This is a genomic window from Streptomyces anulatus (genome assembly GCF_000721175.1).
In the GTDB taxonomy this organism is placed as follows: Bacteria; Actinomycetota; Actinomycetes; order Streptomycetales; family Streptomycetaceae; genus Streptomyces; species Streptomyces anulatus_C.
The window spans coordinates 54,143-109,450 of the sequence record NZ_JOEZ01000009.1 but is presented as its reverse complement, the minus strand read 5'-3'; the positions used below and the strand labels follow the sequence as shown (position 1 = coordinate 109,450).

At 72.8% G+C, this 55,308-nt stretch carries 49 protein-coding genes and 10 pseudogenes (2 of these 59 only partly in view); 27 read left to right on the top strand and 32 right to left on the bottom strand.

The features are described from left to right. On the top strand, nucleotides 1–592 hold the 3' portion of the coding sequence (locus tag IG90_RS0112590) for an ROK family transcriptional regulator (RefSeq protein WP_030582169.1). It extends 566 nt beyond the left edge of the window; only the last 592 of its 1,158 coding nucleotides appear in the window; its start codon lies beyond the left edge, outside the window; the stop codon is at nucleotides 590–592. A gap of 134 nt (nucleotides 593–726) precedes the next feature. Here IG90_RS0112590 and IG90_RS0112585 read toward each other — a convergent pair whose 3' ends face one another. Both IG90_RS0112585 and IG90_RS41835 read right to left on the bottom strand, forming a co-directional pair. Continuing rightward, nucleotides 727–1,497 carry a GntR family transcriptional regulator gene (locus tag IG90_RS0112585; RefSeq protein ID WP_030582167.1) on the bottom strand — a complete coding sequence of 257 codons (771 nt, stop codon included), beginning with the start codon at nucleotides 1,495–1,497 and terminating at the stop codon, nucleotides 727–729. Nucleotides 1,498–1,782: 285 nt separating this feature from the next. Next, nucleotides 1,783–2,106: pseudogene (locus tag IG90_RS41835) on the bottom strand (sigma-70 family RNA polymerase sigma factor family protein); the annotation flags it as partial. A 225-nt stretch (nucleotides 2,107–2,331) separates the two neighbouring features. Here IG90_RS41835 and IG90_RS0112580 point away from each other — a divergent pair. Continuing rightward, the gene (locus tag IG90_RS0112580; protein ID WP_030582166.1) at nucleotides 2,332–3,162 is read left to right on the top strand and encodes an alpha/beta fold hydrolase; all 831 of its coding nucleotides are present in this window, start codon (nucleotides 2,332–2,334) and stop codon (nucleotides 3,160–3,162) included. Between the two features lie 141 nt (nucleotides 3,163–3,303). Here the strand turns inward: IG90_RS0112580 and IG90_RS45765 are convergent. Next, a pseudogene (locus IG90_RS45765) lies at nucleotides 3,304–3,387 on the bottom strand (EamA family transporter); the annotation flags it as partial. On the opposite strand from IG90_RS45765, the gene IG90_RS47075 reads away from it, so the two are divergent. The 5 genes and pseudogenes from IG90_RS47075 (at nucleotide 3,359) to IG90_RS0112560 (ending at nucleotide 7,532) form a co-directional block, all read left to right on the top strand. Continuing rightward, the gene (locus IG90_RS47075; RefSeq protein WP_411572624.1) at nucleotides 3,359–3,661 is read left to right on the top strand and encodes a hypothetical protein; all 303 of its coding nucleotides are present in this window, start codon (nucleotides 3,359–3,361) and stop codon (nucleotides 3,659–3,661) included. The pseudogene IG90_RS45765 and the gene IG90_RS47075 overlap by 29 nt on opposite strands. Before the next feature lie 128 nt (nucleotides 3,662–3,789). Then, nucleotides 3,790–5,382: an alkaline phosphatase D family protein gene (locus IG90_RS0112570; protein ID WP_030582163.1), complete on the top strand. Its 1,593-nt coding sequence runs from the start codon at nucleotides 3,790–3,792 to the stop codon at nucleotides 5,380–5,382. A gap of 70 nt (nucleotides 5,383–5,452) precedes the next feature. Then, nucleotides 5,453–5,758, top strand: a pseudogene (locus IG90_RS45760) (SWIM zinc finger family protein); the annotation flags it as partial. Beyond that, nucleotides 5,742–6,038: a hypothetical protein gene (locus IG90_RS0112565; protein WP_342447233.1), complete on the top strand. Its 297-nt coding sequence runs from the start codon at nucleotides 5,742–5,744 to the stop codon at nucleotides 6,036–6,038. The pseudogene IG90_RS45760 and the gene IG90_RS0112565, both read left to right, overlap by 17 nt. 102 nt (nucleotides 6,039–6,140) lie before the next feature. Beyond that, nucleotides 6,141–7,532, top strand: coding sequence for a GNAT family N-acetyltransferase (locus IG90_RS0112560; protein WP_030582161.1), 1,392 nt, complete (start codon nucleotides 6,141–6,143; stop codon nucleotides 7,530–7,532). Here IG90_RS0112560 and IG90_RS0112555 read toward each other — a convergent pair. After that, nucleotides 7,465–8,679: a trans-sulfuration enzyme family protein gene (locus tag IG90_RS0112555; RefSeq protein WP_030582160.1), complete on the bottom strand. Its 1,215-nt coding sequence runs from the start codon at nucleotides 8,677–8,679 to the stop codon at nucleotides 7,465–7,467. The genes IG90_RS0112560 and IG90_RS0112555 overlap by 68 nt on opposite strands. Nucleotides 8,680–8,738: 59 nt before the next feature. Here IG90_RS0112555 and IG90_RS0112550 point away from each other — a divergent pair, with 59 nt between their 5' ends. From IG90_RS0112550 to IG90_RS0112540, 3 genes are all read left to right on the top strand, one after another. Next, nucleotides 8,739–9,218, top strand: coding sequence for an Lrp/AsnC family transcriptional regulator (locus tag IG90_RS0112550; protein WP_030582159.1), 480 nt, complete (start codon nucleotides 8,739–8,741; stop codon nucleotides 9,216–9,218). Nucleotides 9,219–9,353: 135 nt separating this feature from the next. Next, nucleotides 9,354–11,042: a DUF885 domain-containing protein gene (locus IG90_RS0112545; RefSeq protein WP_030582158.1), complete on the top strand. Its 1,689-nt coding sequence runs from the start codon at nucleotides 9,354–9,356 to the stop codon at nucleotides 11,040–11,042. Between the two features lie 33 nt (nucleotides 11,043–11,075). After that, a complete protein-coding gene (locus IG90_RS0112540) occupies nucleotides 11,076–12,008 on the top strand; it encodes an ATP-grasp domain-containing protein (protein ID WP_078585270.1) in 933 nt (310 codons plus the stop codon). 19 nt (nucleotides 12,009–12,027) lie between these two features. Here IG90_RS0112540 and IG90_RS0112535 read toward each other — a convergent pair. Next, nucleotides 12,028–12,222, bottom strand: a pseudogene (locus IG90_RS0112535) (rhodanese-like domain-containing protein); the annotation flags it as partial. Here IG90_RS0112535 and IG90_RS39355 point away from each other — a divergent pair. After that, a pseudogene (locus IG90_RS39355) lies at nucleotides 12,215–12,425 on the top strand (Lrp/AsnC ligand binding domain-containing protein); the annotation flags it as partial. The pseudogenes IG90_RS0112535 and IG90_RS39355 sit on opposite strands and share 8 nt — an antisense overlap. A 21-nt stretch (nucleotides 12,426–12,446) precedes the next feature. On the opposite strand, the gene IG90_RS0112525 reads toward IG90_RS39355, so the two are convergent. The 3 genes from IG90_RS0112525 to IG90_RS0112515 form a co-directional block, all read right to left on the bottom strand. Beyond that, nucleotides 12,447–15,521, bottom strand: coding sequence for an AAA family ATPase (locus IG90_RS0112525; RefSeq protein WP_030582154.1), 3,075 nt, complete (start codon nucleotides 15,519–15,521; stop codon nucleotides 12,447–12,449). Then, nucleotides 15,518–16,687: an exonuclease SbcCD subunit D gene (locus IG90_RS0112520; protein WP_030582152.1), complete on the bottom strand. Its 1,170-nt coding sequence runs from the start codon at nucleotides 16,685–16,687 to the stop codon at nucleotides 15,518–15,520. The genes IG90_RS0112525 and IG90_RS0112520 overlap by 4 nt, the downstream gene beginning before the upstream one ends. Nucleotides 16,688–16,864: 177 nt before the next feature. Further along, nucleotides 16,865–17,491: a YigZ family protein gene (locus IG90_RS0112515; protein WP_030582149.1), complete on the bottom strand. Its 627-nt coding sequence runs from the start codon at nucleotides 17,489–17,491 to the stop codon at nucleotides 16,865–16,867. A gap of 74 nt (nucleotides 17,492–17,565) precedes the next feature. On the opposite strand from IG90_RS0112515, the gene IG90_RS0112510 reads away from it, so the two are divergent. Continuing rightward, nucleotides 17,566–17,973, top strand: a complete 408-nt coding sequence (locus IG90_RS0112510) for a CoA-binding protein (protein ID WP_030582145.1) — start codon at nucleotides 17,566–17,568, stop codon at nucleotides 17,971–17,973. 39 nt (nucleotides 17,974–18,012) lie between these two features. Continuing rightward, nucleotides 18,013–18,819: an AAC(3) family N-acetyltransferase gene (locus IG90_RS0112505; protein ID WP_030582143.1), complete on the top strand. Its 807-nt coding sequence runs from the start codon at nucleotides 18,013–18,015 to the stop codon at nucleotides 18,817–18,819. Between the two features lie 21 nt (nucleotides 18,820–18,840). On the opposite strand, the pseudogene IG90_RS0112500 reads toward IG90_RS0112505, so the two are convergent. The 3 genes and pseudogenes from IG90_RS0112500 to IG90_RS0112490 all read right to left on the bottom strand — a co-directional run. Next, nucleotides 18,841–19,073: pseudogene (locus IG90_RS0112500) on the bottom strand (YbaK/EbsC family protein); the annotation flags it as partial. 91 nt (nucleotides 19,074–19,164) lie between these two features. Further along, a complete protein-coding gene (locus tag IG90_RS0112495; protein WP_030582141.1) occupies nucleotides 19,165–19,737 on the bottom strand; it encodes a helix-turn-helix domain-containing protein in 573 nt (190 codons plus the stop codon). 161 nt (nucleotides 19,738–19,898) lie between these two features. Further along, the gene (locus IG90_RS0112490; RefSeq protein ID WP_030582137.1) at nucleotides 19,899–20,648 is read right to left on the bottom strand and encodes an acyltransferase; all 750 of its coding nucleotides are present in this window, start codon (nucleotides 20,646–20,648) and stop codon (nucleotides 19,899–19,901) included. Nucleotides 20,649–20,835: 187 nt separating this feature from the next. On the opposite strand from IG90_RS0112490, the gene IG90_RS0112485 reads away from it, so the two are divergent. Beyond that, nucleotides 20,836–21,366: a gamma carbonic anhydrase family protein gene (locus IG90_RS0112485; protein WP_030582135.1), complete on the top strand. Its 531-nt coding sequence runs from the start codon at nucleotides 20,836–20,838 to the stop codon at nucleotides 21,364–21,366. An 89-nt stretch (nucleotides 21,367–21,455) separates the two neighbouring features. On the opposite strand, the gene IG90_RS0112480 is transcribed toward IG90_RS0112485, so the two are convergent. Further along, a complete protein-coding gene (locus IG90_RS0112480) occupies nucleotides 21,456–21,893 on the bottom strand; it encodes a DUF4442 domain-containing protein (protein WP_030582131.1) in 438 nt (145 codons plus the stop codon). Nucleotides 21,894–22,014: 121 nt separating this feature from the next. On the opposite strand from IG90_RS0112480, the gene IG90_RS0112475 reads away from it, so the two are divergent. Beyond that, nucleotides 22,015–23,112, top strand: a complete 1,098-nt coding sequence (locus IG90_RS0112475; RefSeq protein ID WP_030582128.1) for a DUF8017 domain-containing protein — start codon at nucleotides 22,015–22,017, stop codon at nucleotides 23,110–23,112. Between the two features lie 56 nt (nucleotides 23,113–23,168). Here IG90_RS0112475 and IG90_RS0112470 read toward each other — a convergent pair whose 3' ends face one another. The 4 genes from IG90_RS0112470 to IG90_RS0112455 form a co-directional block, all read right to left on the bottom strand. Next, nucleotides 23,169–24,014: a spermidine synthase gene (locus IG90_RS0112470; protein WP_030582125.1), complete on the bottom strand. Its 846-nt coding sequence runs from the start codon at nucleotides 24,012–24,014 to the stop codon at nucleotides 23,169–23,171. A gap of 72 nt (nucleotides 24,015–24,086) precedes the next feature. After that, nucleotides 24,087–25,262: an elongation factor Tu gene (tuf, locus tag IG90_RS0112465; RefSeq protein WP_030582122.1), complete on the bottom strand. Its 1,176-nt coding sequence runs from the start codon at nucleotides 25,260–25,262 to the stop codon at nucleotides 24,087–24,089. A 95-nt stretch (nucleotides 25,263–25,357) separates the two neighbouring features. After that, entirely contained in the window at nucleotides 25,358–25,519 is a 162-nt protein-coding gene (locus IG90_RS44780; protein WP_164493999.1) for a hypothetical protein, read from the bottom strand. Between the two features lie 53 nt (nucleotides 25,520–25,572). Next, nucleotides 25,573–26,286 (bottom strand): DNA alkylation repair protein, encoded by a 714-nt coding sequence (locus IG90_RS0112455; RefSeq protein ID WP_030582119.1) that lies wholly within the window; start codon nucleotides 26,284–26,286, stop codon nucleotides 25,573–25,575. Nucleotides 26,287–26,335: 49 nt separating this feature from the next. Here IG90_RS0112455 and IG90_RS0112450 point away from each other — a divergent pair, with 49 nt between their 5' ends. After that, complete coding sequence (locus IG90_RS0112450) at nucleotides 26,336–27,058, top strand: TVP38/TMEM64 family protein (protein ID WP_030582116.1); 723 nt, start codon at nucleotides 26,336–26,338, stop codon at nucleotides 27,056–27,058. A 162-nt stretch (nucleotides 27,059–27,220) separates the two neighbouring features. Beyond that, on the top strand, nucleotides 27,221–28,093 hold the full coding sequence (locus tag IG90_RS0112445) for an undecaprenyl-diphosphate phosphatase (RefSeq protein WP_030582113.1): 873 nt from the start codon (nucleotides 27,221–27,223) through the stop codon (nucleotides 28,091–28,093). Nucleotides 28,094–28,336: 243 nt separating this feature from the next. On the opposite strand, the gene IG90_RS44290 is transcribed toward IG90_RS0112445, so the two are convergent. Further along, nucleotides 28,337–28,513, bottom strand: a complete 177-nt coding sequence (locus tag IG90_RS44290) for a hypothetical protein (RefSeq protein ID WP_157846312.1) — start codon at nucleotides 28,511–28,513, stop codon at nucleotides 28,337–28,339. Nucleotides 28,514–28,923: 410 nt separating this feature from the next. Between IG90_RS44290 and IG90_RS0112435 the strand changes: the two genes are divergently transcribed. Beyond that, complete coding sequence (locus IG90_RS0112435; RefSeq protein ID WP_411572623.1) at nucleotides 28,924–29,472, top strand: Uma2 family endonuclease; 549 nt, start codon at nucleotides 28,924–28,926, stop codon at nucleotides 29,470–29,472. Between the two features lie 46 nt (nucleotides 29,473–29,518). On the opposite strand, the gene IG90_RS0112430 is transcribed toward IG90_RS0112435, so the two are convergent. From IG90_RS0112430 to IG90_RS41820, 5 genes and pseudogenes are all read right to left on the bottom strand, one after another. After that, nucleotides 29,519–29,788: a hypothetical protein gene (locus IG90_RS0112430; protein ID WP_030582107.1), complete on the bottom strand. Its 270-nt coding sequence runs from the start codon at nucleotides 29,786–29,788 to the stop codon at nucleotides 29,519–29,521. An 80-nt stretch (nucleotides 29,789–29,868) separates the two neighbouring features. Continuing rightward, a pseudogene (locus IG90_RS47070) lies at nucleotides 29,869–30,327 on the bottom strand (transposase); the annotation flags it as partial. Nucleotides 30,328–30,363: 36 nt separating this feature from the next. Next, a pseudogene (locus IG90_RS47065) lies at nucleotides 30,364–30,687 on the bottom strand (TOTE conflict system archaeo-eukaryotic primase domain-containing protein); the annotation flags it as partial. Then, the gene (locus IG90_RS0112420; RefSeq protein WP_030582102.1) at nucleotides 30,666–33,065 is read right to left on the bottom strand and encodes a 2OG-Fe(II) oxygenase; all 2,400 of its coding nucleotides are present in this window, start codon (nucleotides 33,063–33,065) and stop codon (nucleotides 30,666–30,668) included. The gene IG90_RS0112420 and the pseudogene IG90_RS47065, both read right to left, overlap by 22 nt. 230 nt (nucleotides 33,066–33,295) lie before the next feature. After that, nucleotides 33,296–33,520 (bottom strand): annotated as a pseudogene (locus IG90_RS41820) (hypothetical protein); the annotation flags it as partial. A 2-nt stretch (nucleotides 33,521–33,522) separates the two neighbouring features. On the opposite strand from IG90_RS41820, the pseudogene IG90_RS41815 reads away from it, so the two are divergent. Next, a pseudogene (locus tag IG90_RS41815) lies at nucleotides 33,523–33,633 on the top strand (undecaprenyl-diphosphatase); the annotation flags it as partial. Between the two features lie 195 nt (nucleotides 33,634–33,828). On the opposite strand, the gene IG90_RS0112410 reads toward IG90_RS41815, so the two are convergent. From IG90_RS0112410 to IG90_RS0112380, 7 genes are all read right to left on the bottom strand, one after another. Further along, nucleotides 33,829–34,335 carry a MarR family winged helix-turn-helix transcriptional regulator gene (locus IG90_RS0112410; RefSeq protein WP_030582099.1) on the bottom strand — a complete coding sequence of 169 codons (507 nt, stop codon included), beginning with the start codon at nucleotides 34,333–34,335 and terminating at the stop codon, nucleotides 33,829–33,831. 50 nt (nucleotides 34,336–34,385) lie between these two features. Beyond that, nucleotides 34,386–34,796 carry an STAS domain-containing protein gene (locus IG90_RS0112405; protein ID WP_030582096.1) on the bottom strand — a complete coding sequence of 137 codons (411 nt, stop codon included), beginning with the start codon at nucleotides 34,794–34,796 and terminating at the stop codon, nucleotides 34,386–34,388. Further along, the gene (locus IG90_RS0112400) at nucleotides 34,793–35,887 is read right to left on the bottom strand and encodes a cobalamin B12-binding domain-containing protein (RefSeq protein ID WP_030582092.1); all 1,095 of its coding nucleotides are present in this window, start codon (nucleotides 35,885–35,887) and stop codon (nucleotides 34,793–34,795) included. Before IG90_RS0112400 ends, IG90_RS0112405 begins: the two co-directional genes overlap by 4 nt. Beyond that, nucleotides 35,884–37,467 carry a PP2C family protein-serine/threonine phosphatase gene (locus IG90_RS0112395; RefSeq protein ID WP_030582089.1) on the bottom strand — a complete coding sequence of 528 codons (1,584 nt, stop codon included), beginning with the start codon at nucleotides 37,465–37,467 and terminating at the stop codon, nucleotides 35,884–35,886. Before IG90_RS0112395 ends, IG90_RS0112400 begins: the two co-directional genes overlap by 4 nt. Before the next feature lie 244 nt (nucleotides 37,468–37,711). Further along, complete coding sequence (locus IG90_RS0112390; protein WP_030582086.1) at nucleotides 37,712–38,902, bottom strand: PP2C family protein-serine/threonine phosphatase; 1,191 nt, start codon at nucleotides 38,900–38,902, stop codon at nucleotides 37,712–37,714. 164 nt (nucleotides 38,903–39,066) lie between these two features. Beyond that, on the bottom strand, nucleotides 39,067–39,630 hold the full coding sequence (locus IG90_RS0112385) for an AAA family ATPase (protein WP_030582083.1): 564 nt from the start codon (nucleotides 39,628–39,630) through the stop codon (nucleotides 39,067–39,069). A 15-nt stretch (nucleotides 39,631–39,645) separates the two neighbouring features. Next, entirely contained in the window at nucleotides 39,646–43,833 is a 4,188-nt protein-coding gene (locus tag IG90_RS0112380) for a bifunctional nitrate reductase/sulfite reductase flavoprotein subunit alpha (RefSeq protein ID WP_030582080.1), read from the bottom strand. A 438-nt stretch (nucleotides 43,834–44,271) separates the two neighbouring features. On the opposite strand from IG90_RS0112380, the gene IG90_RS0112375 reads away from it, so the two are divergent. From IG90_RS0112375 to IG90_RS0112360, 4 genes are read left to right on the top strand one after another with little or no spacing between them, the layout of a single operon-like run. Continuing rightward, the gene (locus IG90_RS0112375; protein ID WP_030582077.1) at nucleotides 44,272–45,012 is read left to right on the top strand and encodes a class I SAM-dependent methyltransferase; all 741 of its coding nucleotides are present in this window, start codon (nucleotides 44,272–44,274) and stop codon (nucleotides 45,010–45,012) included. Next, nucleotides 45,009–46,157 (top strand): pyridoxal-phosphate dependent enzyme, encoded by a 1,149-nt coding sequence (locus IG90_RS0112370; RefSeq protein WP_030582073.1) that lies wholly within the window; start codon nucleotides 45,009–45,011, stop codon nucleotides 46,155–46,157. Before IG90_RS0112375 ends, IG90_RS0112370 begins: the two co-directional genes overlap by 4 nt. Then, a complete protein-coding gene (locus IG90_RS0112365; protein ID WP_030582069.1) occupies nucleotides 46,154–47,380 on the top strand; it encodes an ATP-grasp domain-containing protein in 1,227 nt (408 codons plus the stop codon). Before IG90_RS0112370 ends, IG90_RS0112365 begins: the two co-directional genes overlap by 4 nt. A 10-nt stretch (nucleotides 47,381–47,390) precedes the next feature. Next, nucleotides 47,391–48,656, top strand: a complete 1,266-nt coding sequence (locus IG90_RS0112360; RefSeq protein ID WP_030582066.1) for an MFS transporter — start codon at nucleotides 47,391–47,393, stop codon at nucleotides 48,654–48,656. A gap of 24 nt (nucleotides 48,657–48,680) precedes the next feature. On the opposite strand, the gene IG90_RS0112355 is transcribed toward IG90_RS0112360, so the two are convergent. Both IG90_RS0112355 and IG90_RS0112350 read right to left on the bottom strand, forming a co-directional pair. Beyond that, a complete protein-coding gene (locus tag IG90_RS0112355) occupies nucleotides 48,681–49,292 on the bottom strand; it encodes a sigma-70 family RNA polymerase sigma factor (RefSeq protein WP_030582063.1) in 612 nt (203 codons plus the stop codon). Nucleotides 49,293–49,620: 328 nt separating this feature from the next. Further along, entirely contained in the window at nucleotides 49,621–50,295 is a 675-nt protein-coding gene (locus tag IG90_RS0112350; RefSeq protein WP_030582060.1) for a hypothetical protein, read from the bottom strand. A gap of 236 nt (nucleotides 50,296–50,531) precedes the next feature. Here IG90_RS0112350 and IG90_RS0112345 point away from each other — a divergent pair, with 236 nt between their 5' ends. The 4 genes from IG90_RS0112345 to lnt all read left to right on the top strand — a co-directional run bounded on the left by IG90_RS0112345 (nucleotide 50,532) and on the right by lnt (nucleotide 54,917). Beyond that, nucleotides 50,532–51,602: a ferric reductase-like transmembrane domain-containing protein gene (locus tag IG90_RS0112345; RefSeq protein WP_030582057.1), complete on the top strand. Its 1,071-nt coding sequence runs from the start codon at nucleotides 50,532–50,534 to the stop codon at nucleotides 51,600–51,602. 68 nt (nucleotides 51,603–51,670) lie between these two features. Continuing rightward, nucleotides 51,671–52,540, top strand: a complete 870-nt coding sequence (locus IG90_RS0112340) for a universal stress protein (RefSeq protein WP_030582055.1) — start codon at nucleotides 51,671–51,673, stop codon at nucleotides 52,538–52,540. 67 nt (nucleotides 52,541–52,607) lie between these two features. Beyond that, a complete protein-coding gene (locus IG90_RS0112335; RefSeq protein WP_030582053.1) occupies nucleotides 52,608–53,120 on the top strand; it encodes a nuclear transport factor 2 family protein in 513 nt (170 codons plus the stop codon). A 177-nt stretch (nucleotides 53,121–53,297) separates the two neighbouring features. Further along, nucleotides 53,298–54,917: an apolipoprotein N-acyltransferase gene (lnt, locus tag IG90_RS0112325; RefSeq protein ID WP_051860097.1), complete on the top strand. Its 1,620-nt coding sequence runs from the start codon at nucleotides 53,298–53,300 to the stop codon at nucleotides 54,915–54,917. Here the strand turns inward: lnt and IG90_RS0112320 are convergent. After that, nucleotides 54,889–55,308, bottom strand: partial view of a Gfo/Idh/MocA family protein gene (locus tag IG90_RS0112320; protein WP_030582048.1) — the final stretch only. The gene runs 486 nt beyond the window's last position; the window shows 420 of its 906 coding nt (coding positions 487–906); its start codon lies off the right edge, out of view; it ends in the stop codon at nucleotides 54,889–54,891. The two genes, lnt and IG90_RS0112320, sit on opposite strands and share 29 nt — an antisense overlap.

Sequence of the window (55,308 nt, the reverse complement as noted above, 5' to 3'; positions counted from 1 at the left end):
CCCCGTGCTCGTCGAGAACGACGCCAACGCCGCGGCGGTGGCCGAGCACTGGAAGGGCGCGGCCACCGAGTCCGATGACGTGGTCTTCGTCCTGGCGGGGCTGAGCCCCGGGGCGGGTTCCTTGATCGGCGGGCGTCTGCACCGGGGGTTCGGCGGGGCCGCCGGGGAGATCGGCGCTCTGCACCTGCTGGGCAGGGACGTGACGCCGGAGCATCTGCTGTCGACGACGGACACGCCGCTGGACCCGCTGGACGAGCATGCGGTGGCCGCGGTGTTCGCCAAGGCCCGGGAGGGCGATGCGGGGGCCCAGGCGGCGGTCGAGCGGTTCCTCCAGCGGCTGGTGCACGATGTGGCGGCGCTGGTGCTGGCGCTCGACCCGGAACTGGTCGTGGTCGGGGGCTGGGCCGCCGGGCTGGACGGAGTGCTGGAACCCCTCCGCAAGGAGCTGGCCCGCTACTGCCTGCGTCCGCCCCGGGTGACCCTGTCGCTGCTCGGAGAGGCCGCAGTCGCCACGGGGGCGCTGCGGCTCGCCCTGGACCACGTCGAGGAGCAGCTGTTCGCCGTCGACGGGGCCGTGACCGCCCGCCGCTGACGGTCCGCCGCCGATCGCCCGCCGCTGACGCGGAGAGGGCCCGGGCCGCGGAGGCCCGTGAAAACGCGCGCCCGCCGTTCCCGAGGACCGGAGTCCTCGGGAACGGCGGGCAGGTTGCCGAGCGGGCCGGGGCGTCAGGAGACCTGGCACTCCGGCTGATCGTCGTGGCTGATCTCCAGCGCGCCGGAGTCCCCGAAGGTGAGCCGGCAGGTGTCTGCGCGGTAGGTGGCGACTGACACGGCCGCCGTACCGTCCACGGTGAAGTAGCGGGTGGTGACGACGAGGACGGGGGCGCCGGGGAGCCGGTCCAGTTCCTTGGCGTCGTCCGCCCGCGCGGAGCCGAGCTCCACCGAGCGGTCCTGGCCCTGCAGGCCGAGCCGGTGCAGCTCGCGCAGCACGCTCCGGGCGCGGACGGCACCGGACGCGGCCTCGATGCCGGAGAGGTCGGGCACCGAGGAAGCGGGGATGTAGAGGAGTTCCGCCGCTACCGCCTGCCCCTGGGTGTCACGGATCCGGCGCACCACGTGTAGCGGTTCGGCGGGGTCCGTTCCCAGCATGACGGCCACCGCGGCCGGGGCCTTGCCCATGATGCTGTCGACCGGCTGCCAGGCCTCGCCGCTGACGCCGCCCGTCCATTCGTGCTGGGCGGTGGAGACGGCGATGCCCACGCGCGGCGGGGCGACGGTCGTCCCGACACCACGGCGGCGCTGCAGTCTGCCTTCGAGTTCGAGCTGCTCCAGAGCCTGCCGGAGCGTGGCTCGCGCGACACCGAACCGTGCCGCGAGGTCCCGCTCGTTGGGCAGGATCTCCCCCACCGCGAAGTCCGAGTCGAGTGCCTCACTGAGCACGGTCTTGAGGTGCCAGTACTTCGGCTCCTGAACCGATTCCAGCTGCGTGGTCCCCACCCTGTCCTCCGCAATCGCCCAGCGTCTTTTTCCGCGACGTTATTTATTAAAGGTTCCTGTCTTAAGTGGAGACCCTAGGGGGGCATACCCCCTTGGTCAAGACCAATCCTTATTCCGTAACGGAACGAAACGGGACTCTGGCGCAGAGCGTTCACATGACGTTCGCGGTGCCGTGAGGCGCATGCAGCACAGAGCCCCGCCATCACGGCAGATGGCGGGGCTCCGACCAGGCCCGCGGCGAACCTGCGGGACCACGGGGACGGGCGCGGCCGGTGGTGCTTTTGGTTATGCGACGGCCAGCCCGGCGAGCTTGTCCGGATTACAAACGATATAGGCGCATCGAATAACACCTTGGCTGACTTCTATCCGAAAGACGGTGCCGGGCTTCCCCCCGACGAAGCAGACGGCGGTCGGTCCGCCGTTGAGCTCCACGGTGCGGATCTCCCCGTCCGGGCCGAGGTCGCGCGCCACCGCGAAGAGGAAGCGGCCGACCTTGTCGGCGGTCCCGATGATCCGTCGCGGCGCCTTCGCCTTGCCTCCGCTGTCGCTGACGAGCCGGACGTCCGGGGCCGGCAGCGCGAGCAGTTGCTCGATGCCGCCCCCGGAGGACCACGTCCTCCGCGTCGGCGATGCGGCCCGGGCATGCGATAGGCGGCACCGGCGAGAACGGGCCGGTGTTCTTCGAAGAGCCCGGTCGCGGCGTCGGCTGCCATCCGCCCATCCCAGCCCGCGGGTGACCTGCTGTCCAGCGGGAATCGCCCGGCCCCTTGAACTCCAAGCTACCCGACGGTAATTGTTGTTGACGAGATGTCTACCCACTCAGGGAGCAGCAGCATGACCACCACGGTCTCCTTCACCGTCGCAACGGCCGACGGCCCCCGCCCGGTCTCGGTCGCGTACGAACGGACCGGCTCGGGCGAACCGTTGCTGCTCCTCCACGGCATCGGGCACCATCTGAGGGCCTGGGACCCGGTGACACGGATCCTGGCCGCCGAGCGTGAGGTGATCGCCGTGGACCTGCCCGGCTTCGGCACCTCGCCCGCGCTGCCGGACGGCCTTCCGTACGATCTCGCGACCGTCGGGCCGGTACTCGGGGCATTCTGTGCCGAACTCGGACTGGACCGCCCCCACGTGGCCGGGAACTCGCTGGGCGGCCTGCTGGCACTGGAGCTGGGCCGCACCGGGCTGGCGCGGTCGGTGACCGCGCTGTCCCCGGCGGGCTTCTGGACCGAGGCGGAACGGCGCTACGCCTTCGGCACCCTGCGGGCGATGCGCCGGAGCGCGCTCGCTCTGCCGGTGCCGCTGATAGAGCGCATGTCGCACAGCGCGGTCGGCCGGACGGCTCTCACCAGCACCATCTACGCCCGGCCCGGGAGGCGTTCACCGGAGGCCGTCGTCGCCGAGACGCTCGCCCTGCGCGGGGCGACCGGCTTTCACCAGACGCTGGAGGTCGGCCGGGGCGCCTTCTTCGGCGAGGACGTGAAGGGCATACCCGTGACCGTCGCCTGGGGCACCCGCGACCGGATCCTGGTGCGCAGGCAGGGAGTCCGCGCCAAGCGGGTGATCCCCGACGCCCGGCTCGTACGTCTGCCCGGCTGCGGGCACGTCCCCATGAACGACGACCCGGCGCTCGTGGCCCGCGTCATCCTGGACACCAGCCGCTGAGCCGTCCGGTCGACGCGCCGGCGCCCGGCCGGAGAGGCGGGCGCCGACGGTCCCGCGGCGCACGATGACGCCGGAGCCGTACGCCACACCGGCGCCGACCAGAAGGCTTCCCGCTCCCTGTGCGAGACCGTACGTCCCGGCTCCGACCAGCGGTGCGGTCAGGGCGGCGGAGACCGGGATCAGGCCGCAGAAGAGCGTGGCCCGTTCGGCTCCGATGCGCCGCATCCCGCTGTACCAGCAGACGAATCCGATCACGGTGACGACGACGGAGCCTGCCACAGGAGGGCCGTCGCCTCTCCGCCCGTCGGGACCCGACCTGGACCGGGCGGACGGGGCGGGCATCGCGCTGCGGCCGCTGCGCGACTGCGGAGCGGCCGGCTCCGAGGAGGGCACCGTGCCCCTCGTCCTGGGCTACGCCCATCTCGCCCCCGGCGACATCGCCCGTGGGGTCGCCGCGCTGGCGGACGCGTGGCGTTCCGGCCGGGCGGGTCCCGGCTGACGGGCGCCGTTCACCCGGGGTTGGGGCTCCGGCCGCCGCAGGGCAGTAGGCATGGGCGGAGACCGGCGCCGGTCCACGGCCTCCTCGTGGACGGCGCTCCGCCCGCCCACCTCCCCGGAGGCACTTCGATGCCCTACCGTCCGCACCGTCCGCGCGTTGCCTCGCCCGGCCGCCGTGCCGTCCTGCGCGGCTCACTGATCGCCCCTGCGGCGGTCGCCCTCTCGCCCGCCACCGCTTCGGCCGCGCCCGCGCTGCACCTGGCGGGGCGGCCCGAAGCGTCCTGGGGCGTGCAGGTGGGCAGCGTCACCGCCTCGTCGGCGCTCCTGTGGGTGCGCTCGGACCGTCCGGCCCGGATGCTGGTGGAGACCTCGGCCGGTGAGTCGTTCCGGCGGGTCCGCAGGTGGCACGGGCCGTTGATCGGCCCCTCGACGGACCTCACCGGCACCACACCGCTGTACGGCCTGCCCGCGGGCGAGCAGGTGCACTATCGGGTGACGCTCGCCGATCCGGCCGATCCGCGCCGTACCGGCAAACCGGTGTACGGGACGTTCCGTACCGCTCCGGCCCGGCGCCGTTCCGGGGTGCGGTTCCTGTGGTCGGGCGACATCGCGGGGCAGGGCTGGGGCATCAATCCGGACATCGGCGGCTACCGCGTGTACGAGGAGATGCGCCGCCTGGACCCGGACTTCTTCCTGTGCAGCGGCGACAGCATCTACGCGGACGGCCCGCTGGAGCCGAGCGTGACGCTTCCGGACGGCCGGACCTGGCGCAACGTCATGACCGAGGAGAAGGCGAAGGTCGCCGAGACGCTGGACGAGTACCGGGGCAACTTCCGCTACAACCTGCTCGACCGGAACGTCCGCAGCTTCAACGCGCAGGTGCCCTCCGTCGTGCAGTGGGACGACCACGAGGTGCGCAACAACTGGTATCCCGGCCAGATCCTCGACGACGCGCGCTACACCGAGAAGAACGTGGACATCCTCGCGGCCCGCTCCGTGCGCGCCTTCCACGAATACGTGCCGCTCGCGCCGTCGTACGGTCCCGGGCACCGTTCGCGTATGTACCGGGTCGTGCACCACGGGCCGCTGCTGGACGTGTTCGTGCTCGACATGCGTTCGTACCGCAACGCCAACTCCCCGGGCAGGCAGGCCGACGACACGACCGGCATCCTGGGCGCCGAGCAGTTGCGGTGGCTGAAACGCTCGCTCGCCGCCTCCCGGGCGGAGTGGAAGGTGATCGCCGCCGACATGCCGCTCGGCCTCGTGGTCCCGGACGGTGCGACGGACTTCGAAGCGGTGGCGCAGGGCGATCCCGGGGCGCCGCTCGGGCGGGAGCTCCAGATCGCCGAACTGCTCCGGTTCATCAAGCACCGCGGGGTCACCGGCACCGTGTGGCTGACGGCCGATGTGCACTACACCTCGGCCCAGCACTACGTGCCGGAGCGGGCTGCGTTCAAGGACTTCGCACCGTTCTGGGAGTTCGTCTCGGGCCCGCTGGCGGCGGGCGGTTTCCCGGCCAACGCGCTGGACGGCACTTTCGGCCCCGACCGGGTCTTCGTGCGCGCTCCCGGCCGGGCCAATGTCTCGCCGATGGAATCGCCGCAGTACTTCGGCGAGGTGGAGATCGACGGCGACAGTGCGGAGCTGACGGTACGTCTGCGGGCCGAGGGAGGATCGGTGCTGTTCACCAAGGTGCTGAGGCCCGGTCGCACCGGGCAGTGAACGGCGGCTCCTGCACGGCCGGCGGCTGCCGCGAGGGTCGTTGTCAGTGCTGGGTCCTACGCCTTTTCTCATGACCCGATCCGTTCAGGCCTCGGCCTACGCGCGCCCGTCATCGCTGGAGTCCTCGCAGGCGGGGCCCTCCCTCGGTCGGGAGACCGCAGGAGGGCTCACCCCGCGCGGGCGGGGGCGCATCCGCGGTTCTTCGCGGGCTTCCTCTCCGATCCACGTAGCGGCGCGCGGGCTGCTGGCGGTCGCGGAGGTGGCCGCGGCCCGCTACTACCAGCGCACGTTGCCCGCCTCCCTGGACCCGGTGGTGACGGGGAACGGCGACCACCGGCGCGTACCGGACGGTGCTGACCGTGCTGGTGTCGATGCTGCCTGGCCTCCTGGCGTACGAGAAGACGCCCCGGGGGCTCGGTGACCTGCTGTCCGTGGCGGCCGGGTGCGCCGAGCGCTGCGGTACGCGCGAGGTCCCGCCGATAGCGGGGCCGGCGGCGACGGCGGGGCGCAAGAGCGCTTCCCAGACGGCCCGCCAGGCCGCCCTGCTGCTCGCCGCGTTTCCCGCCGGGGCGGAGGAGTCCACGCCGGAAGCGGTCGGCCCGGAGGCCCCCGGCCCGGACCGGAAGGATCAAGGAGTGGCCGATCCCGGAATCTGACCGAAAGACGACGATAGGCGATCAGATCAACACGTAACCCATCAGTCACAAGGCGTTCGTGATCAGGCAACACCGTTCGTTCACAGTGAGGATATGACTGATGTGACCTCCGCGAAGAGCGCCCGCCGTCCGCACCACTGGCGGCGGGACCTGATCGAACTGGCCGCCCTGTTCACCGCCGTGGCGGTGGCCGACGCCGTCGCCAACCTGATCGGACACCAGCCGGACGGGCCCTATCTGCTCGTGGCGTCGGCGGTGGCGCTGGTGGCCACCGCGGCGTTCCACACCTGGTGGGCACGACGGCACAGTCACGCTCCCCCGCCCGGTGAGGCGGGCGAAGCGGGCGCGGGCGGGAACAGCGGTGCGGGCGGGATCGCCGGGGCCGGGGAGACCGTGCTGTGGCGGATGCGGACGACGGTGCGCGACGCGCCCGGCAGCCTCGCCGCGCTGTGCCTGGCCCTCTCCGGGCTGCGGGTGGACATCCTCACCCTGCAGACCCACCCGCTCGCGCAGGGGACCGTCGACGAGTTCCTGCTGCGGGCCCCGGCCTCGCTCCAGGCGCAGGAGCTGTCCCGGGAGGTCGCGACCGCCGGCGGCGCGTCCACCTGGATCGAGCGGGCGGACGCCCACGATCTGGTCGACACCCCGACGCGGGTGCTGTCGCTGGCCACCCGGACGGCGCTCGACGCGGCCGAGCTGCCGCTCGCCCTGCGACAGTTGCTCGGCCGGTGCACCATCCACTCGCTGCCCGCCGTCTCCGTAACCGGCCGGGCGACCGGGGAGAGCGCCCCGGTCGAGGGCGTGCTGGAAGAGACGGTGATGCGGCTTCGGGATCCGTCCGGCGGGGTGATCTCCGTCGAGCGGCCCTATCTGCCGTTCACGCCGACCGAGTTCGCGCGGGCCCGTGCCCTGGTCGAGCTCGACGCCCGGCTCGGCCCGCGGGTGCCGCGCAGCGAGGACGTCCTCACCCTGCCCGAGGGCAACGAGATCACCGTGCGCCGCGCGGACCGCGGCGACCTCGCCGCCGCCCGCGCCATGCACGACCGCTGCTCGCAGCGCACCCTGGGCCTGCGCTACCACGGTCCCGTCCAGGACGCGGACCGCTACCTCGACCATCTGCTGAGCCCCCGGTTCGGCCGCACCCTCGCGGTGCAGACGGCCTCCGGCAGGCTGGTGGCACTGGGCCACCTCCTCTGGGACGGCGACGAGACCGAGGTCGCCCTCCTCGTCGAGGACGACTGGCAGCGCCGGGGCATCGGCTCCGAACTGCTCGGCCGCCTGGTGGCCCTCGCCGTCGAAGCGGGCTGCGACAGCGTGTACGCGGTGACGCAGTCCCACAACACCGGCATGGTGGCGGCGATGCGCGCGCTGGAGTTGCCCCTCGACTACCAGATCGAGGAGGGCACGCTCGTCATCACCGCCCGGGTCACAGCTGCGCCGACGGCTGAAGGGACCGCTCGGCCTTCCGCGCCGACGGAACAGGCCCGTCGCTGAGCGCCTGGCACAGATCCGCCCACAGGTCCTCGACGTCCTCCAGACCGACCGACATCCGCAGCAGCCGGTCGCCGACACCGGACGCCCGCCGGTCTCCCTCCTCCACGATGCGGTGGCTGATGGAGGCCGGGTGCTGGATCAGCGAGTCCACGCTGCCGAGGCTGACTGCGGGCGTGATGAGCCGCACCCCGGCGATCACCCGGTGCGGGTCCCCGTACACCTCGAAGGAGACCATCGCGCCGCCGATCCGCGGGTAGTGCACCCGGGCGATCCGGGGGTCGGCGGTGAGCCTGCGGACGAGTTCGGCGGCGCTCGTCGAGGCCGCTCGTACGCGTACCGGAAGGGTGGACAGGCCGCGCAGCAGCAGGTAGCCGGCGAGCGGGTGCAGCACTCCGCCGGTGGCGAACCGCACCTGGCGCAGTGTGGCGGCGAACTCCTCGTCGCAGGCGACGACGCCTCCCATGACGTCCCCGTGGCCGCCGAGGTACTTGGTGGCGCTGTGCAGGACGATCCGTGCGCCGTGTTCGACGGGGCGCTGCAGGACGGGGGTGGCGAAGGTGTTGTCGACCAGCAGCGGCACGGATCCGCAGGCGTGGGCGACGGCCCGGATGTCGATCTCGGCCAGCGTCGGATTGGCCGGCGTCTCGACCATCACGAGCCCGGTGTCCGGGCGGATCGCGTCGGCGATGCCCGCCGGGTCGGTCCAGGTCACCTCGGTGCCCAGCAGTCCTGCGCCGAGCAGATGGTCACTGCACCCGTAGAGCGGGCGGACCGCGACGACATGGCGCAGCCCCTGGCTCGCGCGGGCGAGCAGCACCGCCGTGAGCGCCGCCATCCCGCTGGCGAAGGCGACCGCGCTCTCGGCGCCCTCCAGCCGGGCGAGCGCCGTCTCGAAGCGGCCCGTGGTCGGGTTGTCCAGCCGCGCGTAGACGGGCGGCCCGTCGGGGCGGGCCCCGGTGGTGGCGAAGGCGTCGATCCGCATCGCCTCGCCGCGCGAGTCGTATGAGGGGTAGGTGGTGGACAGGTCGATCGGCGGGGCGTGCACGCCGAGGGAGGCGAGGTCGTCGCGTCCGGCGTGCACGGCTTCGGTGGCGAGGGCCCTGGACGGGGTGGGAGCAGGGGGCGTCATCGAGACTTCGTTGTCCATGCCGTCACTCTGAACAGTTACCGGCTCGTAGTGGCACAAGCCCGTGCTACGTTCGCCATATGGCTGATTCTGTCGCTCTCGATCCGGTGGATATGCAGATTCTGCGCCTGCTGCAGAACGATGCGCGGACCACGTACCGCGATCTCGCGGCCGAGGTCGGTGTGGCCGCTTCGACGTGTCTTGACCGGGTGGCCCGGCTGCGCCGTTCCGGGGTGATCCTCGGGGACCAGCTGCGCCTCGATCCGGCGAAGCTCGGCCGGGGACTCCAGGCGCTGCTCCTGGTGCAGGTCCGGCCGCACCGCCGGGAGCTCATCGGGCCGTTCGTCGACCGCGTCAGATCCCTGCCCGAGTCGCGGGCGCTGTTCCACCTCACCGGTCCCGACGACTACCTCGTGCAGGTCGCGGTGGCCGACGCCGCGGATCTGCAGCGGCTGGTCCTGGACGAGTTCACCTCGCGCCGGGAGGTGGCCCGGGTCGACACCCGGCTGATCTTCCAGCAGTGGGACTGCGGGCCGCTGCTGCCTCCCGCCGGAAGCTGACGGTCCGAAGACCGACTGAAGACGGGCCGGAGAGGGGCCGAAGACGGGCCGGGAGGCGCGGGAAGTGATCGTCTTTCGGACGTCCGGCGGCCCATGGTGATGACGAGGGGGCCGCCGCCGTACGAGGATGTCCGCATGTCAGACACTACGAGCAGCGCGCTGCCCCGTCAGGTCGCCGACGCATACGTCGACGCCATCATCGAACTCGACCCCATCACGGGTACCTACCTGGGCGTGCCCGAAAGCTCGCGCCGGCTGCCCGACTTCTCACCAGCCGGTCAGGCCGCGACCGCCGACCTCATCCGCGCGACGCTGCGGGACCTGGACGAAGCCGAGCAGCGGCCCGGTGCGGACAGCGACGCCGAGCGGCGCTGCGGCCGGCTCCTGCGGGAGCGTCTGACGGCGGAACTCGCCGTGCACGAGGCCGAGGAGGGCCTGCGGACCGTCTCCAACCTGCACTCGCCCGCCCACAGCATCACCGAGGTCTTCACCCTCACGCCGACCGCGACGGACGAGGACTGGGCGGCCGTCGTGGAACGGCTGCGCGCCGTGCCCGCCGCGTACGAGGGATACCGCGCCTCGCTCGCGCTCGGTCTGGAGCGCAAGCTGTACGGCGGCCCCCGCGCGACCGCCACGTTCATCGGGCAGCTCACCGAGTGGGGCGGGGAGGGCGAGGGCACGGCGTTCTTCGCGGAGTTCGTCGCCCCCGGTCCCGCGTCCCTGCGGGCGGAGCTGGACGAGGCCGCCCGGCTGGCGACGGCGTCGGTGCTCTCCCTGCGGGACTGGGTGCGCGACGTGTACGCCCCGGGGATCGAGGGGGCCCCCGACCCGGTCGGCCGGGAGCGCTACGCCCGCTGGTCGCGGCTGTACAACGGCACGGACCTGGATCTCGACGAGGCGTACGCGTACGGCTGGTCGGAATACCACCGGCTGCTCGCCGAGATGAAGACCGAGGCCGAGAAGATCCTGCCCGGCGCGGGCCCCTGGGAGGCGCTCGCCCACCTCGATGTGCACGGGAAGCACATCGAGGGCGTCGACGAGGTCCGCGAGTGGCTGCAGGGCCTGATGGACGAGGCGATCGAGGCGCTTGACGGCACGCACTTCGACCTCGCCGAGCGGGTGCGGAAGGTGGAGTCCCGCATCGCGCCGCCCGGCGGGGCCGCCGCGCCGTACTACACCGGTCCCTCCGAGGACTTCTCCCGCCCGGGGCGCACCTGGCTGCCGACCATGGGCGAGACCCGCTTCCCGGTGTACGACCTGGTCTCGACCTGGTACCACGAGGGCGTTCCCGGCCACCACCTGCAGATCGCGCAGTGGACGCACGTCGCCGACAGCCTCTCCCGATACCAGGCGTCGGTAGGCATGGTCAGTGCGAACGCCGAGGGCTGGGCACTGTACGCCGAGCGGCTGATGGACGAGCTGGGCTTCCTGCCCGACGCGGAACGGCGGCTCGGCTACCTCGACGCGCAGATGATGCGCGCCTGCCGGGTGATCGTCGACATCGGCATGCACCTGGAGCTGGAGATTCCGGCGGACTCCCCGTTCCATCCGGGCGAGCGCTGGACCCCCGGTCTGGCCCAGGAGTTCTTCGGCAGCCACAGCGGCCGTCCCGCCGACTTCGTGGAGAGCGAGCTGACCCGCTATCTGTCGATGCCTGGTCAGGCCATCGGCTACAAGCTCGGGGAGCGCGCGTGGCTGCTCGGCCGGGAGAACGCGCGCGCCGCGCACGGCGACGCGTTCGATCTGAAGACCTGGCACATGGCGGCGCTCTCCCAGGGGTCGCTGGGCCTGGACGATCTGGTGGACGAGCTGTCCCGGCTCTGAGCGAGGAAGACGAGGGGGACGAGGGGGACCGTCATGAGCGGCACCACGAGCGGAACGAGCGAGCGGAACGACGACACGAGCGGCGCGAGCGGGCGGAACGGGTTCCTGTTCTGTGCCGACCCGTTGCGGATCTCCCGGCCCGACCCGCAGTTCTCCGACGAGGTCGCGGCAGCGCGTGCGGCCGGCGGCCGGATCGCGCTGCTCGATCATGACGCACTGCTCGCGGGGGACGCGGCCGGGGCGGTGGCCCGGGTCGCGCGGGACTCCGGACCGTACTGGTACCGCGGCTGGATGATCCCCTCCGGCCGGTACGCGGAGCTGGAGGCGGCCCTCGGCGCCCGGGGCTGCGCCCTGCTCACCGGTGCCGCCGGCTATCGGCGGGCGCATGAACTTCCCGGCTGGTACGACGAGTTCGACGGACTCACCCCGCGCAGCGTCTGGTGCGCCACCGCTCCTGGGGCCTCACCGCCCACCGCCGGCGAGCTGGCCGGGCTCGCGGCGCCCCTGGGGCCGGGGCCCGGCATCGTGAAGGACTTCGTGAAGTCCCGCAAGCACGAGTGGCACGAGGCCTGTTACGTTCCGGAGCTCGCTGCCCGAGAGCAACTGGCCGCCGTGGTGGGCCGGTTCGTGGAGCTCCAGGGCTCGTTCCTCAGCGGCGGCCTGGTGCTGCGGGTCTTCGAGACGTTCGTCGCGGGCGGCGAGGCGCGGGTGTGGTGGGTGGACGGGGATGCGGTGCTCGTCACCGCCCACCCCGACACCCCCGGCCAGGTGTCCGCCCCCGAACTCCCCTCCCTGCGGGCGGCGGTGGGCCGTCTCGGACTGCGCTGGGTCACCACCGACCTGGCGTTGCGCCAGGACGGCGTGTGGCGGGTGGTGGAGGTCGGCGACGGCCAGGTCAGCGGGCTGCCCGCAGGGGCGGAGGCCGGCGGCCTGTTCGCCGCGCTGGCCGCCGCCGGGGCGCGCTGACCGCCGCCCGGGCGCGGCCTCAGCAGCCGCAGCCGGCGGCGTCGACCGGTGCGGTGAGCGGGTCGGCTCCGCGCCGGTCGGGGCCCTCCGAGGTCTCGAAGGCGAATCCCTCGCGTGCCCAGTACTCGAATCCGCCGAACATCTCCTGTGCCTGGTAGCCCAGTTGGGCGAGGGCCAGGGCCGCGCGGGTCGCGCCGTCGCAGCCCGGACCCCAGCCACCCTTCCACGATCTCCTGGACCACGCCGGAGATCATCGAGGCCCATCACGTCACCGGGGACGACTGCTTCGCCCTCAAGGCCACGGCCCGTTCGATGAGGCATCTGGAGGAGACCACCGGCCGGATCGGCGCACTGGGCTCCGTCACCACGAGCATCGTGTACTCCTCGCCGCTCCCCCGCCGCGCGATCAGCCCCTGACCCGGCCGGACGGGGCTCCGCTCATACGAGGCGGTGGCGGACGGACGACCCCTGGCGCTCCTTCACCACTTCGAGCCGGACGGGGATCCGGCGGCGCAGGTCGGCGACATGGCTGACGATGCCCACACTGCGGTCCCGCTCCCGCAGGGAGTCCAGTACGTCGAGCACCTCGTCCAGGGTCTGGTCGTCCAGGCTGCCGAATCCCTCGTCGATGAAGAGAGTGTCCAGGCGTACGCCGCCGGCCTCCTCGGTCACGACGTCGGCGAGGCCCAGCGCGAGGGCCAGTGAGGCGAAGAACGTCTCCCCGCCGGACAGGGTCGCGGTGTCCCGTTCGCTGCCGGTCCAGGCGTCGACCACGTGCAGCCCGAGCCCGGCTCTGCGGCCGCCGGTGCGGGCGTCGGAGTGGACCAGCGTGTAGCGGCCGGAGGACATCCGTTGCAGCCGTGCGGTGGCGGCGGCGGCGACCTGTTCGAGGCGGGCGGCCAGGACGTACGCCTCCAGGCGCATCTTGCGTTCGTTGTCGGCGGAGGTGCCCGCCGCCAGACCCGCGAGCCGGGCGATCCGCTCGTACTCCTGGCGCACCGGGCCAAGCCGCCGCACCTCGTCGGCGGCCTGCCGGGAGAGCCTGGTCAGCTCCCCGCAACGCTCCTCTGCTGCGGCACGTGCGGAGGACGCCTCGCGCAGCAGCCGCTCCGCCGCTTCGAACTCGTGCTGTGCGGCGACCGGTTGGGCGGGGGGCTGTTCTGCGGCCTCCCGGGCGTCGCGTTCGGCGCGGCGGTCGGCGACCGCCGCGGCTTCGGCCTGCCAGGCGTCGATGCGGTGCTGGAGGTCGCGTTGGGCGGCGGCGTCGAGGAGAGTCGCCGCGGCTGCCTCCGGGGTGTCGAAGCCGGCCCGGAACGCCGCGTCGGAGAGCCGGCCGTCGGCCTCCTTGCGCCGATGGGCCGCGTCCTGTTCGGCGCGTACGGCCTCGGCGGCCTCCGCGAGCAGCGCCACCCGGCGGGTGAGGCGCTCCGCGTACGCGGCGACGGACCCGGACTCGCCCCGGACGACGGCGAGTTCGTCCCGCAGCACGGTCTGCTCGCGGTCGAGCGCCTCCCGTCGGGAGGTGCGGGCGGCGGCCCGGCGCTCGGCCTCCTGCCGGAGTTCGAGGCGCCCGTGGTGTTCGCGCTCGGCGGCGTCGAGGGCCTCGCGGGCTGCGTGCGTCCCGGCGGCGAGGCGGTGCGCCTCGGCATGCTCGGCGGTCAACCGCTCGACGGTGTCGCGGAGTTCACCGACGGACGGGCCGGGGTCCGGCTTCCCTCCGGCCGTGTTCTCCTCGAAGGGGTCGGCGGTCTCCACCGCGGCGGTTGCCGTGGGGTCCGCGGCGCGGGCCTCCGCGTGTGCGGCGGCGTGGCGTTCGCGGACGAGCCCAAGGGCCTGCTCCGCGCGGGTGCGGATCTCTTCGGCGCGGCGGTGGGCGGTGAGGGCGGCCTCCTCGGTGGCCCGATCGACATGGCCGTCGCCCTCGGTGGCGGGGGCCGGGTGCTCGGCGGAGCCGCAGACGGTGCAGGGCGCGCCGTCGACGAGTCCGGCGGCCAGCTCCGCCGCGATGTCGCGCAGCCGCCGCTCCCGCAGCCCGAGCCAGGTCTCGTGGGCGTCGAGGGCGCGTTCGCGGGCCTCGGCGAGCGTTTCCCGGGCGGTTTCGGCCTCGGCGGCCAGCGCCTCGCGGCGGCGGGCGGCCTCCAGGCGGCGGCGGGCCGGGGCGAGGAGTCCGGCAAGCTGTTCGGCGCGGGTCGCGGCCTCCTGGGCCGTCGCGATGCGCTCCCGGAGCCCGGTGTGGACGGTGTCCCAGCCCGCCAGCCAGGCGTCCGTGTCCCGGACGGTCGCCTCGTCTGCGCGGGACTCGCGCTCCAGCCGGTCCCGTTCCTCGTCGATCTCCGCGCTGCGCTTCTCGGCCCGGCGGGCCGACTCCAGGCCGCCCAGCTCCTGCCGGAACCGGCGCTCCAGCTCGGCGAGTTGGCCGGTTCCCGCTTCGGCGAGGTCGGGCGGCAGTTGCGCCCTGGCCCGGTCGAGGGCGTCGACCGCCCGGCGGTGGGCCCGCTCCGCCTCCTCGCGCAGGTCCAGTGCGGGGGCGACCCGGTCCGCCTTGCGGGCGCGTTCCAACTGCTCCTGGCAGCGGTCGTGTTCGGGGCGCCGCTGCTCCAGCGCAGCGGAGCGCCGCCGGGTCTCCTCGTACCTCTGCTGGAGGCGGGCCCGTTCACGTTCGGTGTCCAGGGCGTGGCGGGCCGCGTGCTGTCGGCCCTCGGCCTCGGCGACGACGCAGTGGGCGATGTCGAGCCGTTCACGGGCCGTGGACCGGGCGATCGCGGCCCACTCCAGAACGGCTCCGGCGAGGCCCGGTTCGCCGGGCCGGGCGGCGAGGGGTGTGGCCTCGGCCCCGACGGGTCCGGCCGCCTGGGCGGTGCGCTGGGCGAGGGCGAGGATCCGTTCGTCGGCGGCGGTGACCTTGGCCTCGGCGCCCCGGCGCAGTTCGGCGAGGCGCTCTTCGACGGCGGCGAAGCGGCGGGTGTCGAAGAGCCGGCCGAGGAGCTTGCCGCGGGCCTCGGCGTCCGCGCGCAGGAAGCGGGCGAAGTCGCCCTGCGGCAACAGCACCACCTGGCAGAACTGGTCCCGGCTCATACCGATGAGCTGGGTCAGCTCCTCGCCGATCTCCTGGTGCGACTTGCTGAGGGCCTGCCAGCCGCGCTCGGGGTCGTAGCCGCGCAGCCGGCTCTGGGCCTTCTCCAGGGTGAAGCCGTCGCCCCGCTTCTTGGGGCGGGGCTGGGCGGGACTGCGGGTGACTTCGAGGCGCCGGCCGCCGACGGTCAGTTCCAGCTGCACCTCGGTGGGCAGGCCGGCCGGGGCGTGGTCGCTGCGCAGGGAGGCCCCGGGGCTCTGCCGGGCGCCGGGCACGGCTCCGTACAGGGCGAAGCAGACGGCGTCCAGGACGGAGGTCTTGCCCGCGCCGGTGGGTCCGTGGAGCAGGAAGAGCCCGGCGGAGGAGAGGGCGTCGAAGTCGACTTCCTGGGTGGTGCCGAACGGGCCGAAGGCGGTGATGCTGAGGCGGTGCAGTCTCACCGGGCCACCTCGCGCACGGTGTCGTCCACCCGGACGTCGTCGAACGCGGCGCGCAGCACGGTGCGTTCGAGGTCGCTGGGGCCGCTGCCGCCACGGACGTGGGCGATGAAGTCCTCGGCGATCTGGTGATCGTCGCGGCCCTGGAGGCGCTGGGCGTAGGAGGCCCCCGGGTCGTCCGGTGGCCGCTCGGGGTCGAAGACGAGGCTGAGGGTGTGCGGGAAGCGCCGGGCGAGGCGGGCCATGGGTTCGGCGGGGCGCACCGGGTCGGTGAGGGTGGCCTCGACCCAGGCGTGCTCGTGGCGCTCCAGGACGGGGTCCTCCAGGAGGGTGTCGAGCCGGCCCCGGAGCCGGGCGAGGGGCCGTTCGACGGGGCAGTCGATGCGTTCCTCGGCGGCGATGTCCCCGCTGCCGTCGAGGTCGATCAGCCACATGGTCTTGCGGTGGTCGGCCTCGGAGAAGGAGTAGGCGAGCGGCGAGCCGGAGTAGCGGACGCGGCTGGTGACCCGCTGGGAGCCGTGGAGGTGGCCGAGGGCCACGTAGTCGACGCCGTCGAAGACCCCGGCGGGGACGGCGGCGACCCCGCCGACGGTGATGTCGCGTTCGCTGTCGCTGGGCTCCCCGCCCGCCACGAAGGCGTGCGCGAGGACGACGGAGCGGGTGTTCCCGGGGCGGGTGGCGAGGTCGGCGCGAACCCGGTCCATTGCGGCGGTGAGCACCGCCTCGTGGCCTGCCTTCGCGGCCCGGAGGGTGTCCTTGACCAGGGCCGGTTCCAGGTAGGGCAGCCCGTAGAACGCCACGTCGCCGTGGGTGTCGGCGAGCACGACGGGGGTGGCGCAGCCCTCGGGGTCGGTGCGCAGGTGGATCCCGGCCCGGTCGAGGAGCCCGGCGCCGACGCCGAGCCGGCGGGCCGAGTCGTGGTTGCCGGAGATCATGACGGTCGGGACGCGGGCGTCGGCGAGCCGGTGCAGCGCGCGGTCGAACAGCTCGACGGCGGTGAGCGGCGGGACGGCCCGGTCGTAGACGTCGCCCGCGACGAGGACCACGTCCACCTCGCGTTCCCGGACGGTCGCCACGAGATGGTCGAGGTAGGCGGCCTGGGCGTCGAGGAGGGAGACGCGGTGGAAGGACCGGCCCAGGTGCCAGTCCGAGGTGTGCAGGATCCTCACGCCATCACTCCGCCGGTTCCGGCCTGCATCGTCGTCGTCCTCCACCCCGTGGGCCGCGCACCGGCGGTCCGTGATCCCGCTCGGCACCGACCACGCTAACGCCGCCGGGCCGCCGAACCCGCATCAATCATGATTCCGGCGTCCGTGGGATTGCCCTCACCTCTCCCCGACGCCCGGTCACACGTCGCCGTACGCCTCGCCGCCCAGCTCCAGCGTGGCGGTCCCCGCGGTGGCGTCGGCCAGCCAGGCGGTGAACGCCTCGACGTCGGCGTCCGGCAGCCCGATCTCGAGGGTGACGGCCTCGGCGTACCGCACCTCGCGGACGTCCCGCCCGGTGGCCCGCAGGTCGTTCTCCAGCCTTCCGGCCCGCTGGTGGTCGACGTGGACCGTGGCGAGCCGGAAGCGCTGCCGGGTGATGGTGCCGAGCACGTCGAGGGCTTCGCCGACCACTCCCCCGTACGCCCGGATCAGCCCGCCCGCCCCGAGTTTGACCCCGCCGTAGTAGCGGGTGACGACCGCCACGGCGTACCGCACCTCCCGCCGCATGAGCATCTGGAGCATCGGGACACCCGCGGTGCCGCCGGGTTCGCCGTCGTCGCTCGCCTTCTGCACGGAGGCGTCGGCGCCGATCACGTACGCGAAGCAGTTGTGGGAGGCGGCCGGGTGCTCCTTGCGGACGCGGGCGACGAAGTCCTGCGCTTCCTGTTCGGTGGCGGCGGGGGCGAGGGAGCAGAGGAAACGGGATCGGTTGATCTCGCTCTCGTGCACACCCGCGCGGGCGACGGTCCGGTACTGCTCCTGCATCCGTCCACCCTATGCGCCGCGGCACCGGCGGCTTCCGGCGGGAATGGCGGGCGGGAGCCGTTCGTTGTCCGGGCGTGGACACAGAGGCACAGACGATCCGGCGGATTCTCCAGGACTCGGGTGACACCTGGGCGGTGGTGGGGCTCTCCAACAACCGTTCCCGGGCCGCCTTCGGGGTGGCACAGGTCCTCCAGCGCTTCGGCAAGAGGGTGGTGCCGGTGCACCCGAAGGCCGAGACCGTGCACGGGGAGCAGGGGTACGCCTCGCTCGCGGACATCCCCTTCCCGGTCGACGTGGTGGACGTGTTCGTCAACAGCGAGCTGGCGGGCGGGGTCGCGGACGAGGCGGTGGCACTGGGGGCCAAGGCGGTGTGGTTCCAGCTCGGCGTGGTGGACACGGAGGCGTACGAGCGCACGCGGGCGGCGGGCCTGGACATGGTGATGGACCGGTGCCCCGCGATCGAGATCCCGGGCCTGAGGTAAGGGTGTCGGGAGCGCCCGGCGTGGGGAAGACTCCCCGCCATGGGTGACCCTCCCGACGGCGACCGGCTGAGCGCCGCGCTGTCCGCTCTGGGCGTGCGCCCCGGCGACGTACTGCTGGTGCATGCCTCCCTGCGGTCGGTGGGGCCGGTGCAGGGCGGCCCCACCGCCGTGCTGGCCGCCCTGCGCCGGACCGTGGGGCCGGAGGGGACGGTGGTGGTCCCCACGTTCACCCCGGAGAACTCCGACACCTCCCCGCACTACCGCGCCCGCGTGCGGGGCCTGGACTCCGAGGCGCGCGAAGCCGTCCGCGCGTCGATGGAACCGTTCGACCCGGCGCGCACCCCTGCACCGTCGATGGGCGCCCTGGCCGAGACCGTTCGGACGGCGGTGGGCGCGGAGCGCAGCGGCCATCCGCAGACCTCCTTCGCCGCGATCGGCCCCGGGGCCGGGAAGCTGCTCGCCGGGCACCGGCCGGACTGCCACCTCGGGGAGGACTCCCCGCTCGCCCGGCTGTACGAGGCCGACGCGAGGATCCTCCTGCTCGGCACCGGCTACGACACCTGCACCGCCTTCCACCTGGGCGAGTACCGCAGCCCCGGACCTCCGCTCCGCCACTACCGCTGTGTGGTGGCCCCGCGGGGCGTGCGCCGGTGGTGGGAGTACGAGGATGTCGCTCTGGACGACGGGGACTTCGCCGCCCTGGGCGCGGCGTTCGAGGAGACCGCCGCCGACGGTGGCCTACGGGCGGGGCGCGTGGGCGCGGCCGAGTGCCGGCTCGTCCGGCTGCGCCCCGCCGTCGACTTCGCCACGGCCTGGCTCACGGAGCACCGGGCGGCAGTGCGTTGACCCGGCCGCCCGGCGGGAGGTTCAGACGCCGAGGCACTCGACGAGGACGGCGCCAGGGAGGGCGGCGAGCGCCTTGCCGGGGACGATGAGCTTGCCGCGTAGCCTGCCGCTGCCGATCAGGCCCCACTCCTCGTCCACCACGGCGGGGTCCAGCAGGAGGGGCCAGCCGGCGGGGAGGCCGATCGGGGTGATGCCGCCGTACTCCATGCCTCGCCGACCACCGCGCCCATCGACGCGAAGGAGGCCCTGCGGGCGTCGAAGGCGCCGATGGGCGCGCGCACGGCGGTCACGCTGACAGCGGCGGGGGCGGGTACGTCCGGGCGTCTCAGCGGACGGGCGGGCGTCTCAGCGGACGGGCGGGATGGCGACGGCCATGGTGAACACGGCCGCTACGCCGCCCTCGTTGCGGTAGCCGTGCGGCACGTGCGCCTCGAAGGTGGCGGAGGTCCGGGCGGGGACGGAGTGGGTGCGGCCGTCGACGACGAGGGTCAGTTCGCCCTCGGTCACGTGGAGGAGTTCGACGGTGCCCTCGGGGTGCGGGTCCGAGGTGGTGCCCTCCCCCGGCGCCAGCCGACAGGTCCACAGTTCGAGCGGGCCCCGGGCTTCGGCGCCGACGAGCAGGGTGGTGGAGCTCCCCGCTTCGGTGGACCACATGCGGACGGCCTGGCTCTCCGGGACCAGCCGGACCTGGGTGCCCTGCTCGTGGTCGAGGAGGGTGGTGATGCTGACGCCGAGCGCGTCGGCCAGTTTCACCGTGGTGCCGACGCTCGGGTTCGTCCGCGCCTGCTCGATCTGGATGATCATCCCCCGGCTGACTCCGGCGCGGGCCGCGAGGGCATCGAGGGTGAAGCCGCGTTCCCCCCGCCAGCGCTTGAGGTTGCGGGCCAGCGACTGGGTGAGCTGGTCGAGGTCGGACACGTACCGTCCCTGCGGTGGATGGCGGAGTGCGGGTGGCTGAGTCGCGTACGGCGCATGCCGGGGTCAAGAATATTGCACTGCCGTACGGTGCACTCCCCCGTGCAGGACGCCGTACCGCCACCACCGCCCGCGTCACGGCGTGACCCGTTCGGCGTGTCCCCCTACGGCGTGTCCCGCGCCTCGTCCGATTCGGCGAGAGCCAGCAGCTGCTCGGGCGTGACGCCCTCGGGGATCGGCACGGGAGCGGGCGTGCGCAGGGGCGGCTGCCAGCCCTTCTCCGGGTCCCAGCTGCGGACGACGCGGGCGGGAGCCCCCGCGACCACCGCGTGGTCGGGGACCTCGCCCCGGACGACCGCGCCCGCCGCGACCACCACGTTCCGGCCCAGCCGGGCCCCGGGCAGGATCACCGCACCGGTGCCTATCCAGCAGCCGGGGCCGATCGCCACCGGTTCCATCCGGGGCCACTGCTTGCCCACGGGCTCGTGCGGGTCGTCGTAGCTGTGGTTCGTGGAGGTGATGTAGACGTACGGGCCGCAGTACGTGTCCGAGCCGATCGTCACCGTCGTGTCCGCGATCACATGGCTGCCGCGCCCCAGCACCACGCCGTCGCCCAGGGTGAGGATGAGGTCGGGCCCCAGGTCCAGGTCCGGCATCATTCCGGCGGTGAGCGTGACCTGCTCCCCGATGACGCAGTGCGCGCCGAGCTCGATCCACGGCTCCCCGAACACGGTCCCCTGCGGGAAGGCGAGGCGGGTGCCCTCGCCGATCGCGCCGAACCGCAGCCGCCCGGGGTGCTCGGCGGTGACCGCGCCCGCCCGCTGCGCCCAGGCCCAGCCGCGGTGGACCGCGCGGGATGCGGCGCGGCGCGGCCAGCGGGCGAGGAAGGAGAACGTGTCTCGGTTCTTCGGCACGGGCTCACGGTAGTCGGCGGCGCGGTGGGCGATCCGTACGGTGACCTGTGATGTTCGCCCCACTGCGCGGTGTGCGCCGGGAGCCGTCGCCTACCGTGTGAGTCGGCCCGGTCCGACGGATCCGGCGCATCCGACCGGTTCGGCGGACAGGGCCCAGGGGCACCACACCGGCACGAAGGAGCAGGCGATGGCGGAGCAGGCGTTGATCACGGGCATGGGCGGCAAGGAGCCGGACATCGACGTGGACGCGTTCGTGGCCCCGACCTCCGTGGTGATCGGCGAGGTGACGCTCGCCCCGGGCTCCAGCGTCTGGTACCAGGCCGTGCTGCGCGCCGACTGCGGTCCCATCACGCTCGGCCCCGACAGCAACATCCAGGACAACTGCAGCGTCCACACCGACCCCGGGTTCCCGCTCACCGTGGGCGCACGGGTCTCGGTCGGCCACAACGCGGTGCTGCACGGCTGTGTGATCGAGGACGACGTGCTGGTCGGGATGGGCGCAACGGTGCTCAACGGCGCGCACATCGGCGCGGGTTCGCTGGTCGCGGCGCAGGCCCTCGTACCGCAGGGGATGCAGGTGCCGCCGGGCTCACTCGTCGCCGGGGTGCCCGCGAAGGTGAAGCGGCTGCTGACCGCCGAGGAGTTGGAGGGCATCCGCTTCAACGCGGCCGGGTACGTGGAACTGGCGAAGGCCCACCGCGAGGCGCACGGGGGCTGACGCCCGCATCGCGGGGTCACGGCACCGGGCCGCCGTCCCTCCCGTTCGGGGAGGGGCGGCGGCCCGGTCTCGTTCTCGTAGGGCGGTGGTCAGCCGTTGGGACGCAGGGTCCACACGACGGTCATCTCGCCGGTGACCGCGCCGTCTGCGCGCTGGATCTCGATGGCGACGGGGAATTCCGGCCGCTGTCCGGCGTCCAGCTCGGCGACGACGTCGGCGATGGGACGGCCGAGGGTCGCGGTCGCCGTGACCTCGCCCATGGCGAGCTTCTTGTAGCCGATCTCGGCCTTCACGGCGAGCGGCACGGCGCGCGACAGCTGGTCGCCGAAGGCGGCGATGACGATCGCGCCGCTGGCGGACTCGGCGAGCGTGAACATAGCTCCGGCGTGGGGTCCGCCGAGGTGATTGTGGTACTCCGCCTGGTCGGGCAGCCGGACGACGGCGCGCTCCGGGGTGGTCTCCAGGAATTCGAGGTCGAGGGTCCGGGCCATCGGAACCGTCGCGACGAGCATCTCGCCGACGGTCATCTGTTCAGCGCTCATGCCTGAAGGTTACTCATCAGTAGCACCGTTTGGCCATCGCCTTGTGACGGCTCTGGGACAGGGCGGCCGTAGAAGCGGTCGCACGGCCCATCTATGGTTACTGGCCATGTGGCCAGGAACGCAGCCGCCCGGGGGCGAGCAGAACCCGCAGGACCAGAACCAGAACCCGTACCAGCAGCCGGGGTACCAGCAGCCGAATCCCTACCAGCAACCGGGATATCCGCCGCAGGGCCCGCCGGGGCAGCCCGCCGAGCCGGGCTACGGGTACCCGCAGGGCCCGCCGCCCGGTGGGCAGCCGGGCTATCAGCAGCCCAATCCCTACCAGCAGCCGACGGTGCCGCAGTACGCCGTCCCTGGTCCGCCCGGCGGGCCGAAGCCCGGCGGCGACAAGAAGAAGACGACGATCGTGGCGATCGTCGCGGCGACCGCGGTCGTGATCGCGGCGGGCGTCACCGGATTCCTCGTGCTCGGCAAGGACGACGAGGGCGGCCAGAACGTCGCCGACGACAAGAAGTCCGCGTCGCCGAGCGCCAAGCCCAGCGAATCGGCCACCGGCTCCGCGCCGCCCGCGGAGAACCCGCGGGGCTCCGACAGCGACCCCAAGCCGGTCATTCCGGGCTGGAAGGTCGTCACCAACCCCAAGTGGGGCACACAGTTCGACGTTCCCGGTGACTGGGAGGTCGCGAGCTCGGGGATGTTCTCCGGCTTCGAGGACGCCAAGAAGCCCGACGGCCCACCCGTCGCCGGCTTCTCCGCGCCCGCCTACTACAAGAGCAAGTGGTGCGTCGACGACTCCGACGGGGACGGCAGCGAGGAGGACACCGGGCTCGCCGGCGTCGGGACGAAGGGTGCCCAGGGCGCCAAGAACACCGACGAGGCCGCGACGAACGAGGCCGCCAACTGGGTGTGGGCCGCGTACGCCCAGCTCGACCCGAAGTCCAAGGTCAAGATCGGCAAGGCCAAGCCGTTCACCACCAAGTCGGGTCTCTCCGGCAGTGTCGTGCAGGCCACCGCCCTGGAGCTGGCCAACAAGGAGAAGTGCGACAGCGACGGCAAGTCGATCGCCTTCTCCTTCAAGAACTCCAAGGGCGACTTCTCGACCTGGGTCCTCTACGCCGCCGCCGGCGTCAAGGACGAGCTTCCGGACACGACCATCCAGCAGATCCTGAGCACGGTCCGCCTCGCGGGTGAGCCCACCGGCTGACACCCGCGCCGCATCGCGTTCCCGCCCTGCTCCGCACCACCCGGCCGTCGGGAGCCTCAGCCCACGCTGAAGGCCCCGTCGGGCGGTTCGGGCGAGGCGACCGCGTCCGCGTCGGCCACCGGGCGGGCCCCGCCGAGGAACCGGGTCAGCGCGCTCCCGTGGGTGACCCGGGCCGGAAACGCGTCGGCGGCGCACAGGCGGACCAGCGGGGCCACGTCGATCGGCGCGTGCGAGGCGAGCAGCACCACGTTGCCGAAGCGCCGCCCGCGCAGCACCGCCGGTTCCCCGATCAGCGCGAGCTCCGGGAAGACCGCGGCGAAGTTCGCCAGCTGGGAGCGGAGGAAGACGAACGGCGCGCTGTCGGCCAGGTTGGCCGTGTAGATCCCGTCCCCGCGCAGCGCCCGGCCGGCGGCCCGCGCGTACTCGACGGAGGTGAGGTGCGCCGGAACCCGGGAGCCGCCGAAGACGTCCGCGATCAGGAGGCCGACGGAGGCGGGGGCCGTCGCTTCCAGCCGTTCCCGGGCATCGGCCGCGTGCAGGGAGATACCGCTCCCGTCGGGCAGCGGCAGATGTTCCCGGACCAGCCGCAGCAGCTCGCGGTCCGCCTCCACCACGTCCTGCCGTGAGCCGGGGCGGGTCACCGCCACGTAGCGGGGCAGGGTCAGCGCCCCGCCGCCGAGGTGCAGGACGTCCAGGGGTGCGCCCGGCTCCGCCGCGCGGTCCACGACGTGGGCGAGCCGCGTCACGTACTCGAACTCCAGGTGGGACGGGTCGTCGAGGTCGACGTAGGACTGGGGCGCGTCGTCGACCGTGAGCAGCCAGGCCCGGTCGCGGTCCACGTCGGGCAGCAGCCGGGCGGTGCCGTGATCGACCTCGCGGATGACGGGTATCGGCTCGTTCACCTCTCCATTGTCGCCTCCCTCGCACGGCGGCCCGCCACCCCTGGGACGAGGGGCGGCGGGCCGCCGTGGTGCTCAGAGCAGCGCGGTGACCGTGCCCGCGCCGACCGTGCGGCCGCCTTCGCGGATCGCGAAGCCGAGGCCGGACTCCAGCGGCACGTCCCGGCCCAGCTCCACGGTCATCGTGACCGTGTCACCGGGGCGCGCGACGGCCGCGTCGCCGAGGTCGACGTCGCCGACGACGTCCGCCGTACGGATGTAGAACTGCGGCCGGTAGCCGGTGGCGACCGGGGTCGACCGGCCGCCCTCCTTCGCCGACAGGACGTACACCTGCGCGGTGAACCGGCGGCTCGGCACCACACTGCCCGGCGCGGCCACGACATGGCCGCGGCGGACCCGGTCGCGCTCCACCCCGCGCAGCAGCAGCGCCACGTTGTCCCCGGCCTCGGCGGACTCCATCGGCTTGCCGAAGGTCTCCAGGCCGGTGACGACCGTCTCGACGTCCGCGCCCAGCACCGCGACCCGGTCGCCGACGCGGACGGTGCCGCGCTCGACCGCGCCGGTGACGACGGTGCCCCGGCCGGTGATGGTCAGGACGTTCTCGACGGACAGCAGGAACGGCGCGTCGGTGTAGCGCACCGGCATCGGTACGTACGTGTCGACGGCGTCCAGCAGCCCTTCGATCGCCGCCGTCCAGCGTGGGTCGCCCTCCAGCGCCTTGAGTCCGGAGACCCGGACCACGGGGACGGTGTCGCCGCCGTACCCGTGCGCGGAGAGCAGCTCGCGGACCTCCAGCTCGACCAGGTCGGTCAGCTCGGGGTCGCCCGCGTCGGCCTTGTTGAGGGCGACGACGATGTGGTCGACGCCCACCTGACGGGCCAGCAGGACGTGCTCGGCGGTCTGCGGCATGATCCCGTCGAGCGCGGAGACGACGAGGATCGCCCCGTCGAGCTGCGCCGCTCCCGTGACCATGTTCTTGATGTAGTCGGCGTGGCCGGGCATGTCGACGTGCGCGTAGTGGCGGGTGTCGGTCTCGTACTCGACGTGCGCGATGTTGATGGTGATGCCGCGCTGGGCCTCCTCGGGGGCCCGGTCGATCCGGTCGAAGGACACGTAGGAGGTGGAGCTGCCGCCGCGCTCGCTGAGGACCTTGGTGATGGCGGCGGTGAGGGTGGTCTTGCCGTGGTCGACGTGGCCCATGGTGCCGATGTTGAGGTGCGGCTTGGTGCGCACGTAAGCCGTCTTGGACATGGCTCGTTCCTTTGAGAACTCGAAGCTGAGAGGAGAAGACCCCAGGGCCCCGCCGACCCTCCCCTCACGGGGTCCGCCGGACTGTCGGGGGAGGGTCAGCTTCGGGCGCCGCCGATGGGCGCTGCGGCAGCGGTGAACGCTGCTGCGACGACTGCTGCTGCGGCCGGGGCGACTGCCTCGGCGACCGCGCCGTTCACGGCAGCCTTCGGCGCGGCCGCGACTGCGGGCCGCGCTGCGAGGAAGGCGTACCGGAACATGCCCCTGATCATGGCCGGGCTGGGCGGCCGCGTCGAATGGTTTTCCCGGTGCCTCAGAGGTTCTTGAGCGCCTCGCGCACGGAGAGCGGCGACAGGCGGGGCCCGGCTCCCTCGACGAAGTCGCGTACGGCGGTGGGGTCGGTTCTGGCGTACTCGCGCAGGGCCCAGCCGATCGCCTTGCGGATGAAGAAGTCGGGGTGGTCCGCGCGGCGCAGGCAGTAGCCGAAGAGCCGGTCGGTGTCGGTGGCTTCCCGGTAGCGCAGTTGGTGGAGGAGGGCGGTCCTGGCCGCCCAGAGGCTGGGGTCGTCGATCCACCGGTCCATGTCCCGGGCGAGCGCCGGGTCGGCGGCGACCAGGGGTCCCGCGACATGCACGGCGAGCACGTCGACCGTGTCCCACCAGGCGACGGTGGTCACGAGGTGGTGCAGGACGGGCAGGAAGCCGGAGGTGCAGCGGCCCACGTACCGGCGCAGGTAGTCGGCGGCGAAGTACTGGTACTCCCGCTCCGGCAGCCGCCAGCAGCGCAGCGCGATCGCCGTGCAGTCCCGCTCGTCCGGCCGCCCGGCGCCCGCCAGCACGGTCCGTGACAGGGCCCGGCGCTCGGGGGTGGGAATCCCGAGGAAGGGGGCGATGTGCTTCATGTACGTGGCGGCGCCCTCCGCCCGTACGGGGTCGGCGGCCGGGGCGTAGGCGCCGACGAGCCGCTGCAGGACGGTGTCGGCGAGGGCGCTGTCCGGCGGGACGGGGGCATCGGCGGCGGGGTTCACGCGACGCACATTACGACGATCACATGGCGTTTTCGGTTACTCTCCCCGAATGTTCGACCCCGTCCCCACCGCCCGGCCCGCTTCCGGTCCGGCTCTGCGCCTCTCCCGGGCGCTGCTGTCGCCGTGGTCCCGGTTCTCGCTGCTCGTGGTGGTCCTGCTCGGGGCCGCGTCGACGATGCTGTTGTTCGAACCGCAGCGGCTGCTGGCGTCGGGCTGGCCGCCCCAGCTGACCGGGGGCACGGCCGCAATGCTCTTCGGGCTCGCGTACGGGGCGCTGACGGTGGCGTTCGTGCCGCGCCCGCTGCTCAACATCGCCGCGGGTGCGTTGTTCGGCGCGCAGACGGGTCTGGCCGCGGCGCTGGCGGGCACGGTGCTGGGCGCGGGCGTGTCGTTCATGCTGGGCCGGGTGCTGGGTCAGGACGCGCTGCGGACCCTGCTGCGAGGGAGGCTGCTCACCGCCGCGGACGGGGTGCTGAGCCGGCACGGCTTCCGGTCCGTCCTGGCGCTGCGGCTCTTCCCCGGAATCCCGTTCGCCGCCGCCAACTACTGCGCGGCGACTTCCCGGATGAGCGTTCCGCCGTTCCTCCTGGCCACCGGGCTCGGGTCGATCCCGAACACGGCGGCGTACGTGATAGCCGGCAGCGAGGCCGCGTCGCCGACCTCGCCCGTGTTCCTGGCCGCCATGGGCTTCATCGTGCTGTCCGGTCTCGGCGGCGCGCTGGTGGCCTGGCGCAAGCGCCACCGGCTGGGCCGGGATACGCCGAAGGACTGAGCGCACGGCGGCACGTGGATGACCGGTGCAGTCGGCCTGGCGTTTACTTTCAGGCGATACGCTGCCCGCGACCTCGATGTCCTTGACCGCACTCCGCACGCAGCCGACGGGCCCAGGCGTCCGTGGCCGATGCACGATCACCTCCGGGATGGCAAAAGCCCCATGAGCTGGTTCGAATCATTCGTCCTGGGACTCGTTCAGGGACTGACCGAGTTCCTGCCGATCTCCTCCAGCGCCCATCTGCGGCTGACCGCCGCGTTCGCCGGCTGGCACGACCCGGGGGCCGCCTTCACCGCCATCAGCCAGATCGGCACGGAGGCGGCGGTGCTCATCTACTTCCGCAAGGACATCGCACGGATCCTGTCGGCCTGGTTCCGCTCGCTGACGGACCGTGCGATGCGCAGTGACCACGACGCGCAGATGGGCTGGCTGGTCATCGTCGGCTCGATCCCCATCGGGGTGCTGGGCCTCACGCTCAAGGACCAGATCGAGGGTCCGTTCCGTGACCTGCGGCTGATCGCGACGACGCTCATCGGCATGGGCATCGTGCTGGGCATCGCGGACCGGCTGGCCGCGCGCGACGAGTCGGGCGGCAGACACCGCGTGGTGAAGGAGCGCAAGACGCTCAAGGATCTGGGCGTCCGGGACGGTCTGATCTTCGGTTTCTGCCAGGCGATGGCGCTCGTGCCCGGTGTCTCGCGCTCGGGTGCGACCATCAGCGGTGGTCTGCTGATGGGCTACACCCGTGAGTCGGCCGCCCGCTACTCGTTCCTGCTGGCGATCCCCGCGGTGCTCGCCTCGGGGGCGTACGAGCTCAAGGACGTGGGCGAAGGGCATGTCTCCTGGGGCCCGACGATCTTCGCGACCCTGGTGGCGTTCTTCGTCGGATACGCCGTCATCGCGTGGTTCATGAAGTTCATCACCACGAAGTCCTTCATGCCGTTCGTGATCTATCGGGTGCTGCTCGGCATCCTGCTGTTCGTGCTGGTGGGAGCCGGTGTGCTGAGCCCGCACGCGGGCGAATCCGGCGGCTGAACCAGGGCCGCACAGGTGGCGCTATCCAGCATTTCCTAGCGCCTGATTGCAGCACCACGCCATGATCATCTCCCACTCATCTCCCACCGGGGAGGCGGGAAACACCCTCGTAGGCTTAGGACGTGTGCGTCCGCAAAGTAGGGGATGACACGGAAGGGCCCGCACGGCAGTGCGAGCCCTTCCGTACAGAGGGTGGAGCGGGTCAGCTGAGGTTCATGTCCGGCATAGGCCGCACCTTCTCCGCTAGGAAACGCAGCCGCTCATCCACCGTGTCCCAGGCATCGCCGGTGAGGTCGGCCGGCCGTAGGGCCAGGCGTCCGCGTCCAGGGCGATTCGGGTGAACTCCGAGCTGTCGACCAGGTCCCGAGCGAGCCGGTCGAGGGCGCGGGCGGCCCGCACGTGGCAGGCCGCGTCCAGCACCAGTTGACGCTCCGCACGGCTCGGCAGAACCCGGAAACCAACCGCGGCACCGCCGTACGCCAGAGCACCACGTGCGGGGCCCCCTGACCTGTGAGGACAAGGACGGGGGGCTTCCACTGCGACCTCGACGACATCGCAAGCCTGGTGTCGGCCGACCTCGACCCGGCGCTCAAGCTGACGTGCACCACTCCTACGAAGCAGCTCGTCCATGGACCACGTCGTCCAGATGCACACCGAGATGATCACCGGCCTCCGGCTCCTCGGACCCACACGGGCCGAGTGAGAGGTCCGGTCGCTCGACTATGCTGACACCAGCGTTGCGCTGCGCCCGTGTCCGCGATCCGGGATGAGGGCCCCCGACCTCTTCGAGTCGCCTGGAGGAAGCCGTGACCGCCGAACTCCCCGACTGGATGATCCCGCCCAGGATCAGCGGCTGGGAAGCCGATGACCTCGACCACCTCGCCCAGGCACCGCGGCACACCGAACTCATCGACGGAGCCCTGATCTTCATGATGTCGCCGCAGCGGTCCTGGCACGCCCGGCTGGTGGAGAACCTGACCTTCGCCCTGCGCCAGGCCGCCCCCGTCGGGTTCGACGCCGAGCGTGAGATGACCGTCCGGCTCGACAAGAAGAGCCGCCCCGAGCCGGACATCCTGATCACAACCGCCCCGTACGACCCCGACCGGACCTGGTACGCGCCCGAGGACGTCATCCTGGTCATCGAGGTCGTCTCGGAGGAGTCGGCGGACCGCGACCGTTCCCTGAAGCCCTTCAAGTACGCACAGGCCAGGATCCCCCACTTCTGGCGCGTCGAGGACGAGACCGGCGCCCCCACCGTCCACACCTACGAACTCGACGTCATGACCAGCACCTACGTGGCCACCGGCATCCACCGCAACCGGTTGAAGGTATCCGTCCCCATCCCCCTCGACATCGACCTCGACAGCCTCGTGCCCTGACTCGCTGCCGGACGCCGGGCCACGGTTTCACGAGCTGCGAGCTGCCTCACGACCCCGCGAGGGCGAAGGCGAACGGTTCGCGGGGCTCGTAGCGGCCGGTCACATCGCCGACCAGGTTATCGGCGGTCGGGTCGAGGCGGGCGGCGCGGGTGACGTCGACGCGGTCGAGGCGGGTCCAGACGTTGTCGGGGCTGGAGGAGGACTCGAAGGCGTAGACGCGGTGAGTGAGGTCGGCGAGGGTGCGCCAGATGGTCATGGAGATGTTCGGACGGGCCGCCTCCGTCGTGCCCGGCAGCGGCAGGGCGCCGCCGAACACCTCGTACCGTTTCAGATGGTCCGGCTGCTGATCAAGCGGCGGGGGCGCGGGCCCGCCCGGGGCGCCGCGGTCGACCAGGACTGTCCCTTGAAGGTCTGGTTGATCGACTCGATGACCTGTCGCAGTGGCTTGAACAGATGCGCCCCGGCCCGCTCGGCTTCTCCCTTGCGGGCCGTCCGTAACAGCACCAGCTCACGCTCGGTCAGGTCCCGCTCGAACTCGCGGCCGTAGTAGTTCTTGTCACCGGTGATCGTCTGCCGGGAGTGGGAGGCCGTCACGTCCGGCGCGGTGTCGAGCATGTCGCGCAACGTCTCGCGCTCGTCGGCCTTGGCACCGGTCAGTGCGAACAGCACGGGCAGCCCGCCGATCGCGCACACCTGGTGCAGCCGTAGTCCCCAGAAGTACCGGGAGTGCGACGTGCAGTAGCCGTACTGCGCCCAGCCGGCCAGGTCGGAGCGCTTCGCGGTCTCTCGCGAGCAGCCACAGCCGACCGGGGTGGATTCGACTACACAGACATCGTCGCACCAGACGGCCCGGTCCGTCAGCGGCCAGAACACCCGCTCGGCTTGGGCCTTTTTCTTGGCGAACGGGTTGTCCTCGGCGGAGCTCCAGCCCGTCCGGCCCGACTTCGCGCTCACCCACCGGGTGGCGTAGACGTCCTCGCGGCCGGCGAACAGCGCCCGGAACAGGGCGATCTTCGCCTCCGTCCCGGAGGACGCGTCCGCGTACGGCAGCCCGTGGCCGCCTTCCGTGATGACCGGTGGGGGAGGCTCGGGGACCGGAGCCAGCGCCCGTGGCGCGTCGGGTGCGGGAACTCCCAGCCGGGTGCGCACTGCCGGTTCCAGGCGCGCGAACCGCGGGGCTTGTCCGTCCCCTTTCAGCCGCGTGGCCGGGGCCATTTCTCCCGCAGCCACGCCAGGTCGGTCTCGGTGCGGATGCGGGCCGCTCGCTCACGGGTGAACACCGCGTTCGTCTTGGTCAGGACCAGGGTGTAGGGGCGTCCCTGACGCCGGGTGGTGTGGGACACGGGCAGGCCGGCCAGATCGATACGGCTGTGGATGTGCCGGCGCCGGTCCTTCGCGAGTGGCCAATCCATGACCCGACGAGTGCGGGAGGTGAGGAAGGCGTCGAGGTCGGGGCAGAGGCCGCAGCCGGACCGGCAGGTACTGGCCGGGGTGAGTGACCAGTCGTCCGCCGCGCGTACGGGGCGGGTGACGGCCGCAGTGAGCCGGGCCTCGCAGTGGTCGGCGAGCGTCTGGAAGGCGTGGGCCGCGGGTGCCCCGTCTCGTACGGTCGACGGTCGGCGGGCCGCGGTGCGCAGGGCCGGGAGCAGGCATTCCAGGGCGGTGTCCGGCAGGCCGCGCAGCGCGGTGACGATCGTGCCGGCGGTTCTCGGGTCGCACGCCTGCAGGATGCGGGCCAAGGGAGCTCCCAGCCGTTCCATGCCCGCGCGGCGCTCCGCCTCGCGGCCCACGTCGAGCCAGCCGGTGAGCTGCTGCTCGGCCGCTTGCCAGACGCCCTCGACCAGCGGTGCCGCCACCGCGTCTCCGTCACCGTCAGCGGTCCGCAGCGCGGCGCAGAGGCCGGGCAGAGACTCCAGCCACGCTGCGCGATCCGCCCCGGTGTACGCGGCGACCGGGCCGAACCAGCTGCCGACGGCCCCGCGCGACCACGTCCGCCCGTACCGTGCGGCCGCTTCCGCGAGATCGGGGACGTGTCGCTCGCCCAGGGTCTCCACCCCGAAGGGCGCAAGGAGCATCGCGGCGGTGTCCGCTTCCTCCAGTCCCACCGCGACGTGCAGGGCGGCAGTGAAGAGTGGAGCGGCCGCTTCGCCCGAACCGCGATGCTTCCAGATCGGGGCGAGCGACCGGGCGAGCGCACGCGCCAGCTCCAACTCCCCGGTGTCCAAGTGGCCCTGGAGTTCTCGCAGGGCTCCCTCGGAGCCGGCCTCGGCGCGTGCCGCGAACGAGCGTTGCCGCGGCCAGAGCACCACTGCGGCCCGCCGGTACCAGCGGTCCAGGGTGTTGCCGTAGTTGCCCATGTAGCCCTCGTACTCGGACTGGTAGGGCGTGAGGTCCTTGTTCTCGGTGGTGGCGCACACCTCGGCGTAAGAGACGGGCAGGGAGATCTGCTCACCGTCGGCGCCGTCGGGGCGGGTCCACCAGTCGAGGGTGATCTCGTCGTCGATCAGGTCGCCCAGCTCGTAGTCGGAGAAGTCGCCACTGCGGCGGCGCTCGGCCCCGGGCTCCCCGTCGGGGTCGAGGAGGCACTCACCCACGCACTCCTCGTCCTCGCAGCCGTCGAAGTGCTCGACATCGCCGTAGTAGTCGTAGCGGTCGTAGGGCGGTACGGCGTCCCAACTCTCTTTCACCTCGGCCAATGCGAGGACCGCCTCGCAGCCTGCACGCCCGGCGGCCTGGCGGAGCCGGGTGGCACGCGTGGCGTCGGCACCCTTGAGGCGGTCCCAGTCCAGGCCACGCTGGGTGTACTCGTGGTCGAGGAGGTACACGAGGCGGTTCGGGGGCGCCGTTTTCTGGCGGCCGTAGGCGTAGCGCTCTTCGGCCGGCTCGGTGAAGTGTTCGGTCAGGCAGTGGGCCAGGTCGGCGGCCGGGCCGCCGTCGTCCTCGCCGGCCAGGCGGGTGCGTTCGGCGAGGAGGTTCATGGTGAGGGTGACGCGGTAGCCGGACTTGACGGGCTTGACCTCGTGCAGGCAGTCCGCGTAGAAGGCAGCGAAGGTCAGCTTCTCCCGGGACGCCCGGTGGACGACGCTCCGGCCGACGTGCGAGACGACGAGTTCACCGCCGGTGTGGTGCGAGGGCAGCGAGACCACCAGGGTGCCCACCATGGAGTCGTCCTTCTCGGAGTCCTGGTGCGGCAGGAAGAACTGGCCCTTGCCATAGACGAGCAGCGCGTGCGGTTCGGCCCGCAGGACGGTGGTGGGCGGCAGACCGAGCGCGGTACGGACGCCGTCGAGGACGACGCTCAGGGTGCGGTCCCAGTCGGGGCCGCCCAGGGCGATCCGGTCCGGGGTGATCTCCCAGGTATCGCGCACGCTGGTGTCGGCCAGGGTCTGCTCACCGCGGCCGAAGCGGGCCTGCCGGGCCTGCGCGATCAGCTTCTTGGTGACCGGAGCGCGCAACGGCAGGGGCAGCACCCCGACGCCGTCGACCTCGATCCGCAGCGCGCGGGCGGACATCTCGATGCGGGTACTGAAGTCCCCGCATCGCTCCGAGGCGTCGAGCAGCTTCGCCAGTTGCTTTCGTGCTCCGTGTCCCATGGTGTTTCGTTCCCCTGGTCGGCAGCGTGCCGTTACCTCTGTCCCGGAAACCCTAGCGCTGCGGGAAGTCCCTGTTCTCAGATGGCAGAACGGCCTTGACATCCGGGGCACCCGCGCAGGTTCAGGGAAGGCCCGGGACGGTGGGGCGTTCAGCGGGGTGATCAAGGGGGCGGTTCTGTTCCCTGTGGAGATCGACCTCAGCCGGATCTAGGGGCTGTGTGATGTTGTGATCAACCAGTGGCCGGCAGGAGATCATCGATCCAGATCATTGAGGCGCGGAGGTGGAGGCCGGCGAGGTAGCTCGCGGGTGTCTTGTCGAACCGGGTGGCGATGCCTCGCCAGGCCTTCAGCTTGTTGATCAGGCGCTCGACGGTGTTCCGCTCCTTGTGGAGGCGGGCGTCGTGGCTGACGGGCCTGCCGCCCTTGCTGCCCTTCTTCTTCCGGTTGGCGGCCTGGCTTCATGCCGTTCGTCATCTACCGCATCGTGCTCGGCATCGTCCTCTTCGTTCTGATCTGGGCCGGGGTGCTGAGCCCGCACGCGGGTGAGTCCGCAGGCGTCACTCCGTAGGTTTGTGCGCCCCGCCCGGGAGCAGCCGGGCGGGGCGATCCAGCAGCGCAGCAGCCAGCAGCGCGGACGGATGTCCTCACCCTACGGCGGGGGTCTGACAACGCCAGTGCCTGACTCTGTCCTTCGACCACCGGTGTTCGGTGACGCGTAGCTCAGGCGCACGGCGACGCCCGCCGCGGATGTGACACCCGCTGTTCAGGCTGCGGAGTGGCTGCCGGGTGTGTGGTGTTCCTCGCCGGGGGCGGAGTCGAGCTGTGTCCGCAGTCCTGCGAGTCCCTGGGCCAGAGCACCGCGTTCGCCGGGGGGCATGCCGGCGATGGCCTGGTGGAGCATGGCGTCGCGTTGTTCGCGGATGCGTTGCAGGTGCTCTCTGCCGGTGGGGGTGAGCCGGAGAATGATCTCGCGGCCGTTGTCCGGGCACGGTAGGCGTTCGAGGAAGCCGATGGCTTGGAGACGGTCGCACATCCGGGTCACGGTCGGAGGCGCGGAGGCAAGGCGTTGACACACGGTGCGCATGCGTACTCCCTCTCCACGGTCGACGACGTACATCAGGCGGAGCTGGGATGTGGAGCCGGGTGCTGTCATGCCGGTGGTCGCGTTTCTGGCGTGGTCCCACATCACGTCGAGAAGTTCGACGATGGAGCTCGCGGAGTGGGTGGCCTCCTGCCAGGCCGTGCTGGAGGCGGCCTCTGCTGCGGTCATGATTACCCGTCGGGTGTGTGCTTCTGCCTGGTGAAGGGCCGGGCAGTGGCTCAGGTGGTGCTGTCCGGTCCGGTGGGTCGGGCCGCCATGGCGCTTTCCCCGGTGATCGAGGGCGTCACGGATCCGGCCGGGGGCGGGGCTGTGAGGTGGTCAAGGGTACCGGTGAGGGTCAGGAGCCGGTCCAGTCTCGCGGGCCGGTCGTCCAGGTGCATCCGCACCCCTGCCTCGGTGGTACGGCGGCTGATCATCAGCAGGGCGCAGAGGCCCATGGAGTCGACGGCGCCGAGATCCGCGCATCCCAGGTACAGGTCGGTCAGGGCGGGCCGTGCGGTGAGCTGGGCGACGGCCTCCTGCACGAGGAGGTCGGCGTTGTCGTGGTCGAGGTCCCCGTGTAGCTCTATCCGGACGCTGTCCTGGGCGTCGACCGTGGTCAGCTCCAGGTGGTTGGGGTGTGTGGTCATGCGGTGTTCCCGGCGGCGGTGGAGTGGGCGGTGGTGAGGGTGTGTGTCCCGGACCGGAGGATGCGGGAGGCCCGGGGGAAGTCCATGAGTTCGCGGGCCAGGAGATCCAGGGCCGGCGGCAGACTCGACGCGGGAACGCCCCGGGCAACGAGGACCTCCGCGGTCCAGGCGATGAACCGGGTGAAGAGTGCCTCGTCGTCGAGGTAGAGGGCGGTGGCGAGGAACTCGACGATGTGCGCGAGATCTTCCGCGGTGCGCTCGCGCTGCAGATCGCTGTAGGCACGCATCGAGGGAAAGGCGTCTTCCAGTGCGGTGAGAACGTGACGCACGAGCGAGGCGCTGCTGCGGGAGACCACGGTGAACTCCTGGTCGGCCAGGTGCGGCAGGTCGTCGGACTGCTGATGGTCGGTCTCCGGCCTGGCAAGCGGCTCCTCGGCGAGGAGGTCGGCGGCGGCGCGGGCGTCGGGGGCCCAGGCGTCAGCGCCCAGCGGCTCCGCGTATCGACCCTCGGGCCCGAAGGCGGCGCCGCCGACGAGGACGGGGACGCCGACGGCCTGGCAGGCGGTGATCGCCGCGTGCGCGGTGGGGAGCCGGGTAGCGATGGAACTGGAGAGCGCGACCGCGTCGGCCCGGGTGTTGTGGAGGTGAACGATCAGGTGCGGGGTGGGGACCTGGGCGCCGAGATGGTCGACTCGCCAGCCGCGCAGCTTCAGGACTTCAGCCAGCAGGCGGGCCGGCAGCCCGTGCCATTCACCGTCCACACAGGCCACGGTGATCCGGCCCCGGGTGACAGCGGTGCGGGCGGCGGGGTGCACGCTCACCGCCGCGACGACCCGTTCGTTGATGGCGGTCGCCGCGTGCTCCTGGGCGACGCTGATCCTGTTGGCCGCCCATTCCTCACCGACGCGGCCCTGCACCCTGGCGATCACGTCCAGCAGGACGCTCTCGGGGTCGGCCCCGTCATCGAGCATGCGCAGCACGAGCTCTGCGGCCGCATGCTCGTCCGAGGTCGAGACGGCGTTCCACAGAAGCCTCGCCGACTCCTCCGCGTGCTCGGAGTGGGGAAGGCGGGGCGAGGTGCTCGTTCTCATGCGGTGAACCTGCCCCGGGTGTGCCCGTTCACCGCACTGAGGTGGTGGGTGCGCGGCGCGGAGATCACGACGACGGCCATGTCGTCGTGGGGCCGGTTGCCCAGCCACTGGGCGGCCAGCATCTGCACGTGCTCCACAATCCCCTCGGCCGGCATGCCCGCACATCCGGCGAGTGCGCGCTTGAGGCGCTCGTCCCCGAACAGGTCGTCGCCCATCGGGCCGCCCTTGGCCTCGGTGATGCCGTCGGTGTACAGGACGCAGGACTCCCCGGGGGCCAGCGACGCGGTGGTGGTGGTGGCGGAGACGTTCGGGATGGCCCCGATCAGGGTGCCGTGGGTGTCGGCTTCCTCGACGGTGCCGTCCGCGCGGACGATCAGCGGGCTGGGGTGGCCGCCGCTGGTGAGCTTGAGGTCCACCGCGCTGCCGCGGCGTACGGCGGAGGCCAGGACCATGGTCGCGAAGCGGGTGTGGTGGGAACTGAGCAACGCGGTGTTCAGCAGGCTGAGCATCCGCTGATGGTCATCGGCCAGTGGCAACAGGGCATGCAGCGTGTTGCGGATCTTGCCCGTCAGCACGGCGGCCTCCAGGCCCTTGCCGCACACGTCCCCGAGCGAAACCAGGGCTCCTGCGCCCTCGACGGTTGCCGGGTGCACGTCGTAGAAGTCACCGCCGATACGCTCATGGTCCGCCGAGGGCCGGTAGCCGCCGGCGAAATCCACTCCGGAGATCTGGTGCAGGTCCGGGGGCAGGAGTTCACGCATCAGCATGTCGCTGACCGTGCTCTGCTCCGCGTACAGCCGGGCAGCCGACATGGCCGCACCCGCACGGGCGGCGAACAACCGGGCGAAGGCCTCCTCCTCGTCGCTGAAGGCGGCGGTCTCCGTCGCTCGCAGCAGGATGAGCGCTCCGGCCGGGACGCCGTGCCCGGGCAGCGGGGTGATCACGATCGAGCCGACCGGCCCGAACCTCTCGGGCGTCATCCACCCAGGGGCCGTGGCCGGGTCGATCCAGCGCGAGGGCACCGGGGGGAACCCGCGCAGCGCCTCCGCAAGCCCCGGCACCTCGTCGAGGTCCACCGTCACCGTGGTCGTCGCGGGGGCACCGCCGCGCACGCAGGTCACCACCGGCAGCCGCTGACCGCGCGCCGGCGCGATCACGAGTGCCGCGTCGGCGAGGTTCTCGGCAGCCATGTGCGCGGTCCCGTCCATGCAGCGCCCGAGATTGAGGGAGGCGAGCAGAACGTTGGACGCCTTCGCGAGGAACGCGCTTCGCTCGCGCTCCCTGCGCAGAGCCTCCCGGGCAAGCTGATGGCCGGTGTCATCCACCAGCCACCACGCCACCGAGCCGTCGCCCCTCACCGTGGGGTGCGCCTCGAAGTGGCGCCCGCCGATGTCGCCGCGCAGTGTCAGTCCGGTCTCCGGGACGGGATGCGGACCGGGGGAGGCCAGCCTGGTGTGCGCGGCACAGAGCCACGCCGGAGCCACATCCACCAGGGATGTCCCGGGGGCTGCGGCCGGCAGAAGCGGACCGGCCGCGTCATTGCACCGCACCACCACGCCTTGGGCGTCAGCGACCAGCACCGGATACGGGGGCCGGCCCCACGGGGAGTCCGGCCGCGTGTCCGCAAGGGTTTGCGCTTGGGTGGAAGCCAAATATCGAGGACCCGCTGAGCGGACCCCTCACCTCATCAACTAGACGATTGCCTGAAGGCAACCATCCCTCACCCTGTCGCCGCCTGGCAACCCGCCCCCACTCCGTGCGGGTCCCCTGCGGAGAAGGTCGCAGGGTCTTCACCTGGCAACCACATGCCCCGTATCCGAAGGGCTAACGATCCCGTCCGCCGGAACGGCCGTGCCAGTCCAGACACATCACGAGGGAGTCGTCCGCGGCGGGACCGGATCCGCGGTGTCCCAGCAGTTCCTGCAGCATCACTCTGGGCACCTGCGGAGCAGGCAGCAGACGGGTGTTCCTGATCGACGCGGCGAGTGCGCGGAGGCTGTACTTCTCACCACCCGGGGACAGCGCGTCGTAGACGCCATCACTGATGAAGAGCAAACGGTCTCCGGGTTCGACCCGGAAGTGCTGCGGAACGTAGGCGGTGTCCTCGAACATGCCCAGGGGCGCCTGCTCCTCCAGCTCGATCGGCTCGACCACACCACCGCGCACCCGCCAGACCCGTGGTGAACCGGCATCGATGACCTCCACGCCCCCGGTCGGGAGGTGGAAGCGGAAGAGCAGGGTCGACAGATACTGGCTTCCCCCGTGCTGCCCGTACACCGCTTGATCGGCCAGGTAGGCCTGGTCGCTCAGGCTCAGGCCGGCGCGGCGGGCGTTGCGCAGCGCGTTGACGCAGAGGTTCGTCAGCAATGCGGCGTCGATGCCTTCGCCCATGCCGTTGCTGACCGTCACATACAGGTCGTCGGCCGACGCCGACCAGTCGAAGCTGTCGCCGAAGATGGCGTACGCGGGCTCCAGCTGGGCACCCAGACTGTACTCCGGCCGGGCACACGAGCGCCCGGGCAGTAGCTGCCACTGCATCTCGGCGGCCAGCGTCAGACGTTCTGCCCTCCGTGCCTGCAGGAAGAGGTCGGTGTCCCGCTCCGCGACGACCACCTCGTGCGCCAGGGCATCGGCGCATTCCCGCAGATCCTCCAGCACGTCCGCGGCCAGATCGGCGCCTTCTTCCACCCGCAGGGTGACGCTCAGGACACCCAACCGGTCTCCCCGGACGCTGACCGGGAGGTGAGCCGTCACGATGGACGCCGAGCGGTCGTACGCACAGTGCGGCTCCTGGGCACCGAACGCACGGCCCGGAGCACTGTCATGCACCGACACCGGTGGACGGGTGTGCGGAAGCATCCCGACGGGCTGCAGCCTCGTCATGGCGTAGTCCGCCACCAGCAGGTCCACCGCCCGGGCACCATGGCGGCGCTCGATCTCGGAGCGGATCACATCGAGAATCTCATGCGGCGCGGCCTCGCGCAGGGAGCGCTCGACCGCGCTGGGTCTGTCCACCGGTACCGGACCTGCTTTCTTGCGCACTTCTCCATCAGAGCGGCTGTCGGCAGCGACCAGCCGGAATGGGTACGAATGCCCCCACGGGAGTTTGGCATGCCTCGGGGCAGCCCACCGGCGGCAACGGGGCCGCCCGTTCCCCCAGACCATCGGCCGCTGGAGTGTCAGGGCAGCGACGGCGTCAGACCGGTGGCGGACAGCACCGCGTCGACCGTCTCGTCCACGGTCAGCTCCGCGCTGTCGATCCAGATCTTCTCGTCGGCCAGTTCGGTGCGCATCGCCGCGTCCAGCGGGGACCAGTCCGTCGTCAGCGTCTTGTCCCGGGCGAGGTTGCGCTCCATGGCCTTCGCCGCGCCCGGGTCCAGGACGACGCGGTGCAGCGGTGCGCCGGTGAGCCTGGCGCGGTAGAAGTCGAGGTGGGCGCGCCGTACGACGACGTCGTCGATGACCGGGAGGAAGCCCGCGGCGACGAAACTGTCCGCCAGCAGGCAGGCGTTGCGGGCCCGGAGGAAGATCTGCCGGTCCGCCTCCTCGTCCCGCTCGGGCGAGGGCCACCGGCCGCCGGAGACGATGAGTTCCTGGAGGGCGTCCACCTCGATGTGGGCCGAGGCGGCGAACCGGGCCGCGAGCGCCGCGGCGACCGTGCTCTTGCCGCTGCCGGGAATGCCGGTCAGCAGCACCGCGCCCGCCGCCGGTCCGGTGTCCACCGGCACTTCCGTCCAGCCCATGGCCGTACTCCTCGTTCAGTACACGTCACGCACGTATCTGCGGTCCGAGGCTAGCTGTTTCACCTGGGCGGCCGCGGCGTCGGGATCGAGGCCCCCGTGGGCGACGGCGATGTCGCGCAGGGCCCGGTCGACGTCCTTGGCCATACGGGAGGCGTCGCCGCAGACATAGAGGTGGGCGCCGTCCCGGAGCCAGGACCAGAGCTGGGCTCCGTGTTCGCGCATCCGGTCCTGGACGTAGACCTTGGCGCGCTGGTCGCGGGAGAACGCGGTGTCGAGCCGGGTGAGGGTGCCCGCGCGGCTCAGGGCGTCGAGCTCCTCGCGGTAGTAGAAGTCCGTGGCGCGGTGCTGCTCGCCGAAGAACAGCCAGTTGGCGCCGGAGTGTCCGAGCGCCCGGCGTTCCTCCAGGAAGCCCAGGAACGGGGCGACTCCCGTACCGGGCCCCACCATGATCATCGGGGTGGCCGGGTCGGCGGGCGGGCGGAAGCGGTCGTTGCGCTGGACGAACACCGGGACGGGGCTGTCCGGTTCGGCGTCGGCGAGGAAGGTCGACGCGACGCCCTTGCGCATCCGGCCGCGGTGGCTCTCGTAGCGGATCACGGAGACGGTCAGCCGCATCCGGTGGGGGTCCGCCAGCGGGCTGGAGGCGATGGAGTACAGGCGGGGCCGGAGCGGTCCCAGCACATCGGCCCACGCGGCTGCCGTGGCCCGTACCGGGTGTTCGGCCAGGACGTCGACGGCCTGCCTCCCCCAGGCCCACCGGTCCCGCTCGCCCTTGTTGTCGGGGCGCAGCAGCTTCTTCAGGAACCGGTCCCCCGTGTGGTCGGCGACCAGGCGAAGCAGGTCCGGGGTGATGCGGGCGATGTCGAGGTGGCGGTGCAGGGCTTCGTCGAGGGGCACCGGCCCGTGACCGGGTACGTCCACCTCGGCGGCGGGGTCGAGTCCGGTGACGGCGAGCCATTCGGCCACCAGGTCCGGGGAGTTGCGGGGCTGTACGCCGAGGGCGTCGCCGGCCGAGTACGTCAGCGGGGTGTCGGCGCCCCGCGTGTCGATCGTGAAAGCGCGGACCTCCTTCGTCGCGCCGGGCAGGCTCAGGAGGCGGTTCCCGGTGAGGAGGGCGGTCACGGGCGCGGCCCTGGAGGGGCGGGCGGCCGGCTTCTCACCCGGTGTCCCCGTCGCTTTCACGGGTGGCGTGGCCTCTGTCCGTGGCGCCGTCCCTTCCGGTGTCGTCGTCTCCAGTGCCGCTCGGACCTCCTTGAGCCACTGACCGAAGGGCTGTTCGTATTCCGGTTCGCAGTCGGTGCGCGGGACCAGCCGCTCCGCGCCCAGTTCGCCGAAGCGTTCGTCCAGACGGCGCCCGTGGCCGCAGAAGTCGTCGTACGAGGAGTCGCCGAGCGCGAGGACGGCGTAGCGGACGCCGTCCAGGCGCGGGGTTCCGGGGGCGTTCAGCGACTCCCAGAAGCCGGAGCCGTTGTCGGGTGCGTCGCCGTCGCCGAAGGTGCTGGTGACGACGAGGAGGTCGGCCGGGCTGGGCAGGGCGTCCGGCGTCCCGTCGTCCATGCCGAGGAGCGTGGTGCGGTACCCCTCGGCGGCCAGGGTCCGGGCGGCCGTCGCGGCGACCTCCTCGGCGTTGCCGGTCTGCGAGGCCCACAGCACGACGACCGGCCGGCCGTGGCCCTCCGGGGCGCTCTCCGGTGCTGCGGGCGCGCTCCCGGGGCCCGGGGCCGCCGGGAGCCGGGAGTAGGTGCCGGCCAGCACTCCGTTGACCCACAGGGCGTGGTCCGGGGCGAACGGGGCGCCGGCCGGAAGCACCGGGGTGCCGTCCGGCCGGGCGCCGAGGCCCGCCAGGAATCCGGCCAGATAGCGGCGCTCGGTGTCGGTGAGGACGGGCGGGGCGGTATCGGCGATACCCAGGGCGTCGGTCAGGCCCGAGGTGTCCGCGAGAGCGGGGACGGCGGTGAGCGCGGGGCGTCCCGCCTCGGCCGGGTCCTGGCTCACCGCGGGTGCGGCGACCTTCGCCAGCCGGACCGCGCACACCTTCAGTTCCGGCTGGAACGAGATCGGGTCGACCGCGTCGTTGGTCACGGCGTTCACGCCGAGGTACTCGCCGAACAGGTCGTTCCAGTGGAACGGGGCGAAGCACTCCCCCGCCCGGACCCGGTCGGTGATCCGGGCGGGGAGCACCGCGCGGCCGCGCCGCGAGGCGACCTCCACGCCGTCGTTCTCGGTGAGGCCCAGGGCCGCGGCGTCATCGGGGTGGATCTCCACGAACGGGCCGGGGTCCAGCCGGTTCAGCTTGCCGATCTTCCCGGTCTTGGTGAGGGTGTGCCACTGGTGCTGGAGCCGCCCGGTGTTGAGGACGAACGGGAAGTCCTCGTCGGGCATTTCGGCCGGCGGCAGGTGCGGGCGCGCGTGGAAGACCGCCCGGCCGCTCGGCGTGGGAAAGGCGAGCCTCGGGACGCTCCCGTCGGGCCGTACGGTCAGTTCCTGACTGACCCCGTCGTTGAGGTAGCGCACGGGGTTGCGGGCCGGGCCTTCGGCGTCGGCGCTCGGCCACTGCACCGGGGTCTCGCGCAGCCGCTCGTACGTCACTCCACGCAGGTCGTAGCCGGTGCGCGGGTTCCAGGCCCGCGTGATCTCCGCGAAGATCTCCTCGGCGCTCGTGTAGCCGAAGGCGTCCTCGTACCCCATGGCGCAGGCGACCGCCGCGATGATCCGCCAGTCCGGCCAGGCCTCCCCCGGCGGGTCGGTGGCGCGGCCGGAGAGGGTGAGGGTGCGCTCGGAGTTGATCATCACGCCCTCGGACTCGGCCCAGAGCGCGGCGGGCAGGACGATGTCGGCGTACGCGTTGGTCTCGGTGTCGGCGAACACGTCCTGGGTGACGACGAATTCGGCGGCTTCCAGGCCCTCGATGACGGTCCGGCGGTTGGCGACCGAGGCGACCGGGTTGGTGCAGATGATCCAGCAGGCCTTGATCTCCCCCTCGGCCATCCGCGCGAACATGTCGACGGTGCCGCTGCCCGAGCCGTCCGCCCGCAGGGTGCCGGGCGCGATGCCCCACAACTCCTCGGTGAAGGCGCGCTCCTCGTCGACCAGGACCGATCGCTGGCCGGGCAGCCCGGGGCCCATGTAGCCCATCTCGCGTCCGCCCATGGCGTTGGGCTGTCCGGTGAGCGAGAAGGGGCCGCTGCCGGGGCGGCAGACCGCTCCGGTCGCCAGGTGCAGGTTGACGATCGCGTTGGTGTTCCAGGTGCCGTGGGTGCTCTGGTTGAGGCCCATCGTCCAGCAGCTCATCCAGTCGCCCGCCTCGCCGATCCAGCGGGCCGCCTGCCTGATGTCGGCCTCGGGAATGCCGGTGATCTCCGCCACGGCGGCGGGCGGGTAGTCGCGGAGGAAAGCGGGCATCGCCTCCCAGCCCTCGGTGTGCTCGGCGATGAACTCGGGGTCGGTGTGCCCGTTCTCGACGAGGAGGTGCAGCAGTCCGTTGAGGAGCGCCAGGTCGGTGCCGGGCCGGATCCGGAGGTACAGGTCGGCCTTGGCCGCGGTGGCGTTGCGCCGCGGGTCGACGACGATCAGCTTCGCGCCGGCCTTGACGCGCTCCATCATCCGCAGGAAGAGGATCGGGTGGCAGTCGGCCATGTTGGCGCCGGTGACGAGGAAGACGTCGGCGTGGGCGAAGTCCTCGTAGGAGCCGGGCGGCCCGTCCGCGCCGAGCGACAGCTTGTAGCCGCTGCCCGCGCTCGCCATGCAGAGCCGGGAGTTGGACTCGATGGTGTTGGTCCCGATGAAGCCCTTGGCCAGCTTGTTGGCGAGGTACTGCGCCTCCAGCGTCATCTGGCCGGAGACGTAGAGCGCCACCGCGTCCGGGCCGTGGGTGTCCAGCACCGACCGCAGCCGGCGCGCGGTCTCCGCGATGGCGGCGTCCCGGGCGAGCGGGGCGGGCTGCTCGCTGCGGTCGGGGCGGGCCAGGGCGGTGGTCAGACGGCCGGGGGCGGCGAGGAGGTCCGCGCCGGTCGCGCCCTTGGTGCACAGCCGGCCGGCGTTCGACGGGTGCTCCTTGTCCCCCGAGGCCTTCACGACGGTGCGGCGGCCGTCGGCGCCGGTGGCGATGTCGAGGACGATCCCGCAGCCGACACCGCAGTACGAGCAGACCGTGCGCACCCGGTCGGTGGCGGGAGCGTCCGGCGGCGGGATCGGCACGGTCATGGGGGCCCTTCGGGGGCGGGCGTTCCCGGAGGGACGCGGGGCGGGCGGCGGTCGCCCCCGAATCTAGGAAGGGCCCGTTACCCGGGGATGACACCGGGCGAACAACGCTGGTTACGTCGCCTGCACACCGCCCGGAGGCCGCCGGTGAGGCTCCCCGGTGACGCAGAGTGAAGCATTGCGACAGGTGGTGACGGGTGCCGATCGCACCGGCCCCGCCGGTGAGGCTCCCCGCTCGCGGTGGTGACGGGCGGTGATCTCCGGCATCGGTCGGTGATCGCGCGGGAACTTCCCGGCCGGGGCGGCCGACTACTGGAGGGACGCCGGGTGCGGGAGACCCGCCCGGTGGCGGAAACGCCGGCCGGTGACGCGACACGGCCGCCGGGGCGACGGCAGCAGGACACCCACGGGGCCCCCGGGCCCGGGAGGAGGCCGCGAGGCATGCACTGGTACGAGGACGACGCGCTCTGGTCCGATTTCGCCCCGACGATGTTCCCGCCGGCGCGGGCCGAGTCCGCGGCCGCCCTGGTCGCGTCCTCCCCGCTGCTGGACTTCCCACCGGGTGCGAGAGTCCTGGACCTGTGCTGCGGGCCGGGTCTCTTCGTGGTGCCGCTGGCGGGGCGCGGGTACGAGGTCACGGGGGTCGATCTGTCGCCCTCGATGCTCGGGAGCGCCCGCGCCGCCTGCGAGGCGGCGGGCGCCGAGGTCCGGCTGGAGCGCGCCGACATGCTCACGTACCAGGAGCCGGGCACCTTCGACGTGGTGCTGAACGTCTTCACCTCCTTCGGCTACTTCGACGAGGCCGAGGACAACCTCCGGGTGCTGCGCAACGCGTACGAGAGCCTCGCGCCGGGCGGGCAGCTCCTGGTGGACGTGATGGGCAAGGAGGTGCTGGCGGGCTGGATCGGACGGCCGAAGGCGGTCGACCTGCCCGACGGCGCCTATGTCGTCCAGCGGGACACCGTCCTCGACAGCTGGCGGCGGCTGCGCACGGACTGGACGCTGGTGCGCGGCACGACGGCGCGCACCGCTTCCATCACCTCCTGGCTCTACTCGGCGGCCGAGCTGCACGCCCTCTTCGAGACCGCGGGCTTCACCGACGTGGAGTGCTTCGGCGGGTTCGACGCGTCCGGCTACGGCCAGCGCTCGGACCGGCTGATCGTGCGCGGGCGGCGCGGGTGAGGGCCGGGGCGGACGCCCGTCCGCGCACCACCGGTTCCGACACCCGCCCGCGTCAGGCGGCCGCGACGGTCCACGAGCACATCACCGACGCGGTGAAGACCCCGGACCTGATCCGGCTGACCGGCGATCTCGTCCTCGCCCGCTTCGAGACGATGAAGGTGTACGCGGCGCTCGGCGCGGTCCGCTCGCTGCTGCGCCGGGGCCGGGTGGTCCCCGGACAGACCCTGGTCGACAGCTCCAGCGGGATCTACGCGCTGGCGCTCGCCATGGCCTGCCACCGCTACGGGCTGCGCTGCCACATCGTCGCCTCCACCACCGTGGACGCCACCATGCGGGCCCAGCTGGAGATCCTCGGCGCGACGGTCGACGCGATGCCGCCCTCGCAGAGCCTTCGCCTGGACCAGGAGCTGCGGGTGCGCCATGTGCGCCGGCTGCTGACCGAGCGGCCGGACTTCCACTGGATGCGGCAGTACCACGACGGGGTCCACCACGAGGGCTACCGGGAGTTCGCGGAGCTGCTGGCCGGGGCTCTGCCGGAGGGGCCGCTGACCGTGGTGGGGGCGGTGGGCACGGGTGCCTCGACCGGAGGGCTGGCCCGCGCGCTGCGGGAGTCGGGGCGGTCGGTGCGGCTGGTGGGCATCCAGCCGTTCGGCAGTGTGACCTTCGGGAGCGAGCGGTTCGAGGACCCGGAGGCGATCATCGCGGGTATCGGGAGTTCCATCCCGTTCGGGAACGTCCGGCACGAGCTGTACGACACCGTCCACTGGATGGACTTCCGCCATGCGATGGCCGGGGCGGTCGGACTGCTGCGGGAACACGCGGTGTTCGCGGGCCTGTCCACCGGCGCGGCCCATCTGGCGGCGTCCTGGGAGGCGGCCCGTGATCCCGGGCGGCTGCATCTGGTGCTGGGCGCCGACACCGGACACCGGTACGCGGAGCGGGTGTTCGCCCGCCATGCCGAGGCCCTGGACCCGGCCGGGCTGCGGCCCCGGACCATCGTCTCGCCGGCCGGCCTGCGGCCGCCGTGGTCGGTGATGGAGTGGGCCGGGCGCGCCGCTCCGGAGGCCGCCAGGACCGACGAGGGCGACAGGACCGACGAGGGCGATGCCCCCTCCCCCGTACCGACCGTGGAGCTGCTGCCATGACGATCGCCGCACTGGAGTCCCTGTCCTTCGGTCTGGGCCGGATGGCGGAGGCCGCCGCCGACGTCGGGCATCGGCTGTGCCTGCTGGCCGGCGACCGCTCGGTGTACCGGCACGAGCTGGCGGTTCTGCCGCCGGACGCGCTGGACGTCGTGGACGTCGACACGCAGGATCCGGAGGCCGTGCGCCGGGCACTGGCCGTCGTGCCGGACCTGGCCGGGCTGATCAACACGACGGACACCTGGAGCCTGCCGGCCGCCGAGCTGGCCGCTGAACTCGGCCTTCCGGGGCCGGACCCGGAGACCGTACGGCTGCTGCGGGACAAGCGCCGGGTCCGGGAGACGCTGTACACGCACGGGCTGAGCCGCGGTACGGCCGTAGCCGTCCCGCCGGGTCCCGAAGGCGCCGGGGAGGTGCTGCGGGCAGTGGGGCTGCCCGCGGTCGTGAAGGACTCGGCGGGCACCTCCTCCCGCCATGTGTGGATCGCGCACGACGAGGAGGCCCTGCACCGGGCGCTGGCGGAGGCGGGCCGGCAGCGCCTGACCGGCGCCCTGTTCGCCGAGGCGTTCCTGGCCGGTCCGCTGTACAGCGCGGAGACCCTCAGCTGGGACGGGACGACCCGGCTGCTCGGGGTGCTGAGCCGTCAGACGTCCCGGGCGGCGGTCGTACGGGAGGAGGCGGCGGCGTTCCCGGTGGCGCTGCCCGAGGAGGAGCGGGCCGGGATCGAGGCGTGGGTGGGCCGAATCCTGGCGGCGGCCGGGCACGAGCGGGGGTTCGCCCACGTGGAGTTCATCCTGACGGCGGACGGCCCGGAACTGGTGGAGATCAACCGCAGGATCGGCGGAGCGCTGGTCGGCGAGGTGCTGTGCCGGACACTGCGGACCAATGTCTACACGGCGATGATGGACGAGGCGCTCGGCCGCCGCCCGGAGCTGCTGAACGCACCGCTCGACGCCGAAGGACCCGCGTACGGCTTCGTCCTGGTGTACGCGGAGCGGCCCGGAGTACTGAAGGGCTGGCTCGGCCTCGACGAACTCGCCGCGTTCCCGGGGGCGGTGGAGTGGTTCCCGGTCCGCGAGCCAGGCGAGAGCGTGGTCCACGTCGGCGACCAGCGGGGCTGTACGGGCATGGTGCTGGCCGAGGCGCCGACGGCGGAGCTGGCCCAGCACCGGGCGTGGAGCGCGGCCGTCCGGGTCCGCCCGGTCGTCGCCGTCGGCACCGCGTGAGCCCGGCGAGGTGACCGTTCGGCGGACGGGCGGGGCGCCGGAGACAGGGGCGGACCGTGGGCGCACGGCCCGGCCGCCGCTCACCGGCCCCCAGCGGTTCCTGCTGGCGGGCTCGTTCCTGATCACGCTGGGCAGCTTCGCCGTGCTGCCCTACATGTCGGTGCTGCTGCACCAGCGGCTCGGCCTCGGAATCGGCACGGTCGGCGTCGTGCTGGCCGTCGCCTCGCTGATCCAGTTCGCCGGTGGCGTGGCCGCGGGGCCGGTGACCGGGCGGATCGGGCTGCGGCGCGCGATGCTGCTGGCGCTGGCGCTGCGTACGGCGGGATTCGCCGCGTTCGTCCCCGGGCCGACCAGTTGGGTCCTCGCGGTCGGGGCGCTGCTGCTGGTGTCGGCGGGCGCGGCGCTGTATCTCCCGGCGAACAAGGCGTACCTGGTGGAAGGGGCTTCCGAGGTCGCCAGGCCCCGGCTGCTGTCGGCGAGCGGTTCGGCGTTCAACGCGGGGATGGCTCTGGGCCCGCCGGCCGCCGCACCCCTCGTCATGGGCTCCCCCGGAGTGCTGTTTCCCTGCGTCTGCGTGCTGTTCGCGCTCGTCGGCGCCGGGCACGCGCTGCTGCCGCGCGAGGCATCGGACCGGGGTGGCGGGCGGCCGGCCGCCACCCCGGTCCGTGGCTCCGTCGCGCCGCCTTCCGGGCCCTCTCCGTTCCTGGTGACCGTGCTGAGTGTGTACGCGTTCATGTTCTTCCAGCACTATCTGGCCCTGTACGCGGTCCCCCGGACGTCGGCGGCCTTCTACGGGGCCGTCCTGACGGGGTACGCGGCTCTCCTCGTCGTCGCCCAGCCGTTGCTGGCGGAACGGGTCGCCGCTCTGAGCTACCCGGCCGCGCTGCGGATGGGCTTCGGTGCGATGGCGGCGGGCATGGCGGCGATCGGAGCCGGGGGGCACGCGGGGATCGCGGTGGGCGGGGCGCTGCTGTGTCTCGGAGAGATCGTGCTCTTCCTCAAGAACGACCTGGAGGCGCTGGCCCGTTCGACGGCTGCCCCGGCGAGCGTGTTCGGGCGGCAGCGGCTGGCGGCGGGCATCGGCGCGTTCGCGAGCGGGGTGGTGGGCGGTCAGCTGTACGGGGCGGCGGAGTCGGCGGGCTCGGCCCGGGGGTTCTGGGCTGCGGTCTGCCTCCAGTGCCTGCTGCTGCCGGTGTTCCTGCTCCGCCGTCGGAGGGCGCCGGCCCGCCGGCGTACCGCCCGGGACCCCGACGGATCCCGGGCGGCCGCCGACTAGGGAATGTTTCGAAAGTCCCACCTGCTAGGCGGCGTCGGGTGCGGGTTCGGCGGGGTCCGCCCGCCACTGTCCGGCGAGTTCGCGGCGGGCGCGCGCCACGCGGGAGCGCACCGTGCCGATCGGGCAGCCGGCAACGGCCGCGGCCTCCTCGTAGGACACGCCCAGCAGTTGGGTGAGGACGAACGCCTGGCGGCGCGCCGGGTCCAGCCTCCGCAGGGCGTCCAGCACCGCCGCGGACTCATCGAGTCCGGGCAGGTGGCGGGGCTGGGCGCGTTCCGCGGCGGTCTGCCAGTCCGCGGTGTCGGCGGTCCGGGGACGTACGGCTGCCGCCCGGTGCCGGTCGATGACGACGCGCCGCGCGATCGACATCAGCCAGGTCCGGGCGCAGGAACGCCCCGCGAACCGGGCCAGCCCGCTCATCGCCCGGAGGTAGGTCTCCTGGGCCAGGTCGTCGGCCCCCGGGACGTCGGCGCTGAGGTAGGCGACGAATCTGCGGACGTCCTCGTAGGTCGCCCGGACGAAGCGGTCGGCGGCCTCCCGGTCGCCGCCGCCCGCGGCCAGCGCCCAGTCGGTGATCTGTCCGTCGTTCTGCCGGGACGCCGGGACGCGAGGGCGGGGCGGGCGGGTGGCGGACACCCGGAGGGCGGGCGTCCGGGAGGCGGGCTCCCGGACGGGGGGCGCGGCGGCCGGCGGCGCGGCGACGGCAGGCGGGCGCACCACGCCCGGCGGCCGGTTGACCGGTAGTGCGGCGGCAGGTCGTACGACGGCCGGTAGTGCGGGAGCAGGAAGTGTCACAGCGTTCCTTCGCGTCCTTGCGGAGCCGCGGCAGCGGGCACCCGGCTCCGGTGACCGGTCCCGGGCGCCGCCGGGGGCGGCCCGGAGAACCGGCATGCCTGTCACGGGTGTGCGCGGGGCGCACACCCGTACCGCCTCCGGCGCACCGAGGCTGGAGGGCGGATGGAGGTCAGAGGAAGCGGAGGGAGAACGGTGGCCCGCGCCGCGAGATGGCGTGCAGCGCCAGCAGGTCCTGGGGACGCCGGCCGGGCCGGCGGCGGGTGCGCCGCCGGGCGGGCGGCACCGGGGCGGGCGGCGTCGCGGACCACAGGCGCCAGGCCGTCCGCAGCGGGGCGCGGACGAACAGCACCAGGCAGCGGCCCAGCCGGGCGAGGGCGACCTCGCCGCACCACAGCCACCAGCCGCAGACCATCCCGGCCAGCGCGTGGGCGGCGGCCATTCCGAGGGTGAACACCGTGCCGTCGAAGGCGGCCAGAAGTCCCATCAGGTCCGAGGAACCGCCGATCGGGACCTCGTGCGCGGAGTGGTTCACGGCGCCCGCCGCCCCGTGCCCGCCGCCCGCACGGTGCGCGCCCGAGCCGGACGGCAGCCAGGATCCGGCGACGGAGAAGAAGGCATGCAGCCCCGACTGGCCCAGAACATGGGCCGCGACGGTCACCGGAGCGCTCCGCTCCCGAGCGGCGAGCCACCACCCCGCCCCGCACACCGGCAGCAGGGCGGCGGCCTGGACGAGAAGGGGCAGGGGCGCGCCGGACATCAGCGCGTGGCCGAGTCCGGACACGGCGACGCACACCACCGCGAACAGCGCGGTGCGCCCGAGTCGGAGTGCGGTTCCGGCTCCCATGGCAGCCATCGTGCCAGCCGCCCCTGCTCCGGAGAGAAGAACCCCAGATGCTGAAACAGCGGTATTTCACCTTGTTTGCCCTACCAGCACTACGAAGTGATCCATGTCACATTCACTTGCCGGGAACTTTGCCCTGCCCCCGTCCGACTGCTCCAACAACGCGTCTGCGTATGCCTCGTGGCCCGGGGCCGCCGCATCCGCCCCCGCCAGCCGATGCCCCGCCCCGAAGAGGCCGCATGACGAATCCGCCCCCCATCCCCGAACCGGCAGCGGCCGCCGAGACGCCCGGAGGCCCCGCACCGGCCCCCGAAGCCGGACCCGAAGCCACGGCAACGGCCTCCGCCGACAGCGCAGCGCCCGCCGGGGGCCGGGTCCCCGGCCCCCGGCCGCCGGGAGAGCCGAAACGGCCTACGCTCCGGTCCGACCTGCGGGCCTCGTGGCCCGACGGCCTGGTGGCGCTCCTCATCACCGCGGCGATCTTCGTCCTGCTCTACGTACGTATCCGCAACAAGACCTCCTCCACGGTCACCGTGATGCCGTTCATGGCCGACGCCGGTGGCTTCTGGATGTACTTCCTCAGCCAGGCGTTCGGCTGGTCCGCCCTGCTCTGGGCCTGGGGGACCGTCATCCTCGGGCTGATGCTGTCCGGACCGCGGCCGGGCCGCCTGCCACTGTCGGGCCCCCGGCTGGAACGCCTCCACCGCACCACGAGCCTCAACACCATCTCGCTGATCGCGGCCCACGCCCTGCTGTTCGGGGCCGAACTGGTCCGGCACGACACGGCGTCCTGGGGCTCCGCGGTGGCCACCGCCTTCGTGGAGGCGCTCGTCCCCGGCGGCTACGACTCGGGGACCGGGCGGATCGCCATGCCCATCGGCCAGGCGGCCCTGTACCTCGCGATCCCGCTCGGCCTGCTCTTCTACGTACGCCACCGCATCGGTCCCAAGACCTGGCGGGTCCTGCACCGTTGCGTGATCGTCGTCTACGTCCTCAGCGTCTGGCACACCCTGCTGTACGGGACCAACGTCTGGTACGACGGCTGGTTCCGCACCAGCGTGTGGCTGCTCCAGCTCCCGATCGCCGTGCTGCTGCTCCTGCGTCTGATGCGGCCCGCCCGCCGCTCCGAGAAGCTGCCCGGCCGGCCCGGAGCGACGGCCTGGGCCCGCACGGGGTGGGCCCTGCGGCTGGGCGGCCGGCTCGCGGTGGTGGCGGTCCTGGCGGCCCTGGTCGCCGTCGTGGCCGGCGGCAGCGACGGCGGGCGCAGCGCGCCGCCGGAAGACACCTCTTCCACCCACAACCACGACTGAGCCACGGCCGAGAGGCGACCCGCCACCACGCTGGGAGGCCGTCCGCCCGGCGGCGTACGCTCGGAGGCATGACCACCAATGATCTTCCCGTGATCGCCGCCGTCGACGGCTCCACACACAGTCGGCAGGCGCTCGACTGGGCCACCCACGAAGCCGTGCGGCGCGGGCTGCCTCTGCTGATCGTCCACGTCCGCCCGCTCACCCGGCAGGTCGACGAGGAGACCGGCCGGCGCGAGGCGGAGACGCTCCTGGCCGAGTGCGTGCGCCGGAGCGCCCTCATCGCTCCGGAGCTGCGGCCCTCGACGCTGGCCCCGCTGGACTTCCCGTCGGCGGCCCTGGTCTCGCTGGGCCGGGACGCGTCGATGATCGTGGTCGGATCGCGCGGACTCGGCGGCTTCCGCTCGCTGATGATCGGATCCAACAGCCTCGCCACCGCGTCGATGGCGAGCTGTCCCGTCGTCGTCGTGCAGGACGACCGCCCGGAGGGGGACGACGACCGGGCCGGTGACGCGGGGGCCTTCACCGACATCGTGGCGGGGGTGGCCGCCGACGAGAGCAGCGAGGGGGTCCTGGAGTTCGCCTTCGCCACCGCGGCGTCCCGGCCGGGCGCCCGGCTGCGGATCGTGCACGGCTGGACGATGTTCTCCTCCATGCTCGCGGGCGGCCCCGTCCTGGACCGGGAGGAGGCGGCGGGCTCGGCCGCCCGGACGCTGGCCGAGCTGACCTCGGGCTGGCACGAGAAGTACCCGCAGGTGGAGATCGTCCGCGAACCGGTCAACGGTTCCGCCTCGCGCACCCTGGTGACCGCGTCGGCGACGGCCGCCCTGACGGTGATCGGCCGTCGCAGGGGCGGCGAGTCGCTCGGGCTCGGTCTTTCCCCGGTGGCACAGACAACGGTCACGCACGCGCTGGGGCCGGTGGCCGTCGTGCCCTGCTGAGCAACCCCGCGCACCCCTTCGGCGCGGGCCCCTTGGCCTGACGGGCGGCTTGACCGAGACTTGGCCAATGACACAGCGTGTGGCGCTCGCGACCGTGATGGACCGGCTTGCCATCGATGCGGTGATCACCGGGTACGCGGTGGCCGTCGACGACGGGGCCTGGTCGGACTACGGCGCCCTGTTCACCCCGGACGGCCGCGCGGACTACCGGAGCGCGGGAGGTGGGGAGGGCCCGGCCGGCGAGATCGCCCGGTGGCTGGAGGAGACGATGCGTCTCTTCCCCGTACGCCAGCATCTGATCGTCAACCGCCGGATCGACCTGGAGGACCTGGGCGGCTACCCGGGCGACCGGGCCGAGGTGCGGGCCGACTACCTCAATCCGATGTGCCTGGAGCGGAAGGCGGCGGGCGGCCCGGACGCGGACGCGCCGGGGGATGCCGGTTCCGGGCGCGCCGGGCGCGCCACGCCCGGCTTCGTGACCGGCGGCCGCTACACCTTCGAGCTGCAGCGCGCCGAACCGGGCTGGCTGATCCGTACGGTCACCGTCCACGAGAAGTGGCGCCGGGCACCGGGCGCGTAGGGCCTGCCGTCGTCGCCCGGTGGACGTCCGGGCGGTCCGCCGTGCCCCCGCCCGGCCGCGTCCTGTGTCCGGCGGGGATCACCTCCCCCACACTGGACATCCAGACAGGGTGTCCAGTGGTTGACGCGGTGACGGCGGCCGCCCTCACGCCCGCGCACGACCGAGGGAGGGCACGGCATGCGAATCCGGGGCGGGCGTCTCCCGATCGGCCGGAACGCGGCCGCCGCCACCGGTGACGGACCGGCGGCCGGCGGCCGGGACTCCGCCGGGGCACGGCTGCTCCCCTCCCCCTGGGCGCGGGGCGCGGTGGCGCTGCTCGCCGGGGCACTGCCCTCGCTCGCCTTTCCCGCGCCCGGCCTCTGGTGGTTCGCCTACGTGGCGCTGGTCCCATGGCTGCTGCTGATCCGCACGGCGCACTCGCCCCGCCGGGCGGCGCTCGACGGCTGGATCGGCGGGACCGGGTTCGTCATCGCCGTGCACCACTGGCTGATGCCGAGCCTCCACGTCTTCATCCTGCTGCTGGCCGCCCTGCTCGGGCTGCTCTGGGCGCCCTGGGGGCTGCTGGTGTCACGGCTGCTCGGCGGGTCTCCCTCCGTGCCGCGCGCCGTGGCCGCCGTGGTCGTCGTGCCCTCCGGGTGGCTGATGATCGAGCTGGTGCGGTCCTGGGAGGGGCTCGGTGGGCCCTGGGGGCTCCTCGGCGCGAGTCAGTGGGAGGTCGCCCCCGCCCTGCGGGTCGCCTCGGTGGGCGGGGTGTGGCTGGTGAGCCTGCTGGTGCTCGCGGTGAACACCGGAGCGTCCCTGCTGATCGCCGACCGTGCGGCCCGTACGACCGCCGGCGTCCTGCTGGTGGTGTGCGCCCTGTCCGTCGCCGCGACATGGGCCTGGGCGCCCCGGCCGGAGAGTGTCGGCACGGTCAGGATCGCCGTCGTGCAGCCGGGCGTCGTGGAGGGTCCGGGAAGTGTCGCGCGCCGCTTCGACCGGGGCGAGGAGCTGACCCGTTCGATGGAGGGCCGGGGCGTGGACCTGGTGGTGTGGGGCGAGAGCAGCATCGGGGCCGGTGCGTGGCAGAACCCGGACACCGCACGGCGGCTGGCGGAGCTGTCCCGCCGGGTCGGGGCGAATCTCCTGGTCAATGTGGACGCCCGGCAGACGGACGGCTCGGGGCGGTCGGGGATCTTCAAGTCGGCGGTGCTCGTGGGTCCTGACGGGCCGACCGGGGAACGCTACGACAAGATGCGGCTGGTCCCGTTCGGCGAGTACGTCCCGGCCCGTTCCCTGCTGGGGTGGGCGACCTGGGTGGGCAAGGCGGCCGGCGAGGACCGCCTGCGCGGCGACCGCCAGGTGGTGATGGCCCTGCCGGACGGCGCGCGGGAGCTGCGGATCGGTCCGCTGGTCTGCTTCGAGTCGGCGTTCCCCGACATGAGCCGCAGGCTGGTGCGCGACGGTGCTCAGGTGCTCGTCGCCCAGTCAGCCACCTCGACGTTCCAGGACAGCTGGGCCCCGGCCCAGCACGCGTCGCTGGGGGCGCTGCGGGCCGCCGAGAACGGCCGCCCGATGGTCCACTCGACGCTCACCGGGATCAGTGCGGCGTACGGACCCCGGGGGGAGCGGGTGGGCCGCCCGCTGGGCACGGACGCGAGCGCGGCGGAGGTGTTCGACCTGCCGCTGGCGCGCGGGAGCACGCTCTACGGCCGGCTCGGCGACTGGCCGGTGTACGGGGCGCTGGCGGCGCTGGCAGTCCTGTGCGCCGCGGAGGGGCTGCGGGCTCTCAGGAGGCCTGCTCCAGGGCCTCCCTGACCACGCGTTCGCACAGTTCATGGGTCGCGAGGGCGTCCTGGGCGCTGAGCGTCTCGCCCCGGCGTACGGCGTCGAGGAAGGCGTGCACACAGGCTTCGATGCCGCGCTGCCGAGCTACGGGAACCCAGTCGCCGCGCCGCCGCACACTGGGCTGGCCCTTGTGGTCGATGACGTCCGCGAGGTTGAGGACCTGTCGCTTGGTGTCCTGGCCGGAGACTTCGAGGATCTCCTCGGTCGACCCGTTCAGCCGGTTCATCATGCCGATCGCGGTGAATCCGTCGCCGGACAGCTGGAGGACCACGTGGTGCATCAGGCCGTCCACGATCCGGGCCCGCACGGTGGTGTGGTCGACGGTGCCCGGGGCCAGGAAGCGCAGCGTGTCGACGACGTG

Excerpts from the sequence above, each read along its gene's own strand:
- IG90_RS0112580 (WP_030582166.1), top strand. The coding sequence starts at position 2,332 with ATGACCACCACGGTCTCCTTCACCGTCGCAACGGCCGACGGCCCCCGC.
- IG90_RS0112570 (WP_030582163.1), top strand. The coding sequence starts at position 3,790 with ATGCCCTACCGTCCGCACCGTCCGCGCGTTGCCTCGCCCGGCCGCCGT.
- IG90_RS0112555 (WP_030582160.1), bottom strand. The coding sequence starts at position 8,679 with ATGGACAACGAAGTCTCGATGACGCCCCCTGCTCCCACCCCGTCCAGG.
- IG90_RS0112550 (WP_030582159.1), top strand. The coding sequence starts at position 8,739 with ATGGCTGATTCTGTCGCTCTCGATCCGGTGGATATGCAGATTCTGCGC.
- IG90_RS0112545 (WP_030582158.1), top strand. The coding sequence starts at position 9,354 with ATGTCAGACACTACGAGCAGCGCGCTGCCCCGTCAGGTCGCCGACGCA.
- IG90_RS0112540 (WP_078585270.1), top strand. The coding sequence starts at position 11,076 with ATGAGCGGCACCACGAGCGGAACGAGCGAGCGGAACGACGACACGAGC.
- IG90_RS0112515 (WP_030582149.1), bottom strand. The coding sequence starts at position 17,491 with ATGCAGGAGCAGTACCGGACCGTCGCCCGCGCGGGTGTGCACGAGAGC.
- IG90_RS0112505 (WP_030582143.1), top strand. The coding sequence starts at position 18,013 with ATGGGTGACCCTCCCGACGGCGACCGGCTGAGCGCCGCGCTGTCCGCT.
- IG90_RS0112485 (WP_030582135.1), top strand. The coding sequence starts at position 20,836 with ATGGCGGAGCAGGCGTTGATCACGGGCATGGGCGGCAAGGAGCCGGAC.
- IG90_RS0112480 (WP_030582131.1), bottom strand. The coding sequence starts at position 21,893 with ATGACCGTCGGCGAGATGCTCGTCGCGACGGTTCCGATGGCCCGGACC.
- IG90_RS0112475 (WP_030582128.1), top strand. The coding sequence starts at position 22,015 with ATGTGGCCAGGAACGCAGCCGCCCGGGGGCGAGCAGAACCCGCAGGAC.
- tuf (WP_030582122.1), bottom strand. The coding sequence starts at position 25,262 with ATGTCCAAGACGGCTTACGTGCGCACCAAGCCGCACCTCAACATCGGC.
- IG90_RS44780 (WP_164493999.1), bottom strand. The coding sequence starts at position 25,519 with ATGTTCCGGTACGCCTTCCTCGCAGCGCGGCCCGCAGTCGCGGCCGCG.
- IG90_RS0112450 (WP_030582116.1), top strand. The coding sequence starts at position 26,336 with ATGTTCGACCCCGTCCCCACCGCCCGGCCCGCTTCCGGTCCGGCTCTG.
- IG90_RS0112445 (WP_030582113.1), top strand. The coding sequence starts at position 27,221 with ATGAGCTGGTTCGAATCATTCGTCCTGGGACTCGTTCAGGGACTGACC.
- IG90_RS0112435 (WP_411572623.1), top strand. The coding sequence starts at position 28,924 with ATGATCCCGCCCAGGATCAGCGGCTGGGAAGCCGATGACCTCGACCAC.
- IG90_RS0112420 (WP_030582102.1), bottom strand. The coding sequence starts at position 33,065 with ATGGGACACGGAGCACGAAAGCAACTGGCGAAGCTGCTCGACGCCTCG.
- IG90_RS0112410 (WP_030582099.1), bottom strand. The coding sequence starts at position 34,335 with ATGACCGCAGCAGAGGCCGCCTCCAGCACGGCCTGGCAGGAGGCCACC.
- IG90_RS0112405 (WP_030582096.1), bottom strand. The coding sequence starts at position 34,796 with ATGACCACACACCCCAACCACCTGGAGCTGACCACGGTCGACGCCCAG.
- IG90_RS0112400 (WP_030582092.1), bottom strand. The coding sequence starts at position 35,887 with ATGAGAACGAGCACCTCGCCCCGCCTTCCCCACTCCGAGCACGCGGAG.
- IG90_RS0112385 (WP_030582083.1), bottom strand. The coding sequence starts at position 39,630 with ATGGGCTGGACGGAAGTGCCGGTGGACACCGGACCGGCGGCGGGCGCG.
- IG90_RS0112380 (WP_030582080.1), bottom strand. The coding sequence starts at position 43,833 with ATGACCGTGCCGATCCCGCCGCCGGACGCTCCCGCCACCGACCGGGTG.
- IG90_RS0112375 (WP_030582077.1), top strand. The coding sequence starts at position 44,272 with ATGCACTGGTACGAGGACGACGCGCTCTGGTCCGATTTCGCCCCGACG.
- IG90_RS0112365 (WP_030582069.1), top strand. The coding sequence starts at position 46,154 with ATGACGATCGCCGCACTGGAGTCCCTGTCCTTCGGTCTGGGCCGGATG.
- IG90_RS0112350 (WP_030582060.1), bottom strand. The coding sequence starts at position 50,295 with ATGGGAGCCGGAACCGCACTCCGACTCGGGCGCACCGCGCTGTTCGCG.
- IG90_RS0112345 (WP_030582057.1), top strand. The coding sequence starts at position 50,532 with ATGACGAATCCGCCCCCCATCCCCGAACCGGCAGCGGCCGCCGAGACG.
- IG90_RS0112340 (WP_030582055.1), top strand. The coding sequence starts at position 51,671 with ATGACCACCAATGATCTTCCCGTGATCGCCGCCGTCGACGGCTCCACA.
- IG90_RS0112335 (WP_030582053.1), top strand. The coding sequence starts at position 52,608 with ATGACACAGCGTGTGGCGCTCGCGACCGTGATGGACCGGCTTGCCATC.
- lnt (WP_051860097.1), top strand. The coding sequence starts at position 53,298 with ATGCGAATCCGGGGCGGGCGTCTCCCGATCGGCCGGAACGCGGCCGCC.